The organism is Xenorhabdus sp. PB62.4 (assembly GCF_014467285.1).
GTDB lineage: Bacteria > Pseudomonadota > Gammaproteobacteria > Enterobacterales > Enterobacteriaceae > Xenorhabdus.
This window is the reverse complement of record NZ_NKHR01000009.1, coordinates 115344-157346: the sequence shown is the minus strand read 5'-3', so window position 1 is coordinate 157346 and position 42003 is coordinate 115344. Positions and strand designations below refer to the sequence as shown.

Genomic DNA, 42003 nt, shown 5'->3' with positions numbered 1-42003 from the left:
CAGAATTTGTCTGGCGGCAACAGCGCGGTGGTCCCACCTGACCCCATGCCGAACTCAGCAGTGAAACGCCGTAGCGCCGATGGTAGTGTGGGGTCTCCCCATGTGAGAGTAGGACACTGCCAGACATTCAATTAGCCAGAGAAGCCATCCTGAACCGGATGGCTTTTTTGCATTTGGGGAAAATAAATTGTTAGCTTAATGTACTTTTCCTTGCTCAATTCCAATCCCCGTTTGTGAACGAATAAACTGGCGACGAAACATATCCCTTTCCTGTTGGCCTTGTTTCGATGTATCAGTGATCGAAAATAACCATGCCCCGATAAATGCTATGAACATAGAAAATAGAGCGGGATACTCATAAGGATAAATCGGTTTTTCATGGCCAAGAATACTGACCCAGATTGTTGGGCCAAGTATCATTAATACAACGGCTGTCATTAATCCCAACCATCCGCCAACTAAAGCTCCTCGTGTTGTCAGCTTGCTCCAGTACATCGACAGTAAAATAATTGGGAAATTGCAGCTTGCAGCAATGGAGAACGCCAAACCAACCATAAAGGCGATATTTTGCTTTTCAAATAAAATCCCCAACCCGATAGCAACGATACCCAAAATAACGACAGTAATTTTTGACACTCTCAGCTCGTCACGTTCATTAGCCTGACCCTGTTTAATGACATTGGCATAGAGATCATGGGAAACCGCTGAGGCCCCGGCTAGCGTTAATCCGGCAACGACAGCCAAAATAGTGGCAAAAGCAACAGCAGAGATAAAGCCAAGGAAAAAATCACCGCCAACGGCACTTGCCAGATGGACAGCAGCCATATTCGTGCCACCAATTAACGCCCCGGCTTCATCTTTGAATGAAGGGTTAGCACTGACCAATAAGATTGCACCAAACCCGATAATGAACGTCAGTATATAAAAATAACCAATAAAGCCGGTGGCATAGAAAACGCTTTTACGGGCTTCTTTGGCATCATTAACAGTAAAAAATCGCATGATGATATGCGGTAATCCGGCAGTACCGAACATTAATGCCAGTCCTAAAGAGAGAGCGGATATAGGATCAGAGACCAATCCGCCGGGGCTCATGATTGCAGGGCCAAGAGAATGTACAGCAACGGCTTCTTTAAACAGATCATTGAAATTGAAATTTACTGTTTTCATGACCATCAGAGCCATAAATGTTGCTCCTGCCAGCAGCAGGATTGCTTTGATAATCTGAACCCATGTTGTTGCCAGCATTCCACCAAACAGTACATAAAGCACCATTAGGATGCCGACTAAAACAACCGCAACGTAGTAGTTCAATCCAAATAGCAATTCGATAAGTTTTCCTGCCCCCACCATCTGGGCTATCAGATATAACGCGACAACAACCAGTGAACCCATGGCGGACAACGTGCGGATAGGGCGTTGCTTTAGTCGATAAGAAGCAACATCTGCAAAAGTATAACGCCCTAGATTTCTTAATCGTTCAGCAATGAGGAAGAGAATAATTGGCCAGCCAACGAGGAAACCTATGGAATAGATCAACCCATCATAACCAGAGGTATAAACTAGCGCAGAAATGCCCAGAAAAGAGGCTGCTGACATATAGTCACCCGCTATCGCCATTCCATTTTGGAAACCGGTAATACGCCCACCGGCGGTATAATAATCTGAGCGTGAAATGGTCCGTTTTGAGGCCCAATAAGTAATGAAAAGCGTTAACCCGACGAATAACATAAACATGACAATCGCTTGAATATTCAGGGGTTGTTTTTCTACATGACCTGAAATAGCATCTGCTCGCGCTAAGATAGGAAAGAGGAAAGAAAATAGCGGTATTGCTAACAATACAATTTTTTTCATTTTCTCACCTCATTGAGAATAGTGGATGTCAGGCGATCGAATTCACCATTCGCTCGCACAACATAAATCCCCGTCAATATGAAAGAAGCAAAGATAATCCCAATACCTACGGGGATACCGCGAGTTATACTCGTGCTTTCATTGAGAGGTGTTCCAAGCCATTCAGGTGCAAAGGCAATAAGGAAAATAAAACCAACATAAAGCACTAACATAGTGATGGATAACAACCAGGCAAAACGTCCTCGCTTTTTAATCAACTCCTTAAAGCGGGGATTATTTTCAATCTCTTGATAAATATCAGGATTCATCAGAGTATCTCCTTGTTGATTTTAAACGACACACCTTAAGTTACATTATGGAATGCCAGATACGGGGTAGCCGTTTCCGAGAGAATTCATGACTATTAGCCACGTCCCTGAGCAGTTATGTACTTTTGGCGATACGTCATTCAAGCCGCCTTGCGGCGGCATATATGTTTTACGACATCTTTATGGATTGTTTTTCTTCCAGTAGTTTTTCAACAACGCCCGGATCAGCCAGTGTGGAGGTATCTCCTAAGTTACTGGTATCACCAGAAGCAATTTTGCGTAAAATACGCCGCATGATCTTTCCGGAACGCGTTTTGGGGAGAGAATCCGTCCAATGAAGAATATCGGGTGTTGCAATCGGGCCTATTTCTTTACGAACCCAATTTCTGACTTCGGTATACAGTTCTGGGGAAGGTTCTTCACCATGAATTAGCGTGACATAAGCGTAAATAGCTTGTCCTTTGATATGGTGAGGAATACCAACAACGGCCGCTTCAGCGATTTTGGGATATGCAACCAACGCTGATTCAATTTCTGCGGTGCCTAGGCGATGGCCTGAAATATTCAGAACATCATCGACACGGCCTGTGATCCAGTAATAGCCATCTTCATCACGTCGGGCACCATCGCCACTGAAATACATTCCCTTAAAGGTGGAAAAATAGGTTTGTTCGAAACGTTCATGATCGCCGAATAAAGTACGTGCTTGTGCAGGCCAGGAGTCCGTGATAACGAGATTGCCTTCATTTTCTCCCTCTAAGATTTCCCCTGAATTATCGACCAATGCCGGGCTAATGCCGAAAAAAGGCAGGGTAGCGGAGCCTGCTTTGAGATCGGTCGCACCGGGTAATGGCGTAATCATGAATCCGCCTGTTTCAGTTTGCCACCATGTGTCCACGATAGGGCATTTACTATTACCTATCTTTTGGTAATACCATTCCCAGGCTTCCGGGTTAATTGGCTCACCGACAGAACCCATGATACGTAACGACGTGCGTTTGGTTCCTTCTATAGCTTTATCGCCTTCAGCCATCAATGCTCTAATGGCGGTTGGTGCAGTATAAATAATATTAACCTGGTGCTTATCAACGATCTGACAGAGGCGATTAACATCGGGATAGTTGGGAACGCCTTCAAACATTAAGGTCGTGGCACCGCAGGACAATGGGCCATAGAGCAAATAGCTATGCCCTGTGACCCAGCCTACATCGGCTGTGCACCAATAAATCTCACCGGGACGATAATCAAACGTATATTTGAACGTCAGGGAAGCATAGACCAGATAACCCCCGGTCGTATGCAAAACGCCTTTGGGTTTACCGGTTGAACCAGAGGTATAAAGGATGAATAACGGATCTTCAGCATTCATCTCTTCAACAGGGCAATCTGAGCTGATATTTTCGATAAGCTCATGCCACCATAAATCACGGCCGTCATGCCAGTTGCTGGTATTTCCTGTGCGTCTGAAGACAACCACATTAGTGACACTCGTCACAGCAGGATTGCTCAGCGCCTCATCGACATTTTTCTTCAATGGAATCGTACGGCCGGCCCTCAAACCTTCATCTGCGGTAACAACAAGCTTGGCATTAGAATCGATAACTCTGCCTGAAATTGCATCCGGAGAAAAGCCACCAAAAATCACAGAGTGGATTGCTCCTATACGGGCACAAGCCAGCATTGCAACAGCAGCTTCTGGCACCATAGGCATATAGATAGCAACAACATCACCTTTTTTGACACCCAGTTTTTTCAAAACATTGGCAAACTGGCAGACATCATAATGTAACTCGCGGTACGTAACGTGTCGGGATTCTGCTGGATTATCTCCTTCCCATATAATGGCGGTTTGATCGCCACGCTCTTCCAGATGGCGATCGAGACAGTTGGCACTTAAATTCAGTGTTCCATCTTCAAACCAGCGGATATTGATATGCCCTGGGTCGAAAGACGTGTTTTTGACCTTAGTGTAGGGCCTTATCCAATCCACTATTTTACCTTTTTCACCCCAAAACCCTTCAGGGTCTTGTAGCGACCATTGGTAGTCTTGTTGATATTGTTGTTTGCTTATCAGGGCCGTATCTGCCATATCAGCAGGAATAAGATGCTTGATTATTTGAGTCATATTTTTATCTCCTTGCAATTGTTAATACTATGTCAAAACAACGTTAACTAAAGTGCAAGGGGAATTTTTGTTTCTTTTTTGCGCGGAAGATCACGCAATAAAGAGAATGAATTTCATGGAATGATCATTTAGTGCAGTGTCATTGGGTGAAGTTAAGTAAGGTTGTCAGTTATATCTGTGGTTAAAAATTTCATAAAGTCGATTTTGTTTAGATTTTCAGTTTAATTCTGGTATGAAACGCGAGCCTATAGAAGAAAACCATAGTGAACACATGGAATTGATAATCATTTTCATTATCATTCAATTCACTATAATAATCATCCTGTCTACAAGTGTGAGTTTTATATATTCTAAACAACTGGAGATATGACATGAGCTATTCACTGCCTTCTTTGCCTTACTCTTATGATGCTCTAGAGCCTCATTTCGATAAACAAACGATGGAAATTCATCATACCAAGCACCATCAGACTTATGTCACTAACACGAATACAGCTCTGGAGGCCTTCCCTGAATTAAGCGGGCTGGATATTGACGACCTAGTCCAGCATCTTGATAAAGTGCCTGCTGATAAGCGTACTTTTGTTCGCAATAATGCAGGTGGGCACTCAAACCACAGCTTGTTCTGGAAAGGCTTAAAACTGGGTACTGAATTGTCTGGTGTTTTGAAAGCGGCTATTGAGCGCGATTTTGGAAGTATCGACAGCTTCAAAGAAAAATTTGAACAAGCGGCAGCCACGCGTTTTGGTTCCGGCTGGGCATGGTTGGTGTTGAAAGAAGAAGGCAAACTGGCGGTTGTTTCAACGGCCAATCAGGATAGCCCGCTTATGGGTGAAGAGATCGCAGGTGCTTCTGGTTACCCGATTGTGGGTTTGGATGTGTGGGAGCACGCTTATTATCTGAAGTATCAGAACCGTCGTCCCGACTACATTAAAGCATTCTGGCATGTCGTTAACTGGGATGAGGCTGCAAGACGTTACGAAGAAAAAATTAAATAAGTGCTAAAAAATTCCTCCCTTGATAATGCTGGTCACTACAGTGATCAGCATTTTTATTATTCATAATTTTTATTTATTATTTGGCATTCTTTCTGCTTCACGATTAAAGGCACAATGCAATAATGAAAAAGAACGCTGTCATGATAGTAACAACCCTTATAGTATCCTCTCTCATGGTCGGATGCTCACAGCCAAAGAGTAGTGCTGAACGCAACGCCAAGCATTTCATTTATGCTTCTAACGACGATTTTGACCCTAATTTCCATACTAAAATATACGATAGCATCCAGCTTTCTGTACCTTATTTTGAACAGTTCTGGCAACTAGGTAAAAAGGACAGGGAAGCAGGGATGACGCCGGAAGATGCGCAGAAACGTGTAAGTTATTTCAGCAGTGATGAGTTTCTGAACTCTATTCAGAGAAAATCATGGTTTGCAGGTAAGGCTTACAACGAGACTGCTTCACCAAAATGGCTCAAGGCCATGTCTGAAGCCATATCTGCCACTTATACAGACGGTTACGAAGGCCGGAATTAACGTCTTGGAGGGAAGTTTTCCCTCCATTGTGAATTGAAGCGAGGCTTGCCGCGTTTATTCGCTCAGGGTAATATTTATACTCGTCTATTGGGGAGGAATAGAAATGTATTACCTACAGGTATATAGAGGCAAAATAATATCCTCCGAAAAATGGGGTTCCAGCGCAATTAACAAACTGCTGGTGAATGGCCGTTTACAGCTTACCTCTCTTGGTCTGGAAGGTGATGAACAGGCAGAAACCCGTTTTCATGGCGGGCCTGATCGCGCGCTTTGTCATTATCCTATGGAACATTATCTCTTTTGGAAAAGGCAATTTCCTGAATTAACGGAATTATTCTCACCACCATTGTTTGGTGAAAACTTATCTACGGAAGGCATGACGGAAGAGAATGTCTATATCGGGGATATATTCCAGTGGGGAGAAGCTTTGATTCAGGTTACACAGCCCCGCGCTCCTTGTTATAAACTCAATCATCTTACTGGAATTAATAACTTTTCTGCCATCATGCAAGATAGCGGATATTGTGGTTGGCTATATCGTGTTATTTCTTCTGGTTTTGTCAGCGTGAGTGAACCGATAAGATTGCTGAGCCGCAATAGTGATATTTCTGTTAAAGAAGCCATCTCCATTGCTTTCCATAGTCCATTTGATGAAGAAGAATACCAACGTTTAATGAGAGCTGCGGGGTTATCTGCCAGTTGGAACCTGAAGATGCAGCAACGGATATTGTATGGAAAAATTGAAGATTTCAGTCGTCGTTTATTTGGAAAGTAAAATTATTTTAATTTTAAAGAATCACTAAACAATATTCTATTATAATCCAGTAGACGATAACTATATTCTTGTTATCGTCATATTTATTTTTATCTTTTAAATTTTTCTTTGTGTTTATTCCTATTGTTAAATAGATTATATTTACATATTGGAGTAAATATATAGGTTTTTTATTGTGATTTATATCACAAAAATATCTTCTAATACTATTAAAATGAATTCTCCATACGGATTAATAATACTACGGGAATATAAAGTAAACCAACATTAAAATATTAATGGCTATGAAGGGGTATTTATGAAGATTCCAAAAAAAATTCATTATTTTTGGGTTGGAAGTAAAATTTCCGAGAAAGATTTAAGGCGTATCATTGCGATAAAATCTGAGAATCCTGGTTTTGAAGTTAATATTTGGGGGCTAAAAAATGTTAAATCATTAATATTGAATAGATTAATAAATATTAACTTTAAGTATAATGATGTTGTTCTTGATATTGGGGAGTTATTTGGAAATCAATTTGTATATAGAGATATTGAAACGGCATTTAATTTCTTAATAAATCACTCTTCATCTCTTATTGATACCGATTTTACACGTGATTTGTACGAGAAGAAAAGAGCTGAATTAACCAATCTTGGTGTACGTTATAATAATGACTCTACGAGAATGAGTTTTTTACATCGTATATTTCATCCAACCAGTTCTGGTGTGCGTTCTAATGATTATTCTAAGGTAATAAGATTCTTACATCATATATTTCATCTTCAGTTACATGGTGATTTTAAAAACTATGCCTCTGCCAGTGATATTGCGCGTTTGGTTATTTTGTATATGGAAGGCGGGATATATCTTGATGTTGATGTTGAACTCACTGATTCAGATATAAAATATATGCAATCTTACTGCTTTGGTCAAAATTTACCTATCGAAAAGCGCTTTAATCGAAGAGCAAGGTTTGAAAAATTAGAGCTTAAATCGGATATAGGTTTTGGTGATTGTCATGGAATGGGATGGGGAAGAGTAAGCCAGAGTGATGAAAAATGGAATATAAGATATCTTGATGCCTGTCGAATAAAAAAATTAGTTTATAATGAGTTTTCAAATGGCATTATTGCTGCACAACCCCGATCAGAAAAAATCATGGCTCTTTTAGTTTTTATTGCCTGTAATATTAAAAAGTATACTTATAATCAAGAGGATAAAACATTAAGCTCTAAATGGAGAACGGGGATTGTTCCTCATTTACCTTCTATGAACACACCTTCGTATCGTAGATGTCGCCGTCTTGATTTAACTGTCGATATGACAGGGCCACAGTCTTATCAAGAGCTTTTTTCTATAGTTAAAAATAAAGAGCTGGATAATCAACATGAAATTGATTTTATTAGTCCTCCTAGAAATTGGCAAATGAATAGTGGCTTAGATTTAATGTTTAAAAAGGTTGATACTAAAGCTGATTGGGCGACGGTGAAAAATAAAAAATAATCGTTTTATTGATTTTTTTCTACTTTATGTTCGAAGGTCTTATGAATATGTCAAAGGAAACTACCAAAAAGCCAAAGGCGATCTATTGATCACCTTTGGCGATGAATAACATGATTACGGATGAGCAATAAGCCCTACTGCTTCATAAACTTTATCCAAAGTTGCCTGAGCACGAGCCTGAGCTTTAGCTGCCCCTTCTGCCATGATTTGGTTAAGCAATGCTTCATCATTACGGAAATGGTGGAAACGCTCTTGTAAGCCAGTTAACATTTCACATACGGCATCAGCAACCGCCCCTTTTAAATGACCATACATTTTGCCTTCAAACTCAGCTTCCAACTCAGGGATAGTTTTGCCTGTGACGCCAGCAAGAATATCCAGTAAGTTAGAAACACCAGGTTTATTTTCCAGGTCATAGCGTACACGAGGTGGCTCTTCAGAATCTGTAACGGCACGTTTGATTTTCTTGGCGACAGATTTTGGATCTTCAAGCAATGCGATGAAGTTACTATGGTTATCATCCGACTTCGACATTTTCTTGCCCGGATCTTGCAATGCCATCACGCGAGCGCCCTCTTTTGGAATGAATGGCTCTGGGACAGTGAAGATATCACCATATAAGGCGTTAAAACGCAGTGCCAAATCACGGGTCAACTCAAGGTGTTGTTTCTGGTCAATGCCCACAGGGATCTGATTGGCCTGATAAAGTAAAATATCAGCGGCCATCAGAACAGGATAATCAAACAGGCCCGCATTAATATTTTCTGAATGACGGGCAGATTTATCCTTAAACTGAGTCATACGGCTGAGTTCACCGAAATAGGCGTAACAGTTCAGTACCCAGGCCAACTGAGTATGTTGTGGAACATGTGACTGAACAAAAATGGTGCTTTTCTTTGGATCGATACCACAAGCAAGGTAAAGCGCCAGCGTATCCAGAGTGCGTTTTCTCAGTTCATCGGGATCTTGGCGCACGGTAATGGCATGCTGGTTAACGATGCAGTAGATGCAATCATATTCATCTTGCATTTTTACCCACTGACGCAATGCCCCCATATAGTTACCGATGGTCAATTCACCGGAAGGTTGTGCACCGCTGAATACAATAGGTTTTTGGGAGTTCGATTTCATTACAGTGGGTTCATTCATTTTATTAAGCTTCCTGTCTTTTCAGAGTGGATAATAGTTTCAAAGTGGATAGTCCAATCGTTTGAAGTAGATCCGGAAAATGGTCTAATACATAATTTGGCTGGCTTAATGCTATAGATTCTCCGTAGTTATATCCATAGGTCAAACCAACGCAAGGACAGCCTGCGGCTTGTGCTGCCAAAATATCATTACGAGAATCACCCACAAAAAGCAATTCTTCTTTATGTAGGCCAAACATACCCATTGTTAGATACAGCGGTGCAGGATGTGGTTTCTTCTCTTTAACATCATCACCGCCCAACACCAATGAAAAGTATTCACTGATACCCAATGATTCCAGCAATGGGGCAATAAAAGGAGTGGGCTTATTCGTGATAATCGCCATGGGCAAATTGTGTTTTGCCAGTTCTGCCAACGTCTCTTTTACATGAGGAAACAGTTGGCTACCTGTGGTGACGCTGGTTTCATAAAACGCATCAAACAGTTTGCGGGTTTCTTGGTGCAATTCAGGAGACGTTTCAACACCCGCCCATTTTAGTGCGCGTTCAACCATGACATCCGCCCCGTTGCCTATCCAAATAGCAACTCGCTCTTTGCCCGCAGTGGGCAAGCCCTTGGCTATCAGGGCTTGATCCAACGCATCTGCCAGACCGCTGGCACTGTCCACCAGTGTGCCATCCAGATCAAATGCAATGGCACGAATTCCTTCTACTACGTTATTTGTCATGGCGCTACCTTTGATAATTCGCGACGCATCTCATTAACAACGGCTTTATAATCCGGCTGACTGAAAATAGCAGAGCCAGCAACAAACATATCAGCACCAGCCTGAGCAGCCGCGGCAATATTATTAGGCTTAATGCCACCATCAACTTCAAGACGGATATCGTACCCGCTGTCATCAATGATTTTGCGTACTTGACGTAGTTTGTTCAGTGTCTCAGGGATGAAAGACTGACCGCCGAAGCCTGGGTTAACAGACATCAGGAGAATCACATCCAGTTTATCCAATACATAATCAAGGTATCTGAGAGGCGTAGCAGGATTGAAAACCAAGCCAGCTTTACAGCCATGTTCCTTGATAAGTTGTAAGGTGCGATCGATATGTTCGCTCGCTTCAGGATGAAAAGTAATATAGGTAGCACCTGCTTTGGCAAAATCAGGGATAATTCGATCAACCGGTTTTACCATCAGGTGAACATCAATTGGTGCGGTGATACCATAATCGCGTAGCGCCTGACAGACCATTGGGCCAATAGTCAAATTTGGTACGTAATGGTTATCCATGACATCAAAGTGCACAACATCAGCGCCTGCTTCCAAAACTTTAGCGGTATCTTCACCTAATCGGGCAAAATCTGCGGATAGAATGGATGGGGCGATCAGAAAGTCTTTCTTCATTATTATCTTCTCCAATTCATTGTTTTATCCCTGTTATTTCAGGGACAGGAAGCCTCACTTATTTCTGGCAGTATAACGCCAAAAGCTCATCAACTTTACTTCGGGCAAGAATATTTCTACTGATTGTCCGGCGGGCTTTAACAATGTAAAGGGAAGCCTGATGATACCAATCTCGTGTCATCGGCGTGTCGTGATTGGAAATGAGCACCGGAATGCCTTGTTGAGACGAGAGATAATAGGCGATTTGTGCCAGATTTTCCTGATCAAGAAGATTAAAGCTATTTGTATGGTAGGCTGTAAAATTAGCCGTAGCCGAAAGTGGTGCATACGGGGGATCACAATAAACCACCGAACCTTTTGGCGCGTTGTTTAGTGCGACTTCGTAATGTTGGCAGATAAAAGTCGCCTTCCGGGATTTTTCGGCAAACCAGTAAAGCTCATGTTCAGGAAAATAAGGTTTTTTATAGCGCCCGAAAGGAACGTTGAACTCACCCCGTGAATTATACCGGCAAAGACCGTTATAGCAGTGTCGGTTGAGATAAAGAAACAACATACTGCGGCGAAAGGGATCTTTGCTTTTGTTGAACTCTTCTCTCAGGCGATAGAAGTTTTCGGAATTGTTGTATTCCGATGAAAATAATGGACGGGCATGATTAATAAACTCATCCGCACGAGATTTTACGGTGTCGTACAGATTGATCAGATCACTATTGATATCTGACAAAATGTAAGAATCATAATCGGTATTCAGGAATACCGAGCCTGCGCCAACAAATGGCTCAATCAAGCAATCGCCCTCTGGCAGATGACGTTTAATATCATCTACCAAGGGGTATTTTCCACCGGCCCATTTTAAGAAAGCGCGTTTTTTTTTCATGCCGTCAAATTAGTTATTCAATAATTTCAGAGCCGCAGATTGTACTCTGTTTAGGACTGCATATCAGCGCCTAATCAAAATAGTTTTATCTTTTCAGATCTTGCTGAACCTGTTGTAGTTTTCTGACCCACGGTTTTTTCGCCTGAACTTCCGCAGGGAGTGAGGAAATGGCGATTTTAGCATCAGAAACTGAACCGTAGTTACCATGAATCAAGATAAACCATGCCTTACCGTCACGTTTGGTTTCATAAACCCTGTAGTTATTAAGGTTATGTTTTTTCGCGAAAGCAATTAAGGTATCGGAGCGGCTCGCGCTGCTCAGTTGGAGAGTGAATCGGTTTGCCGGGGCTTTTAGTAAGTCGCCACCTGCACTTTTTGCATTAACGTGACTATTGTGAGTAGCCTGATTATTGCCCGAGACAGGTTTAGTTGCTGCCTTAGACTGGCTTTCTTTTTCTATTTTAGGAGGCGTCATTTTCTCCGTTTTTTGCGGAGTAGCGGTTGGTTTGATCGGTGGTGGCGTCAAGTCTTTTTGTACTGAGTGATTAATGTTGCTTTGCTGCTGATTCAAAGCATCAGTGATATCACCGGGCAATTCTATACGTTGGTTGTAACCACCCGTTCCGGTTGCCGGAGCAAGATCTTTACTTGGAGTACTACTTACTGGCGGTGGGCTGATTTCACGAGGGCCATTGATTGAGGATTCATTAGCTGGGGGGGCTTTATCTTCAGACTGTTCACTACCTTGAGTGTCAGGGGAAAGTGAAGAAGATCCAGAAAGATCGATACTCTTTTCCGTTGCCTCTGAAGATTGCTGCTTTTCATGCTCAGTGGGTGATTTTAATGCAGAACTGATAGCAATAATCAGAAGCAAAAGTACCAGAATACCAACACCAATCATCATTTGCTGACGAGATACAGCCAGTTTGGGTTGATTAGATTGTTTTCTGGATCGCTGAGGGCTGCGATCAGACGTATCAGGCTTAAATTCGTTTTCTGTTTGTTGTTTGTTTTCTGATTTTAATTCGTCCATATGCCCTCCCGACAGAGATAATACTGCCAATTGTTATTTAAGAGGTTTGGCAGTCTGACCTAACTAAAACCGATAAAGTTCTGTCTGATAATGTAGCTATCTTATAGCATAACAGCTAGAGAATGATTCATCATTCAGCTTTTATCCTCAGAGAGAATTTTGCCACATCCAGATATTCCCTTCATCTTCCAAGTTGTTGCTTTGACAATAACTTTCACTCACTGCTGAGCCGCAACTTGAAATTTATGAATAAAATCGTGGAATTAGCTGGTGGATGGCTGACATAGGCGAATGGCATCCAGTATCACTTCCTGCCCAATATCAGAGCGAAGTTTTGCCTCCCCAATAGCGGTGGGTAGCACGAGATGTAGTTTTCCTGCGGAGATTTTTTTATCACGCATCATGTGAGGAAGGTAGGCATCAGGAGACATTTCGGCAGGGCCGCTGATCGGTAATTTTGCCCGTTCAAGTAAACGGATAATGCGCAGGGTCTCTTGTTTTGAGAATGTGCCGACAAGTTCAGATGCCCGTGCTGCCATCACCATGCCGGCAGCAACAGCCTGACCATGTAGCCAGACGCCATAACCCATTTCAGCTTCAATCGCATGTCCAAAGGTATGGCCGAGGTTTAACAGCGCCCGCATTCCATTGCGTTCTTGTTCATCTGCCGCTACGACTAACGCTTTGAGTTCACAGCAGCGACGAATGCAATAAGCCATTGATTGATTATCGAGAACCAGTAATTTCTCAATATTATCTTCAAGCCAACGAAAGAATTCACCGTCCAGAATGACGCCGTATTTAATGACTTCAGCCAGTCCTGAGTACAATTCTTGGGCGGGCAATGTTTTCAAACAATTGAGATCGACAACAACAGATGCAGGCTGATAAAAAGCCCCTATCATGTTTTTGCCGAGGGGATGGTTGACTCCTGTTTTTCCACCGACAGAGGAGTCAACCTGAGAAAGTAGCGTGGTGGGTATTTGGATAAAACGAGCGCCGCGTTGATAGCTGGCTGCGGCAAATCCCGTCATATCACCGATTACACCACCACCGAGAGCGATAAGTGTTGTGTCACGACCATGATTATTTTCCAGCAGGGCGGAAAAGATGTCATTAAGCACAAAAAGCGATTTGTACTGCTCGCCGTCAGGCAAGATAACTTCATTTACCCGAAGATCCATTCTCTGCAATGTGGATTTCACCTGTTCAAGATACAGGGGAGCAAGCGTTTCATTGGTCACTATCATGACTTGCTGGCCGGCTTGCAGGGGCTTGAACGCCTCATTGTCAGAAAATAGCCCTTCGGCTATGGTAATTGGGTAGCTTCTTTCACCTAACGTAACAGTCACTTGTTCCATATCAGCTTTCGCCTTATCGCTTGCCGCCGTGCGGACTCGCTATAATCAGTTTTTTTCCAGTAATTCAATGATTTGGTTAGCGACGACTTTGGCGCTTTGCTCATCCGTACGAATAGTCACGTCAGCAATTTCCTCGTAAAGAGGATTGCGCTCATCAGCCAAATTTTCTAAAACTTCTCGTGCTGGTGCATCAACCTGAAGTAAAGGGCGTTTTTTATCGCGCTGGGTACGAGCTAACTGTTTTTCGATGGTTGTTTCTAAATAGACGACCACACCACGGGCAGACAGGCGATTGCGGGTTTCTTTTGATTTAACGGAACCCCCTCCGGTAGCCAATACGATGCCTTGTTTTTCAGTCAGTTCGTTAATTATTTTTTCTTCGCGGTCGCGGAAGCCTTCTTCGCCTTCCACATCAAATACCCAGCCCACGTCAGCTCCGGTACGTCGCTCAATTTCTTGATCAGAGTCGTAAAACTCCATATTGAGTTGCTGAGCTAACTGACGACCAATAGTGCTTTTGCCGGCACCCATAGGCCCAACCAGAAAGATATTGCGTTTCTCTGCCATGTTTTTGGTATTACTAAGACTATTTGTTAATGATAACCCGCCCCGCCAATCAGATTAGCCGCGGGACCTAAACTGAAACCTCATGAGTGAGAATGTGAGATCAGATAGGAAAATTATCTCAGCACATCAACCTGTATTGCAACTATATAAATTTGGCACGAGTCTCTGTTATCTGGCTCATGCTTTGCGGGTTGATTGAGAGCCTAGTATGTATAGACTCTGACTTGTGATGTTAGACCTGCTCACTCAATTAGTTAATCCTTGTATGCTAAATTACTCTCAGCGTCAAATCCATAAACAGGCCATACCAAGAAAAATGGTCGGCTAACTGACAAAAAAAGCACAATTACTTTTATTAATATTTTGATTTAAAATGAATATTTTTTATTTGATTAAATATCACTCAGTTGAGGTGTAATAAAAATTACGAGTTCTCTTCGGCTGTGTTGTTCTCCTTTTTGGTTAAATAATGAACCTAATAGAGGAATTTCTGATAAGTAGGGGACTTTTTGCAGGTTTGCGCCTTTTTTCTGTTGAAAAATCCCGCCCAGAATCAAGGTTTCCCCGTTTCTGATCGTAACTTGAGTCATAATTTCTTGTTTATCAATGGCCAGGTTTTCATTTCCTCCCTGATTTATGGGAAAGCCGGGCGCGTTCTGGCTAATTTTCAATGCCAGGCGAATTTTCCCCTGCCTTAAAATATGTGGGGTAACTTCCATACCTAATACCGCTTCTTTGAATTGAATGGTTGTTTTTCCCTTCTGTTGAATAACATAAGGAATGTCTGAACCTTGTTTGATACTGGCGGGCTGTTGATGTGAAGCGGTCAGCCGCGGGCTGGCAATGATATCGAGCTGGTTTTCTTGTTCCAGTGCACTCAGCTCCATTTCCAACAGGTTTGAGTGGATACGGGCAGTATTCAGTACTAATCGATGGCGCTGAATACCTGCGGGCTGATGTAGATTCAAGCGGTTTAGACCTATTGAGCGATTCAGCGGATCTGCGATCATGCCCCAATGAATGCCAAGTTCGTGCAGGGCTTCCCTGCTGCTAGTAACAATATGAGCAGTAATCTGTACTTGTTGTTTTGGAGTATCGACTTCTTTCAGCCAATTTTTGATACGGGTAATAGCATCAAACTTATCTTCTAATATCAAGCTGTTGGTTAAAGGATCGTGTTCAACCTTCCCCCATTTTGTCAGCAGGGCCGGAAGATTTTTCTGTAATTGTTCTGCAATCTGCCCTGCATCGGCATATTGCAGGGCTATTGCTTGATATTCGATCTCCTGTTCTTGTTCATTATGTTCGACCAAAGAAAAATCAGTATCGTCCTCTTTTGGGGTTACGGGAGGCAAGAATGGGTTTCTCACTGGCATTTCGAAAATTGGCTCTTCCTCTGTATTGTTTTCTAATAAATTGTTTTCTAATGCACTATTTTCTAAACAAAAACTGAAAGTGGGTAACAGCAGGAAGGCTAGCAGGATAAAAACATTTCTGTTCATGATTTCTCCTCATGGACAGGATCTGGTTTTATCCTGTTTGGCTGAGTCATTTCCGGCAGGGGAATATCTGACAAAACCATGCGGACAGTCAGCCAATCATCAGCAGGCGTAATCGTGAGATGTTTGATTAATAACGGTGGCTGCAATTGCTGAATTTCATTCAGGAAATGGAGAAATTGAACATAATTCAGCGACAACATGATATGCCAGAAAACTTGATTGTTTTCTTTGTGCGTTTTCCATTCAATCAATTGACTGCCTGAGTGAATGAGTGGCGAATGCAGTCGTTTGAGCACGGTAGTGTGTTTAGGGGGAATTTGATTATCTTGACCAAGCTCCACGGTTGTCCTCTGGATTTTCTGTTGAATATCAGACAGAGGCGGCAACTCAGTCAATTGCTGTTGAGATAGCCTTGTACTGTGTTGTTGTTCCGTAATATTGTTTTGCAGGGTATCAATTTCATACTGATTTTCCTGCCAAACAAGAAAATAGAACCCCAATAGTAATGGAAGGGTGAACAATTGCTGCAAGAGAACCAACAGCCACGCAGGCCGGTGAAACCATTCAAGGTAGTTATTTCCCATTGGATTCTCCTGCCTGCCAATCTGCATCAATAGTAAAGGCTTTAAGGTAATCCTCCGTTGTGATCATTTTTTTTAGCTGTACATTGATAAGCTCAGTGTTGTCGGTCAGGTTATCCAGTAAATCGGAGATATCCGCGTAGTTTTGGCTGTGAGCAGTAAAAACTAACCGTCCACTGTCGTCGCTAAATGCGGTGAGCCAGCTTTTTTCTGGTAACACTTGGGGAAGTTGACGAAATAACTGTAAATACCGTTGGTTCTGTTCCATGAACACCTGTTTTTTCCTTAATTGTTGCGTCAGTTGGCTATGGTGAAGCACCGCTTGGTCTGTTTCTTGAATAATTTGTTGTAATTGAGCCAATTGATACCTAATTTCCGTTAATTTCCCGCGATATTGCTCCATTAGGTTTGTTTGCTGAGCAGAAATGAACACTAAGACCGTTGCCCATATACTGAATTGCAAGCAGAGTAATAATCCCCATGTCTGACATTTGCGCTTTAACCTTTTTTGCCGCCAAGGTAAGAAATTGATTTGATGTATCATTGGTCATCCGGCCTGAGCGCCAAACCTGCGGCAATGGTAAATGCGTTGATTTGCTCTGGTAATGGGGGGTGATAATGGCGAAATGCCGCCAAAATTTGCCAGAGATTAGCAGCCTCTGGTGGTACTGATATCGGTTGCTCCTCATCACTGTAATAAACTGCATAATCTTCAGTTTCTGGCGTCATGGGTAGCTGGCTGATGATTTGAGTGAGATGGGGATGAGATTGTGACGTCACCAGCCCGTAGCTAAAAGGGTGGTTGGCGGGGGCGACCCATAGCCAATCTGTCGTGCGTTTGTGAACCAACCAACTGTCGTCAGGAACGCCGGCGCATTTGGCAACATAACGTAACGCACAGGGAGAAATATCAATCGCATCAAGGGATAAATTGATATCTGCAAATAAATTCAGCCAGAGATTGAGATCTTTTTGGCGGGTAGCACTGATGCAAATCTGCTGGCTATGAACCCGGTAGTCCAATGCAAGATCGCTGACAGGAAATTGTTTTCCAGCGTTGGCGTGCACAAACCAGCCCAGTTCTGGCTCCTGCAATACCGTATGGCTAGGTAAGGCTATCTGCCGCTGTAAGGTTTGCTGAACAGGGAGAGCTAATCTCAATTTAATATTTTTAGGTAATATTTGTCTCCATTGCATTAAAATATGAAGCAACTTTTCAGGATGTTGCAGCCGTCCTCCTGAGATAATTTCGTTCGATAGGCGATATTGCCAGCAATGTCGAAGTTGCCAGCCATCACGACGTTTAGTGGCTGCAAGAGCACGAATATAATGATCTTGGATATCCAGTCCGATATACCATTTAGATGGATACATGTAGAGATCTCCTTATCTACTATTTATTTGCTAGTTATCTGCTAGTTATCTGTTATTAAAAGCAAAGCAAAACAAAGTGGTCGTTCATGAAAGTCGTTATTTATGACAACCGTATTAATGAAAGGTCATATCCATGGTGTTGTATAGCCTTTATACTAAGTCCTTTCTACTGAGTCTTTTATACAACAACGTACTGCCTTTTATACTACGTACTAATCGTTTATAAACTGCCCGATTAACATGGCGTGAGAAATTTCAGGTGAAGTTCATAAAGTATTTTTTGATCCTTATCGTTGTTTGCATTTTATTGGGAACCGCCTCGATTTTTGGTTTATACAAATATATCGAGCCGCAGTTGCCTGATGTCGCGACTTTGAAGGATGTCCGGTTACAGACACCTATGCAGGTGTTCAGTGCTGATGGCGAATTGATAGCCCAATATGGTGAAAAGCGTCGTCTGCCTCTTACCCTATCCGAAATGCCTCCTCTGATGGTGAAAGCGTTTATTGCCACAGAAGATAGCCGTTTTTATGAGCACCACGGCGTTGACCCTATCGGGATTATCCGAGCGGTTTCCGTTGTGATGACTTCGGGCCATGCTTCCCAAGGGGCGAGTACTATCACTCAGCAGCTTGCGAGAAACTTTTTCCTCAGCCCAGAGAAGACACTGATACGTAAGGCGAAAGAAGCGTTTCTGGCAATTAAGATTGAACAATTGTTGACGAAGGATGAAATCCTTGAGCTATACCTCAACAAGATCTATCTCGGTTATCGTGCCTATGGGGTCGGAGCTGCTGCTCATGTCTATTTTGGCAAGAATGTCAATGAGTTGACGTTGAGTGAAATGGCGATGATTGCCGGATTGCCGAAGGCGCCTTCAACGTTTAACCCGCTTTATTCCTACGATCGGGCAGTCAACCGCCGCAATGTGGTACTGGGGCGGATGTTGGAAGAGGGATATATCACCCGACGCCAGTATGATGAAGCCAGAGACGAAAAATTAGTCGCCCGTTATCATACTCCACAGATTGTTTTCTCTGCGCCTTATCTGACTGAAATGGCACGCCAGGAAATGATCAATCGTTATGGCGAAAATGCTTATACCGATGGCTATAAGGTTTACACCACTATTACGCGCAAGACCCAATTGGCGGCTGTTGATGCTGTTCGTTCCAATGTGATTGATTATGATGTTCGTCATGGTTATCGCGGTGCGCAGGAAGTGTTATGGAAAAGCAGCCAACCGGCATGGAGCCAAGCGCAGATTATCGATAAGCTGAAAACCTTGCCTAAATACGGCCCTCTGATACCGGCAGTTGTCACAACATCCAACACCAATCAGGCAGAAGCAATGCTGGTGGATGGCAGTAAAGTTGAGTTGACGATGACTGGGGTTCGTTGGGCACGTCCGTTCAAAACTGACAGTCTGCAAGGCGCTGTACCTCGAAGCGTCAATGAGGTCATTCAGGCAGGTGAGCAGATTTGGCTGAGAAAAGTCAACGACACCTGGTGGTTGGCGCAGCTCCCTGATGTCAATGCCGCATTGGTTTCCATCAATCCGATAAACGGTGCGGTAGAGGCGCTGGTGGGTGGATTTGATTTTGAGCTGAGTAAATTTAACCGAGTGACCCAATCACTGCGTCAGGTTGGTTCCAATATCAAACCGTTCCTGTATGCCGCAGCGATGGACAAGGGGCTGACGTTAGCCTCATTGCTGAATGATGCACCAATCAGCCGTTGGGATGCCGGAGCCGGGACGGATTGGCGTCCGAAAAACTCACCAGCGACTTATGATGGGCCAATTCGCCTGCGTCAGGGATTTGGGCAATCCAAAAACGTGGTGATGGTTCGTGCTATGCGTGCAATGGGGGTCGATTATGCCGCTGATTATTTGAAGCGTTTTGGTTTGCCGGGTGAAAACGTTGTACGTACAGAATCCTTAGCTTTGGGATCGCCTTCTTTTACCCCGATGCAATTGGTACGCGGCTATGCGGTGATGGCGAATGGCGGTTATTTGGTTGATCCTTACTTCATCAGCAAAATTGAAAATGATGAAGGGAAAGTGTTGTTTGAAGCCAAACCTAAAACTGCCTGTCCGCAATGCGAAAATATTCCGGTGATTTATGGTGATACGGGGCGTTCCATCGAATTGTCCGAAGATTCCATTGAAAATGTGACGCACTCTGATATACCGCAAAATTCAGCTTTGCCGCCTCAACCTGATCTGGAGAGTGTATCGGCCAATGTGAACGTTAATGACCAGCAGTATGCCCCTCATGTTATCAATACACCGCTTGCGTTTTTGATGCGTGATGCTATGAACACCAATATATTTGGTGAACCGGGTTGGATGGGAACGGGCTGGCGTGCTGCCCGTGATTTGAAGCGCCGTGATATTGGCGGTAAAACGGGGACGACGAATAGTTCGAAAGATGCGTGGTTCTCTGGTTATGGCCCGGATATGGTCGCGACGGCTTGGATTGGTTTTGATGAACACAGTAGAAGTTTGGGACGCACACCGATATTAAAAGGGGAAGGGGGGGCTAAAACGGCTCAACCCATCTGGGATGATTTCATGAAAACCGCGCTGGAAGGCGTTCCTGAGAAAATGATGGAGCCGCCTGCCGGTATTGTATCCGTCACGATTGATCGGGCGACAGGCAAGTTATCTAACGGTGGCGGGAATACCCGTAAAGAATATTTTATCGAAGGGACACAACCGACGGAATATGCTGTACCGGATGTGGGAACGACAGTCACTGAAAATGGCGAAAGCCATGAGTTGTTCTGATTGGCTCTGAGGCAGTAAGATAATGAAAAAGCCCTGTCAGAAAACTGACGGGGCTTTTTATTACCAATGGGTTGTCAACAATTGGCTTCAGATAAACCGGGAAACCGTAATTCTATCGTAGTATGTTCCGGCACACTTTCTGGTTTATCGCACCGTTCATACTCCTGCGAAGAGAGTGAAGCAGGATGATGAGTTTTCTTGTCAGTTCAGCAGTGGTAAGCGTAACGCAATGTTGGCATAGGAAACCTCATTTTGAATAGAATCGGGTTTCAAGATTGCTGAATTACACTACGGCCTGTCAATATTCGTTATCCCACCCTAAATATATTCAGGCTCTGATCGTTTATTAAAAAATTATTCTGTTTCAATGGAGTTAATTGAGAGCAGTGACTCTTAGACGAAGATTATGCTTTTATATGGGAGTTAATTCTAAGAAAAATAATAAATATGTTTATTTAGTATTTTTGATAAAGTCAGTAAATTTTGTGGGATCTTATTTAACTATTATAAGAATAAAATAAAACCCCACTTTATTTAGGTAATTATTTTTTATTGTCGTATTTGCTTAAACGGGTATCTAAATATCAACTTTAATACCCGTTTCGGAAATTAATTTACCTAAAATTCCTCATTATTTTTTGCTTGCCAGGTAGCGTTGGGCAAAAAATAAGGCACTGACGTTTCTGGCTTCGTTGAAATCCGGATGTTCCAACAGTGACATCATTTCAGAGACAGGCCAGCGTTGCTGCACCAAGGGTTCGGGTTCATCACCTTCCAGGCGTTCGGGGTACAGATCGCGAGCAATCACGATATTCATCTTGCTGGAAAAATAGGAAGGCGCCATCGTCAATTTAGTCAGAAGTTCCAATTTTCCCGCTCCGAAACCAATTTCTTCCTTTAATTCCCGATTGGCAGCGTCAAAAACACTTTCCCCCGCATCAATGGCTCCTTTTGGAAAGCCTAACTCATATTGTTCAATACCTACAGCATATTCGTGAATAAGGATTAACTCATCGCCGATGATGGGAATAATCAGAACGGCTTCACGATTAGTCGGCTTCATACGCTCGTAAACGCGTTTTACACCGTTGCTGAATTCAAGATCAACAGATTGAATATTGAATAAACGTGAGTGGGCAATGTCATTTACATTCAGTATCTTAGGTTTTTTCTGATCTATCATGCTTGCCCCTGATTGTTGTCATATGCTGGCTAATTGAAAACAGTAATGCGCCCAATTAATGAGATCTTCTCGGCTAATTCAGGTCTTGTGATTAAATTGGAGACGCATCCAAACTTTGCTTTAATATGGCTGATTATGTTAGTAATTGATAGCGATTATCGCTTGAATGTATTTTTGTTGCTATCTTACGCTTACAAAAAAAACTTTATTTTATGGAAAGGTATGAGAAAATTTATATAACCTTTTGTAAATAAAATTAAAATGGAAGGCAAGAATAGGAATAGCCTGATTCTGATTGTTTCACGAGATTGTTATTCTGCCAGTCGCTGTACTGCTGTCATGGGCGTGGGGAAAAAAATGAGCTCATTGGTCATTATATTGGCTACTTTTATCATTAGCCTGATTATAATGGCTTCCTTTCTGAATTTCAGGTGGAAGCGGCTTGATAACGCGCGTTATCTACCGTCGATGGTCAAAACAGCCAGACGTAAATTGGATGCTGATGAATATCAATCCATAGAATCTTACCTGAGAAATGCTCATCTTCTGATGAAGCAAAGTAGCCGACATCAGGCAGGCTATCCGGCGTTACCTGTTAAAAGTGATAATGTTTATATCACCAGCCACCCTATTACCCGTTTTTCTGCCGCCAGAGATGAATCTCACCATTGGCGTTATTATGTTGATGAAACAGAAATACATTTACCTGTTTTTCTTGAGCCATTTATCACGCAGCAGAGTACGATTGAAATTATTCAGACAAGCTCAATGCCGATTGTCATCGCTGTCAATGGTCACTCTCTGAAAGATTATCAGCAGGATCTATCCATCACGCGGGCGATAGCAAAAAAAGAGCATGCTTCCATCCAAAAAAATGGTAATTCAAGTGCTAACTTACTGTATATCCGCAAGGAGACATTAGAAGAATATCGCCTGAGACATTCAACAGGGATTCAGGAAGGCATTCTCATGAGTATGGGGCTTTCGATATGGTTTGTTGCCCTTTTCTTGCCCATCCCCATGTTCCCATGGTTAATGTCGGTTGCGCTCTTAGGCATATTGGGCAGTTTCTGGCCGCACTTTCGGTTGCCTTCGGGCCGAAAATTATCCAATATTCATTGTTTCAGCGGTATTCCCAAACGTTGGGGAGTCTTCAGTGAGTTTGAACCAGAGCCAAGAAAAAATATTTCACTGGGCGGTATTGATCTCATTTATCCGGCGCATTGGGAACCCTATGTTTTTCACGATCTTGACCAGAATACGGATATAGACATGTACGCCAACTGCCATGTCACCCGGCAGGGGCGTTATCTTTCCTTACATGAAGAAGAAAAACACTACCCTTATCAGCGTCACAGGAAAAATTTGATATTGGTGGTTTTCTCTGTATTGGCCTTGTCATTGCTTTATTTTTACCAGCCCGTGAGTTTATCCATGCGGCTCAGTTTGGCTTGGTTATATGGCAACAATACTAAAGTTATTACCAGTTTTACTGAGCTGCAAAAAATGCCGTTGAAGCCAGGAGATGTCCTGAAGGTCAAAGGTGTCGGGATGTGTTATATGCCGCCCGATAGGGCATATGGGGGCGATATCGCGTACTTCGCTGCATTCGATTGCTACGGTGTCTATTGGAACAGTGAAACGCCATTGCCAATACTGGAATCTAAAGCCGTTGAGAAGTCGGCTGCGCTGATTAAAATGGTTAATGAGCAATTGCATCCGTTTTCAAATAACAGGAAGATCAATCCAAGTCTGGATGAAGCTATTGTTAAATCCGGTATGATCCTGCTCGACAACTTTGCTCCAATCGTCTTAAAAACGCACAGCTTATGTCAGAACGAGCCTGAGTGTAACCGCCTTAAGAATGCACTTGCCAATTTAGGGAATGCCAAGAATTGGAATACGCTATTAAACGATGCCAAAAGAGGAAAGCTGGATGGAACCAAAGTGTTATTGCGTTCTGCCAGTGCGGATGCGTTGGAAAAATTGGTTGATACGACGACGGCATCATTTATCTATAGGGAAATGGATAAAATTACCACTCTGATAAATAGTCCATCACCGGGAGGTGTTTTGCTGATTAGTGCAGAGAAGAGAGAATTGATCGAATATCCGATGCGGGTAGGCAATATGTATGAACATACTGCTCTGGAACGATGGCAGGAATTAGAAGAAGTTTTAGGATTACTGATGAGGACGCCATTCGAAACCGGGGGGATCGTGACGCAATTGTCCGAGGACGCAAATGGGACCCGCCAGATTACGCTGCATCGTGAACCCGATACCAAGACTCTCATTCGTTATCTGGGCAGTTGTTTGCTGTTGGCAATATTGCTGACGACGTTCACGATCAACATGATACTGGTTATAAAGAAAAAGCAGAAAAACCGGCGGCGTATCCAGCATATCACTCAATACTACGATAACTGTTTCAAATCATCTTCATCGCCGATGGATTGGCGATAATCCGATGGGCTGTGTTACCCTCAGTCCGTTTTTTGCCGGCTCCGATTAGACAGTGGGATCCGATAATTGGGAGAAGCTATCATGTTGAATTCAGACACCGATCAGGCTGTGCGCCTTGATAAATGGCTATGGGCTGCCCGTTTTTACAAGACCCGTTCCATCGCACGTGAAATGATTGAAGGGGGTAAAGTCCATTATAATGGGCAGCGGAGTAAGCCGGGTAAACTGGTTGAGTTAAACGCCGAGATCAAACTGCGTCAGGGCAATGATGAGAAAACGGTGATCGTCCTGGCATTGAACAGCCACAGACGTAGCGCCACCGAAGCTCAGCAACTTTATCAGGAAACGGCAGAAAGTATTATCAATCGGGAAAAAATGGCATTGGCCCGTAAAATGAATGCGCTGACGATGCCGCACCCTAATCGCCGTCCAGATAAAAAAGAACGGCGCACACTGATTAAATTCAAGAACACAAAATTAAATGAGGCGGAATAATCGTCTCAGTGAAATGAGAGAAATTTATGACCAAGCATGACCAATTACACCGCTTTTTATTTGAAAGCTACTCTGTCAGGGGGGAACTCGTCTCCGTCAGCGAGACTTACCAGCGGATGCTGGAGAATCATCATTTCCCTCAACCTGTGCAGCAGCTATTGGGTGAATTGTTGGTCGCAACCAGCCTGTTGACAGCGACATTGAAATTCAATGGGGATATCACCGTACAGATTCAGGGTGATGGCCCGGTCAAGTTAGCGGTAATTAATGGCAACAACCAGCAACAGATGCGCGGCACTGCACGCATCGATGGTGATATTAATGCAGCCAGCAGCTTGCGAGACATGATAGGCAATGGCTATATGGTCATTACTGTTACCCCTACAGAAGGTGAGCGTTATCAGGGAGTTGTGGCTCTGGAAGGCGATACGTTGGCAGAATGTCTGGATGCTTATTTCAGGCAATCTGAGCAATTACCAACCCGCTTGTTTATCCGTACCGGAATGCAGGATGGAAAAATGGCTGCGGGTGGCATGTTATTGCAGGTTTTGCCGAGTGTACAAGAAGGCAGCGAGGATATGCTTGACCATCTGGTGCAACTTACTGCAACCATTAAGGGTGAAGAACTGTTTACTCTGGATCCGAAAGAAATTTTGTATCGTCTTTATCATGAAGAAGATGTCACGCTCTACGAGCCTCAGCAGGTTGAATTTCGTTGCACATGTTCCCAACAACGTTGTGCTGATACGTTAGCGACATTACCAGATGCTGACCTTCAGGAAATTTTGCACAACGATGGCAAAATTGATATGGAGTGTGAATTCTGCGGGATGCACTATATTTTCGGTGAGAAAGATGTCAGTGAAATAAAAGCGACGAAAAAAGAGCAGTCGCACTGATTAAATATATGTACTGATTATGTGGTTGCACTATTCGTGCATAACAGTTTTTCATGGGGCGTAAAATACGCCCTTTTTATTATTTGCCCTTCTTTCATTCATTCCGTGCCCTGTGTCTCATATAAACTTAAAAAAAGTAATGTAATTCCAATTTTTTGATAACAATCGCTGTTAATTAGTCATAATTATTTATTATCCCCCGCAGAGATAGAGATAAAGTATAACTGACCAGGAGCAACAAATGAGCGTTACAGGCATTACTGAGCAGGAACTTGCGGTTTATGGTATTCGTGGTGTTAGTGAAATTGTTTATAACCCAAGTTATGAATTGTTATTCTCTGAAGAAACCCAATCCTCACTACAGGGATATGAGCACGGCACACTCACTAATCTTGGTGCTGTCGCAGTAGATACAGGTATTTTTACAGGACGTTCCCCGAAAGATAAATACATTGTCCGTGATGATGTTACTCGCGATACCGTATGGTGGGCTGATCAGGGTAAAGGTAAAAATGATAACAAACCGCTCAGTCAGGAAACCTGGTCTCATCTCAAGGGGTTAGTTACTCAACAACTTTCAGGCAAACGTTTGTTTGTTGTGGATACCTTCTGCGGAGCCAATGAAGATACGCGCCTGAAAGTGCGTTTTATCACCGAAGTTGCCTGGCAGGCTCATTTTGTGAAAAACATGTTTATCCGCCCATCCGATGAAGAGCTGGTCGGTTTCACGCCTGATTTTATTGTGATGAATGGCGCCAAATGCACGAACCCACAGTGGAAAGAGCAAGGGCTGAATTCTGAGAACTTTGTTGCTTTTAACCTGACAGAGCGTATGCAGTTAATCGGTGGTACTTGGTACGGCGGGGAAATGAAAAAAGGGATGTTCTCAATGATGAACTACCTGCTGCCACTGAAAGGTATTGCTTCCATGCACTGCTCTGCTAACGTGGGTGAAAAAGGCGATGTCGCTATTTTCTTTGGGCTTTCTGGTACTGGCAAAACAACACTTTCCACTGACCCGAAACGTAAATTGATCGGTGATGATGAACATGGCTGGGATGATGACGGCGTGTTTAACTTTGAAGGTGGTTGCTATGCGAAAACCATCAACTTGTCCAAAGAAGCCGAGCCGGATATCTATCACGCTATTCGCCGTGATGCCTTGCTGGAGAACGTCACAGTGTTGGCAGATGGCACGGTTGATTTTAATGATGGCTCCAAGACAGAAAATACCCGCGTCTCTTATCCTATCTATCACATTGACAACATCGTTAAGCCCGTATCAAAAGCAGGACATGCGACTAAAGTGATTTTTCTGACAGCAGATGCTTTTGGTGTGCTGCCTCCGGTTTCCCGACTGACTCCAGAGCAGACGCAATATCACTTCCTGTCAGGTTTTACCGCGAAACTGGCGGGAACTGAACGTGGTGTGACGGAGCCTACCCCAACTTTCTCTGCTTGCTTCGGTGCGGCATTCCTGTCACTGCATCCGACTCAATATGCAGAAGTGCTGGTTAAGCGCATGCAGGCATCGGGCGCGAAAGCTTATCTGGTCAACACTGGCTGGAATGGTACAGGCAAACGTATTTCTATCAAAGATACCCGTGCGATTATCGATGCTATCTTAAATGGTGACATTGAAGACGCAGATACCATCGAACTGCCGATTTTTGATTTGACGGTTCCAACTTCATTGCCGGGTGTCGATACAGGTATTCTTGATCCACGCAACACTTACGCGGATAAATCCGAATGGGAAGTTAAGGCGAAAGATCTGGCACAGCGCTTTGTCGATAACTTCGATAAATATACCGATACCGCTGCGGGAGCCGCGTTGGTGAAGGCTGGCCCTAAACTGTAAATTCTGTTTAAAAGCTATTCCTATGAAAGAACCCTATCCGGCCGGATAGGGTTCTTTCTTAACTGATATTTTTCAATTCGATACAGGGACAAAACGCAAAATTAAAGCGCTGATATCAATGGGATGGCATATCGAACAGCAGAATCTCACTTTCTTGGCTGGCAGTTAATTGAAGAAGGGATTCATCCCAGATAGCGACACCATCGCTGGTGGTAGCCAGCGTTCCATTGATCATCACTTCGCCCTGAACAACCTGAATCCAGATTTTTCGTGCTTTTTCCACAGGATATTCCCCCTTTTCGCCGTTTTTAAATGCCCAACGCCATAACATCATATCCTGAAAAACTTGCAGGGAACCCAAACGAGCATCAGGAGACAGGACTAGCTGGCGGCCTTCAACAGTCTCAAAACGGCGCTGTTCATAACGGGGAGTGAGTCCTGCTTTATCTGGCATGATCCAGATTTGGTAAAGATGTAATTGGTTATCATGATGTGGGTTAAATTCTGAATGACGAATGCCGGTTCCTGCGCTCATAATCTGGAATTCTCCCGTCGGCACTTGTCCCTGATTTCCCATGCTATCTTGATGTTCTACTGTTCCGGACAGCACATAGGTTAATATTTCCATATCCTTGTGAGGATGCGTGCCGAATCCCTGACCCGCATCAATAACATCTTCATTAATGACTCTGAGAACTGAAAATCCCATGAAATTTGCATCGTAATAGTTAGCAAATGAAAAAGTGTGCCAACTGTCCAGCCAACCATGATTGGCATGGCCTCGTTCTGAAGCGCGACGTAAGTAGATCATTTTCAAAATCCCTCAATGTTTTTTGTAGTCTAGTTGAAGGGCTGAAATATAAAAGATTAGAAATTTAACCTTAGCGTTCAAAAAAACTGAATAAACACCGGGGAATTATCGGGCAAAAAAAAGCCAGCAATAAGCTGGCTTATAAAAAGTAAACACTGGAAGCAATGTGAGCAATGTCGTACTTTCACATGGACCCTGAAGGTGGTGCACTGAAAGTGTTAAGAATGATAATCGTTCTCAATATCACTTGTAAAGTGTTTTTTTAATCAAATTTAGGATGCGTTTATCTATGCCCCTAATTCCATTTGATAGAGATGTTGGGTTCCTGAGTCATGAAACTGATATGGCGCTAGCTGATAGCCTCTTAGCCATAGTAAAAACCACCCATCATGTGTATCGGGGCATAATCCTGCGAAGCGGAAGCCCCCTTTTTTGAGCTGTGGATACAATTCCAGAGATTCTTCACACGCAGGCAGTTTTAAATAGATTAACTGTCCGGTTGGAAAATCGATAACTTCCGATAAAAAATCAGAATGAACCTCATAGAGCGTGATCTCCAGACGTCGACCGGATTTTTTAATGGTAAACGGCTCCGAGGTAAGGAAACGACGATAGGCTTGCTGCGCACTTGGGGATGACTCACCCACATATTGGCTTATCTGGGTAACCCAATTCTGCCAGGATTGTGGCCAGTTCAGTTTAGGCAATGGCAATGACTTAAGCGGCAAAATGCCCTGAACGATACTTTCAGGCTCAGGCAGCCCAAATGGTGAATCGACATAATCCAGCATCAGGGCTGTCGAATAAAAGCCTAAGTTCCGGGCGATATACTGGCTTTTCGGATGTGAACATACCTGTTTTATCGTCAATAAATTATAACTTAGCTCTTTCGCATAGCGGCATAAATAGCTGCCCAGAGACTTAGCCACACCATAGCCCTGAAAATTAGGATCTACTGCGATGAGTGCAAGTTCTGCATGGTTTTGCTGCACCGCATCTTTAACCAGTGCAGCATGACCGATGAACCGCCCTTGATGGAACGCTAAGGCAGAATACCATTGCCCCGTGACCTGATTATCATCAATGAGCCTTGGCAGATAAATATCAGGATAGACATACGAGTCGCCGTAGACTTCACGGAATAATTGGCTGATCTTTTTATCATCACCCGACTGGTAACTTCTAATCTGAATAGCGGAAGGGAAGATAGTCATCGATTTCAACCTTTAGTTATAACTACGCAGATCCACAACTCGCTGCAATTTTCCCGATCGGGGGTGCGTATACATACCATCGATATTGGTTTGCACAATCTCCAACATACTTTGATGTATGTTGGCCTCAGCCAGATTAGGAAAAGCCGTCAGTACCCTATGACGTATCTTGTCGGTATCGACAGTTTGAAGACTTGCCACTAACAGTCTGATTTTATCTTCCCCTGCCTGCTGACTTAGCTCTAGTTGCCAGGCCAGAAGCTCCGTTTGCTGCGACAGTTGTGCGGCTAAATCATCAGGGAATAATGAAAGTGTGCCAAACCGGATACGGTAGCCTTGATTGGCACGCCCTTGCAGGGCGAACTTGCGGTGCATCTGTTCTGGTTCACACCAGCAAGCCATATCACCAGTCGGATAGCGGATCACTGGCATGAGTTTTCGTTGTAGATTGGTGACAACGAGCAGGCCGCATTTACCCGGAGTCGTAATGGGTTGATGAGTAATCTCATCCACGATTTCGATAATTGTGTCTTCTTCAAATACCCGGTGTTCTCCTTGCTGGCACTCAGGATCAGCAAAGCCGATCAAGCCGGCATCAACGCTGGCACAGCCTATTGAGCCCAAACGCGCATTAGGAAAAACCTGCTGTATGATAGCTATCTGTGAATCAAACAGGCTCTCCCCACCGTACAAAATGGTCTCCACCATCGGCAGTGTTTGTCCTGTATCTTTCAGATAGTGAGCCAGGCGGATTAACTGAACGGGTACACCCGCCAGCACATTGATGTTATGCAGTTGAATATTGTTAACCAGCAAATCATCTTCAACCTTGCAGGTAAAAGGATACTCCAATATGGGGAGTGACGAATTTGACAATGCACCGTGGATAAATATGAAGCTGGTATACAGATCGCCAGCAAAAAACAGGTTGGCTACACGATCCCCGACTTTCAACTGGCGGGCAATACCTTGCCCAAAGGCGTGAATAAATGCTTGCCACTCTTGTTGACTGAAAACTGACAACCGTCCATCGCTGGTTGAGCCACCCGTTTTATATACATGACCGCCTGCCAGTGGTGCAGTCAGTACCGGCCATGTTTGTAAATCGTTTGAATGTGCCCAGTAATCACTGGGCTTCACGAGAGGCAAATCTTTCAACGCCCAGTTCTCGGGAATGGATTGGTAGAGTGCTTTGTAATAAGCAGAATGTTCGCGTGCATGTTGGAGCAAATCAATTAATGCTGTTCTGGTCATCATCTGAATTTTACCCACTTAATATTTACGCAAATCGATGAATAATGGTGATTTTCCGCTATGTGTATTTTGGCGAAATTGAGTAACGGGTGTGGAAATAATATCTAAATTCAGTAGCTTTCCATTAACCACTTCGGCGAGTTTTGCATTCTGTAATAAACGCTGGCGCACTATTGCTGGCTCGGAACCATCAACCAATAGCTGAATGCTATCGATGCCGTTACTGTTATGCTCGATTATCCATTGCACGGGTAAGCTCAGTTGTTGAGACAAATCTGCCAGATTGACGAAAATGCTACCCACACGTAACAAAGCACCACTACGTCCCATCAAACGGAAGCGAGGGGAAGAAAGGCCACAGGAACAGGGTTGATTGATCCAGCAACCGAGATCGCCTAAATCATAACGTTGGACAGGTTGTGCCTCACGATGCAGGGAAGTAAATACCAGACGGCCTGTTTCACCATCAGCGACGGGTTGATCATTATCGACATTGAGAATTTCCAGCCATTGGGTATCGGTCATTAAATGGAAAACACCGTCTTCGCTGGCGGCACATCCATGACCTACAGGGCCGGCATCTACTGTACCGTAGATGGTTGAACGTATCAGGGTAACGCCAAAGCCGGTCAGGAAGTGCCGCTGGCTCATGTTCAGGTGTTCACCACCCAAAAATAGCTTACGAATACCGCCATATTGACGCAGTTTGGCTTCCTCATTCAGGAATAACCGATGCAATGTGCTTGGCATTCCCACCAGCGTATTAATACGTTGTTGTACGATGAAATCGGCGATTTCACGGAAATCATTATCAGCAGGGCCGCCCATTGGATATTGGGCTACTCCCAATTTATCCAGAATGGTGAAAAAGCTCATCATGCCACCGTACAATTTTCCGCCATACAACAGATTCATCACCCGATCAGTCGCGGGTTCAAGTCCAGAAGCGAATACGCCATCGGCTGCGGCCTGCATTTGTCGGTGATAATCCTGATAGCTATATGCGGCCAGTTTAGGCTCACCGCTACTGCCACCGCTGCGGAAAAACAGGCGGGATTTTTCATTCGGAACCAGTGCATGAAAATCGGCTTTATTCATGACAGGCAGATTTTCCAGCCCATTTGGACGCGATGGAGAAATATCAAGATGGGCGCAGCCTGCCATTAAATCTGGGGACAGACTGACCGAGACTCGTTTAGTCAGGCGCGATAGTGCATAAACGCCATCGTGTGGCTCACCGCTATAGCCATCATGCATCTGTCCCGCCGGCGTGATACGGCTAATACCTGCTGCGATCAGCGCATGGCTCATCTCGGTTATTGATTCCTGACGAGCCATCAACGCACAGGTTTGCAGGTGATTACGCCAAGGTTGCAAAATAGAACACAGGCGTTGACGCGGAGCCGGGCGTATCTGCAATGTGCGGAACAGAGGGGACGAAGCCAGTTCTTCTTCGTGTCGCCAGATCACCCGCCATCCGTCTGCTTGCCAGACTTCGCCGTTTACCTGCGTAAAAGAGAGATCGAGTTGTTGAAACGCAGTTTGGGTTGTAATTTCAGCGGCTTCCTGAATATCCGGTTTCAATGCCGGATGTAACCCGGAACGACGTTGCAGGGCGGCAGCCATGCGTTGTCCGACATGCTGTAAAACATTTGGATCATCACTATCGACCAGCAGGCATTGCGGGCTGGAACAGGCTTGCTGATCAAAACGGCAAATATCATCAGCCAACGCATCTAACAGGGTATCATCAATTACTTCTGGGCTTAGCCAGGCAAAACTGATGCGGTGTCCCCAATCTATCCAACGGCAACCTGTCGGTAATTGGGATCGAATAGATGCCAGAGAATAATCGCCTCCCCAGGCAGAAACAGCATCAGCCTGATTCAGTAATTCTGCCAGTTGTGTTACAGGCAATGGTAATACTGCTACCCGATCAGCTAAATCACCTGAAATATCGTATGCCAAGAATTCCGCTAACAGTTGCGAACTAAACCCATTATCGCTGCTACTGGGACGCAGCCAGTTGATATTACCGACCAACAAGCTTTCGATAACAGCCATAAAAGGCAGTAGTGCCGCATTGGAGGGAGTAATATGGACGACTAATCCCAGAGGTTTCCAAGCCTCATAGCGATTCTGGTCATAATCGAATCGACGCAGTGAAAAGGCATTTTTTCCAAGTTCCCGCTCCAGTTTGGTTTCTAACGCCTGACGTTGGCAGAATGTACTAAGCGCTTTTCGGGCTTGCGCATCAAACAGGGGATGATCATCCAGATTGGACAGATAATCTGCGAAACGTTGTGCACAATCCAGCACTTGCCCGGAAGTATGAGGACGAGCCAGCAACTCAGGTAGCCGCTCACGTAATTTTGTGATGTTTTGACCTGCCAGTGGCGCTGGAGATATTGGAATATTCATTGAACTTACGGAAATTGTATTTACGGAAGACATATCAAGATCTCTTAATCAATTCTGAAGCGGCGATAGCACAACTACGATTTTTGCTGGTACCGGCACGGCCAAGCAATTCAAACCAGTCAGTGTCCAATTCACAGCCACAACTGTCAGCGGAATGCAGTATGGCAAGATCATTTGTGACGATGCTGTGGGCAGGACAGGAAGTGATATAAGGCGATGCGAAGTGCAGAAATCCAGGTTCTCCATAAGGCTGGCGCGACAAATTGGCGGTATGGCGCACGTAAGCCCGGGCATAGACCGGGACATGAAAATTATGATGGGAACATTCAACATAAGGCACAGGATGTTCCACTGAGCCATAACCATCGCGGCAGCGAATATCAGGGATACCTAGTTGTTCAGTCAGACGTTGATACAGTTTCAGTTTAGGGATGGATTTATCGGCATGAGTTTTCCAGCCTCCACCGAGAAAAACCAGTGACTCTGGATGCAATTTCAGTGCAGGAAGCCCCATTTGCTCCATTCTTTGCAGGGTAAACCACAGGAAAGCGGGAAAGCCGAAAATACGTACCGGCAACCCTTCTTCAGCGAATTGTTGGAGTGCGGCAATTGTACCGAAAGGATCAAATTCATTGCCTTGGCCATTGTGACGCAAAGCATAATAAGCGCGATTTACGGGGGCATATTTAGCCAAAAACTGATCGGTATAGGCCGTACCCAGCGTAATAGCACCTGCGGGTTCGTAGTTGAATAGCAGATAGTTGCATGGTTGATCGGGCGTATTCCAGCCATAATAGTCGAAAATACAGTCCACCATATGTTGGGCAGCCGTAATACTTTCAGCATCATAGCGCATGCGGCTTTTCTGTCCGGTGGTTCCGGAAGAAGTCAGTTCCAGCGCATCTTGTGCACTATCACTGAGTATCAAATTACGCTTGAAGTAATTGGCAAATAGCAACGGCAGGCTTGACCAATCTTCCAGTGCCATTATCGCCTGTTTATCTAAACCATGATCTGCCAGCCATTGCTTATAGCCAAGAGTATGCTCGCAGTGATACAGCGTCAGTTCACGCATGGCGGCATCAAATAATGCATCATATTCGGCACAAGCACGATAAGGGTGTGTGACAGCACACAGTGCTTTGACGTGAGGTAAATTTTGCATATTGAGACTCATTCTTTAGTAACAACTACATAGGATAATTAATTAAAAACTTTAATTAATTAGTGTGTTCGCGTACTGAATGTAATCATTTTTGATAGGCTTTATTCGTTACCTAATGTAATGAAAAAAGAGGCTATCTTAATTAATTCTTTGAGCCTTGGTGGAGGATGATACTTTTGGTTTCTGACAGTAATCAAGTCTAATTTTGGTAAAATTAGCTTATAACCGATATTATTTAGCGTTTATTTACATTTTTATAGTCAATGTCAGTCCTGTATTTGCGGGGCGCATTATTCCAAACCATATAGTAACAATCAAATCATTTTTCTAATGTTTTGCTTCGTTTTTATGTTTTTGGTAATCATTGTTTAATACATGTGTTTCATTAATTGTTATTATGTTATTGTTGGTTGTCGCTGAGAGGGAGGAAAGAAAATCCAGGAAGCCTGAGGGATGAGGCTGTGGTTATGAAGGACGGGAGCGGGGGGAATAAGGTGATGTACATTCTTTATCTCTGAAAGTCATGCTATAACTTTTCTCGATGGATTAGGAAAACTAGACGGTTATACTATTGTTAATCATTCTGGATACCCCTTCGCGGGTAAACGGCAATAGGTTGGTTGGAAAAAGCAACTAGACACAGTGATGGTTTATACTGTCATAATGCATACTGATGAGAATTTGATTATGTCTTTACGGTTAAAAAAGCTTAAAATTGAACGACTTTTTGGTCAAAAGAATATTGAACTGGATTTCAAAGAAGTTAATGTCTTGGTCGGGAAAAATGGATTAGGAAAAACGACAGTTTTAAAAATATTGAATGCATTATTAACTGGTGATATTAATTGTCATGAGCTAACTTTATGTGAAAAAGCGGCACTAACTTTCAATACTGGTGAGATAATTTCATTCATAAATAACGATGAAGTTGCCATATCAAAATATTTAGATAAATTACTAGAAGACTTTGATATTAAAGGTGAAATATCACATTTGAATATTATATCGGAAGTGGTTAATAAGATAAATAAAAAAAAAGGTGCTATTCATCATGATATTATAACTTATTCTAATGACTCTCTAATGGAGAAGTTATCTAAAGAGGTTAATGTTTGCTACATATCAACATTAAATATGTCAGCAAACGCGCATCAAGAAATAACTAAAAGTGATGGAAGAACTAAAAATATTTTGGATTGGGAATTAGATGATGATCTAAAAAAACTGATGCAGATCAAAGATAGTTCTCAAGCTAAGAAATTTGAAACTGTGATGACATTATTATTGACTGATAGTGGGAAATACGTAAAGATTATAAATAATGAAAGCGTGAATTTTTATGATAATAAAAGTAACAGGTTAATAGCATTAGAAAATCTATCCTCTGGTGAACGACAAATTATCTATATTTTAACTAAGATAGCTAATACACAAGGTAAACCAACATTTTTGTTAATGGACGAACCAGAGATTTCTTTGCATCTTAACTGGCAAGAAAAACTAATAGATAATATTCTGGAAATTAATAATCAGTGCCAAATTATGGTTGTTACACATAGTCCTGCCATTATCATGGATGGTTACATGGACTCATATGTTGATATAAAACAGATTACTACGGAGATGTTAAGTGGATGATTTTTCTGACATTTTAAAGTCATCAAAATTTATTTCTGCTTATAATAAACAAAGATCTGGAATAGCGGCAGGAATATTATGGATCGAAAATCCATCTGATCGTTTGTTTTGGGAATTAGTGGTTTCACTTAGTTACCCTGATAGATATGTCGTGAAACCATATTCAAAATCAAACGTGTCAGGTAAGAGGATATTGGAAAAGGAATATATTAATCTTCATTCTAATTTAATTGTCGGTATAGATAGTGATTTTGATTTCATTTGTCCTGAACGGCATGAAAATGCAAAAGAAATGAACAGAAATCCATTTGTTCTGCATACTTTTTGCTATTCACGAGAGAGCCTTATATGTTGCCATGAGTCAATATATGATATTTTAAATAAATGTTATTATCAGGAGAAGGTTTCATCTGAAATTAATATGGCTTTGAATGCGTACTCTCTGGCTATTTATGACGCATTATGTGTATTTGGCTATTTACATAATATGGATTGGAATAAATATAAAGAAAAAGATTTCATGTTAGCTATAACGATAACTGATGGAAGCTCTTTATTAGATGAAAAACTATGTGTTAATAAAATAGAGTTAGATAAAATAAAAGAAAAATCTTCTTCTTATGTGAGAGATTTATTATCTGATGTAGTGAATAACAAAGAGTTCGAAGAATTTAAAGAAAAACTAAAAAGTCATGGAATCGTGCCAGAAACGGCTTACATGTTTACTAATGGACATTTTATCCATGATGCAGTAGTTAAGAATATGATAAAGAAAATTATATCTTCAAATAGAAATGCTGATATTGAGACTGTAAAAAGATTGAATATCCCTCAAAAGAATAAAAACGATAGAATTCGTGAAATTCACAATCATTTTAAGGAGCGTTGTGTTGTAGAAGGACTTATGTATAACAGTCAGGCTTTTTCTGGAAATATTTTCTTTAAGAAAATACTTAATAAGCTGAACAACTTAAATAGCGTGTAATTGCAAATACCACCTCAAAAGGAGGTGGCTTAAAGTTCTGTTCCGGTTTTTTTAGAAAAAAATAAATCATTTTAGGCAAGAAAATTATCTTATCTTGGTCATATCTAACTTAAAATCTATATCCAGTTTTTCCAATATAGCAGGAAGAACCTGATGAATTACTCGCATGCCGACTAAAAGTTCGTTCATATAAATATCAGGGTGAATACGTGAAGAGTTAACACCCAAACTTTCAGCTTCAGCCGCATGACCGAGCTTAGCGTCTGAATCATGAATTAATGATAATAATTCTGCTCTGAGGGGAACTCCAGACTGGAAGGCTTTATTCTTGACAATGTTGAGCCATTCTTCGTAGTTCTTTATTATTTTATACCTAAATTCTTTTTGCTTAGGCGCGAATCGTATATCAATATCGATCTTACAAGCGGCTAAACTAATTAGTGCAGGCTCGATGTTTATTGCTTCCGTTTCAAATAAATTTAACTCCTCATCGTATATAAGATCAGCAACGTAGGCAGCATAGAAACCATAAACATTATTCAGGGCATTAAAGATTTCATAGATGACATTGATGTAATTATTTTCTTCTTCTTCGATTAACTTCCAGATTTTCTCATCATCTTCATCTTCATAACTTAACTCTTTAGGGAATGATTCCGGTGGTTTTACCCCCATATCTGTCAGTATACTGCAAACATCTGAACATAAAAAAAGCATATCATCCTGTAAGAGGGCTGTAGTGTACCCCGTTTCTTCATTTTCATGTGAAATATCAGCTAATTGGGAGATGATTTTTTGCCAACCAAGGGCATTTTCGTAAGATCCTGCCCAAAGAACAAATTTGGGGTCTAGCTCACCTATTTTTGTGATGTCTCTGAATTTTTTTTCCATATCCAGAGACATATGTTCGCCTTTTTTCCACTTAGTGATTTGAGTAGGAGAGACGTCAAGCTTGCTGGAAAGTTGTTTCTGAGTGCAGGATAAAACCCGTAAGGCTAGTTCTACAAAAGCTTCACTTGTCATTAGTTAGTCCTCATAGCAGACAGACAGCGCACTTTCTCTCACGGCACAAGATGCCATTGCTAAAACTGAGGCTGTTTTGCCTTAGAATTTGCACGCTGTTGTCTCTGATAATGCGTTATACAGTGGTCAATATCTAGAGCTCGTTGAAGCTCTTTAAATGATCTTATCTGTAGTTAATGTAGTCGGCTTAACTTGATTATCTCTACACAAAGCGATCAAAGCCTGCGCACAAGCCCACCCCGAACTCCACGCCCATTGGAAGTTATACCCACCGAGCCAGCCGGTTACATCAACCACTTCACCGATAAAGTACAACCCTTTCACCTTATGGGCTTCCATTGTTTTTGAGGACAATTCATTCGTATCCACGCCACCAAGAGTTACTTCCGCAGTGCGATAACCTTCTGTCCCATTCGGTTGCACCTGCCAGCATTGCAGGGTCGCGATCAACTCTTTTTTCTGGGCGGAATTAAGTTGTTTCAGAGACAGTTCCGGCAATTGCCCGAAAGACTGTAAACATTCCACCAAACGTTTAGGCAGGAGCTTAGCCAGTGTGTTTTTCAAACTCTGGTTAGGATGAGATTCCCGCTCTTGTTCCAGAAAGCTCTCTAGGTCTGTATCAGGAAGTAAGTTAATACTCACATACTCACCGTGTTGCCAATAACTGGAAATCTGCAAAATAGCCGGGCCGGAAAGACCGCGATGGGTGAACAGGATATTTTCCCTGAATACGGTGCCATCTTTTGCGGTGACAACAGAAGGAACCGCGACACCAGAAAGTGTTTGCAGTTGTTCCAGTAGAGGCTTATGCAGGGTAAACGGCACTAATGCCGCACGTGTAGGCAGGATATTGAGACCAAATTGTTCTGCGATACGGTAACCGAAAGGCGTGGCGCCCAAACCGGGCATAGATAGACCACCAGACGCAACAACAAGTGAGTGTGTGTTTACTTCTTTTCCTGAAGCCGTAATAACAAAACCCCGCTCTTTCTTTTCTACGTGGGTGACTTCACTACGCAAGCGAATAGTGACACCGCCGAGTTTGCATTCTTTTAAAAGGAGGTCGATAATTTGTTGAGCGGAGTCATCGCAGAAAAGCTGGCCCAATGTTTTTTCGTGATAAGGGATACTATAGCGTTGTACCAGATCAATAAAATCCCACTGTGTGTAGCGAGCAAGTGCTGACTTACAAAAATGCGGGTTGGCAGAAAGATATGCGGCGGGTTCGGTGTACATATTGGTAAAATTACAGCGTCCGCCACCGGACATCAAAATTTTGCGCCCCGCTTTTTTGCCATTATCCAATACCAGAACATTTAATCCGGCTTGCCCTGCCTGAGCAGCACAAAACAAGCCAGCAGCGCCGGCACCGATAATAACTACATCAAATTTTTCCATTCGCCTGTCTCTTCTGGCCGAGTTAATTATAGGAAATCACCGCATTGTGGGGGTTGTATTCACGAACTACGGAGAAAAATACGCATTTAGTTTCACTTTTGGCTGGCAAAAGTTATTTTTTATCAAAAAAATATCAAAATATTAAAATTAAATAACCATTTGATATATTTGATAAATATGAGGAATTTTATGGCATTTTATTGTCATTAAATCAAAAAAAGGTCATATTTCTCTTTTCCCGCTAACGTTTGTCACTGATAATGCGCGCGTTCATGTCCTACTAACTGGCTTAACGTTTATGCTACATCTGTTTACTGGCCTGGAATTTTATACCGGCCTTATGTTAGTGCTTGCTCTGTTGTTTGTGCTTTTCTATGAAGCCATCAATGGGTTTCATGATACCGCAAACGCAGTAGCAACTGTTATTTATACCCGGGCGATGCGTTCGCAGCTTGCCGTTGTCATGGCAGGGGTTTTTAACTTTTTGGGTGTTCTCCTTGGTGGATTAAGTGTCGCTTATGCGATTGTGCATCTGCTGCCTACGGATCTTCTGCTAAATGTCAGTTCGGCTCACGGGTTGGCTATGGTTTTCTCCATGCTGCTGGCAGCGATTATCTGGAATTTAGGTACGTGGTACTTCGGTATTCCAGCATCCAGTTCCCATACGTTGATTGGTTCTATTATCGGCATCGGCTTGACCAATGCGATAGTGACCAGTTCTTCGGTAGTGGATGCGTTGAATATTCCGAAGATGATACAGATTTTTATGTCCTTGATCCTGTCTCCTCTGATTGGTCTGGTCATTGCCGGAGCGATGGTGTTTTTGTTGCGCCGCTATTGGAGCGGTACGAAAAAACGTCGCCGTATCCATATGACGCCTGTCGAGCGTGAAAAACAGGATGGTAAACGCAAACCGCCATTCTGGACACGTACTGCCCTGATTCTTTCTGCTGTTGGTGTGAGCTTCTCCCACGGAGCCAATGACGGCCAGAAAGGTATTGGTTTGATCATGCTGGTTCTGATTGGCGTTGCGCCTGCGGGCTTCGTCGTCAATATGAACTCAACCAGTTATGATATTGCCCGTACTCATGATGCTGTTGTCCATTTGCAGCAATATTATGAGCAGCACAGCCCGGCACTGGCTCATGCGATTGAGTTGGCTCCAGCTATCGCTTCTGTGGAAGACCAATTGGATATGGAGTTCCATTGTGATAACTCACGCGCTCTGGTGATTTTGAACAAGACTGAAAATATGCTGGGGAATATCCAGAGTTTCAGCGAGTTGACGCCGGAGCAACGCAACAGTATGCGTCGTATGCTGATGTGTATCACTGATACCGCCAGCTCCGTGGCTAAGTTGCCGGAAACCAGTATTGAAGATGCTCGTTTCCTGAATAAGCTGCGCAAAGATCTGCTGAATACCGTGGAATATGCACCGTTGTGGATCATCGTTGCTGTGGCGCTCGCTCTGTCTTTGGGCACCATGGTAGGGTGGAAGCGTGTTGCTGTGACCATTGGTGAGAAGATTGGCAAAAAAGGCATGACTTATGCCCAGGGTGTTTCTGCTCAAGTTACCGCCGCAGTTTCCATTGGTGTTGCAAGTTATACGGGAATGCCAGTATCTACGACACAGGTACTTTCTTCTGCTGTAGCGGGAACAATGCTGGTTGATGGTGGTGGTGTCCAAAGCAAGACCATCAAAAATATCATGCTGGCGTGGGTTCTGACTCTGCCTATTTCCATTGGATTGTCAGGTATTCTGTATTGGATTGCCTTGAAACTGATCTAATGACATCTTAGAAAAAAGGGTTGGCTACTGTGTTGGTAAGCCAACCCTTTTTTATTTCTGACTTTTTTCTGTTCACGTTAGTTTCTCAAACCCGTTCAAACAACGATTATTATCAGGCATAACACACCAGCCCCAAACAACACTTCCGTCAATATAAATTGCTTTCTCAGCCTTTCGCACAACAAGATGACATCGGGATCATGATGGTTGATATAACTTTGCGAATTGATATAGCGCACGAGCCGAAACTGTTTGCTGAATTGACTATTGGTTGTAAAAAAACCATTACCATCAACCGACTGATACAGCATGGGATCTGACTCGCGCAAGATTGACAATAGTGCACGGAGCGAAGAAAAGTAGCGAACCATGTTAATAATGCAGATAAAGCAAACTGCCCAAAAGAGTGCAATAGCATTGAACATACTTCCTCCTGCTTATAGCGGCAACAAATGCTGCCAGAAAGAAGAAATCAACCGAAAAGATTCTAATGTGAATAATAACTATATTAAATTTTAGAAGAAAATACAGTGCCCTGTGTATTGAAGAAAGAATGAAATGGGGGGCTTTATTTAAGGAAGAAAGAAAAACAATAAGTTGTGATCAAAACAACACTCAAAAGGTACATTGAGCAGTTATAGTATAAACATTAAATCACAGCATTTAGTGCTGCCAATCCA

35 protein-coding genes and 1 rRNA gene are annotated in these 42003 nt (G+C 43.0%); 13 read left to right on the top strand and 23 right to left on the bottom strand.

Features of this window, described 5'->3' with window-relative positions; translation table 11 throughout:
* The first annotated feature begins 9 nt into the window (after nt 1-9).
* A 5S ribosomal RNA gene (rrf, locus tag Xenpb_RS10425) occupies nt 10-125 on the top strand.
* A 70-nt stretch (nt 126-195) separates the two neighbouring features.
* Here the strand turns inward: rrf and actP are convergent.
* The 3 genes from actP to acs form a co-directional block, all read right to left on the bottom strand.
* Entirely contained in the window at nt 196-1857 is a 1662-nt protein-coding gene (gene actP / locus Xenpb_RS10420) for a cation/acetate symporter ActP (protein WP_187654257.1), read from the bottom strand.
* Nucleotides 1854-2165, bottom strand: a complete 312-nt coding sequence (locus Xenpb_RS10415) for a DUF485 domain-containing protein (RefSeq protein WP_187654256.1) — start codon at nt 2163-2165, stop codon at nt 1854-1856. The genes actP and Xenpb_RS10415 overlap by 4 nt, the downstream gene beginning before the upstream one ends.
* A 169-nt stretch (nt 2166-2334) precedes the next feature.
* Nucleotides 2335-4290, bottom strand: coding sequence for an acetate--CoA ligase (acs, locus tag Xenpb_RS10410; protein WP_187654255.1), 1956 nt, complete (start codon nt 4288-4290; stop codon nt 2335-2337).
* A 371-nt stretch (nt 4291-4661) separates the two neighbouring features.
* On the opposite strand from acs, the gene sodA reads away from it, so the two are divergent.
* The 4 genes from sodA (at nt 4662) to Xenpb_RS10390 (ending at nt 8085) form a co-directional block, all read left to right on the top strand.
* Complete coding sequence (gene sodA, locus Xenpb_RS10405; protein WP_187654254.1) at nt 4662-5288, top strand: superoxide dismutase [Mn]; 627 nt, start codon at nt 4662-4664, stop codon at nt 5286-5288.
* Nucleotides 5289-5410: 122 nt separating this feature from the next.
* Nucleotides 5411-5824: an Exc2 family lipoprotein gene (locus Xenpb_RS10400; protein WP_255523098.1), complete on the top strand. Its 414-nt coding sequence runs from the start codon at nt 5411-5413 to the stop codon at nt 5822-5824.
* Between the two features lie 103 nt (nt 5825-5927).
* Entirely contained in the window at nt 5928-6599 is a 672-nt protein-coding gene (yiiM, locus tag Xenpb_RS10395) for a 6-hydroxyaminopurine reductase (RefSeq protein WP_187654253.1), read from the top strand.
* Nucleotides 6600-6897: 298 nt separating this feature from the next.
* Nucleotides 6898-8085: a TcdA/TcdB catalytic glycosyltransferase domain-containing protein gene (locus Xenpb_RS10390; RefSeq protein WP_255523097.1), complete on the top strand. Its 1188-nt coding sequence runs from the start codon at nt 6898-6900 to the stop codon at nt 8083-8085.
* Nucleotides 8086-8199: 114 nt separating this feature from the next.
* On the opposite strand, the gene trpS is transcribed toward Xenpb_RS10390, so the two are convergent.
* The 11 genes from trpS to pilM form a co-directional block, all read right to left on the bottom strand.
* Nucleotides 8200-9234 carry a tryptophan--tRNA ligase gene (trpS, locus tag Xenpb_RS10385; protein ID WP_099112810.1) on the bottom strand — a complete coding sequence of 345 codons (1035 nt, stop codon included), beginning with the start codon at nt 9232-9234 and terminating at the stop codon, nt 8200-8202.
* Between the two features lie 4 nt (nt 9235-9238).
* Nucleotides 9239-9961, bottom strand: a complete 723-nt coding sequence (locus tag Xenpb_RS10380; RefSeq protein ID WP_187654252.1) for a phosphoglycolate phosphatase — start codon at nt 9959-9961, stop codon at nt 9239-9241.
* Nucleotides 9958-10635 (bottom strand): ribulose-phosphate 3-epimerase, encoded by a 678-nt coding sequence (gene rpe / locus Xenpb_RS10375; protein ID WP_187654251.1) that lies wholly within the window; start codon nt 10633-10635, stop codon nt 9958-9960. Before rpe ends, Xenpb_RS10380 begins: the two co-directional genes overlap by 4 nt.
* A 58-nt stretch (nt 10636-10693) precedes the next feature.
* On the bottom strand, nt 10694-11512 hold the full coding sequence (gene dam, locus Xenpb_RS10370; protein ID WP_187654250.1) for an adenine-specific DNA-methyltransferase: 819 nt from the start codon (nt 11510-11512) through the stop codon (nt 10694-10696).
* An 85-nt stretch (nt 11513-11597) separates the two neighbouring features.
* Nucleotides 11598-12545, bottom strand: coding sequence for an SPOR domain-containing protein (locus Xenpb_RS10365; RefSeq protein WP_187654249.1), 948 nt, complete (start codon nt 12543-12545; stop codon nt 11598-11600).
* A gap of 263 nt (nt 12546-12808) precedes the next feature.
* Nucleotides 12809-13906: a 3-dehydroquinate synthase gene (aroB, locus tag Xenpb_RS10360; protein ID WP_187654248.1), complete on the bottom strand. Its 1098-nt coding sequence runs from the start codon at nt 13904-13906 to the stop codon at nt 12809-12811.
* A 45-nt stretch (nt 13907-13951) separates the two neighbouring features.
* A complete protein-coding gene (aroK, locus tag Xenpb_RS10355; protein ID WP_038237472.1) occupies nt 13952-14473 on the bottom strand; it encodes a shikimate kinase AroK in 522 nt (173 codons plus the stop codon).
* Between the two features lie 392 nt (nt 14474-14865).
* Entirely contained in the window at nt 14866-15975 is a 1110-nt protein-coding gene (locus Xenpb_RS10350; RefSeq protein WP_187654247.1) for a secretin N-terminal domain-containing protein, read from the bottom strand.
* Complete coding sequence (locus Xenpb_RS10345; RefSeq protein WP_187654246.1) at nt 15972-16559, bottom strand: hypothetical protein; 588 nt, start codon at nt 16557-16559, stop codon at nt 15972-15974. The genes Xenpb_RS10350 and Xenpb_RS10345 overlap by 4 nt, the downstream gene beginning before the upstream one ends.
* Nucleotides 16549-17100, bottom strand: a complete 552-nt coding sequence (locus Xenpb_RS10340; protein WP_187654245.1) for a PilN domain-containing protein — start codon at nt 17098-17100, stop codon at nt 16549-16551. The genes Xenpb_RS10345 and Xenpb_RS10340 overlap by 11 nt, the downstream gene beginning before the upstream one ends.
* Nucleotides 17097-17930: a type IV pilus biogenesis protein PilM gene (pilM, locus tag Xenpb_RS10335; protein WP_187654244.1), complete on the bottom strand. Its 834-nt coding sequence runs from the start codon at nt 17928-17930 to the stop codon at nt 17097-17099. Before pilM ends, Xenpb_RS10340 begins: the two co-directional genes overlap by 4 nt.
* A gap of 259 nt (nt 17931-18189) precedes the next feature.
* Between pilM and mrcA the strand changes: the two genes are divergently transcribed.
* Nucleotides 18190-20721 carry a peptidoglycan glycosyltransferase/peptidoglycan DD-transpeptidase MrcA gene (gene mrcA, locus Xenpb_RS10330; RefSeq protein WP_187654243.1) on the top strand — a complete coding sequence of 844 codons (2532 nt, stop codon included), beginning with the start codon at nt 18190-18192 and terminating at the stop codon, nt 20719-20721.
* A 631-nt stretch (nt 20722-21352) separates the two neighbouring features.
* Here the strand turns inward: mrcA and nudE are convergent.
* The gene (gene nudE, locus Xenpb_RS10325; RefSeq protein WP_187654242.1) at nt 21353-21904 is read right to left on the bottom strand and encodes an ADP compounds hydrolase NudE; all 552 of its coding nucleotides are present in this window, start codon (nt 21902-21904) and stop codon (nt 21353-21355) included.
* 357 nt (nt 21905-22261) lie between these two features.
* Between nudE and Xenpb_RS10320 the strand changes: the two genes are divergently transcribed.
* The 4 genes from Xenpb_RS10320 to pckA all read left to right on the top strand — a co-directional run bounded on the left by Xenpb_RS10320 (nt 22262) and on the right by pckA (nt 27625).
* Nucleotides 22262-24370 (top strand): IgaA/UmoB family intracellular growth attenuator, encoded by a 2109-nt coding sequence (locus Xenpb_RS10320; RefSeq protein WP_187654264.1) that lies wholly within the window; start codon nt 22262-22264, stop codon nt 24368-24370.
* A gap of 81 nt (nt 24371-24451) precedes the next feature.
* Nucleotides 24452-24865 carry a ribosome-associated heat shock protein Hsp15 gene (hslR, locus tag Xenpb_RS10315; RefSeq protein ID WP_187654241.1) on the top strand — a complete coding sequence of 138 codons (414 nt, stop codon included), beginning with the start codon at nt 24452-24454 and terminating at the stop codon, nt 24863-24865.
* A gap of 26 nt (nt 24866-24891) precedes the next feature.
* The gene (gene hslO / locus Xenpb_RS10310) at nt 24892-25764 is read left to right on the top strand and encodes an Hsp33 family molecular chaperone HslO (protein WP_187654240.1); all 873 of its coding nucleotides are present in this window, start codon (nt 24892-24894) and stop codon (nt 25762-25764) included.
* A 241-nt stretch (nt 25765-26005) separates the two neighbouring features.
* Nucleotides 26006-27625, top strand: coding sequence for a phosphoenolpyruvate carboxykinase (ATP) (gene pckA / locus Xenpb_RS10305; RefSeq protein WP_187654239.1), 1620 nt, complete (start codon nt 26006-26008; stop codon nt 27623-27625).
* Nucleotides 27626-27740: 115 nt separating this feature from the next.
* Here the strand turns inward: pckA and Xenpb_RS10300 are convergent, their stop codons facing one another.
* The 5 genes from Xenpb_RS10300 to Xenpb_RS10280 all read right to left on the bottom strand — a co-directional run bounded on the left by Xenpb_RS10300 (nt 27741) and on the right by Xenpb_RS10280 (nt 34490).
* A complete protein-coding gene (locus tag Xenpb_RS10300; RefSeq protein ID WP_187654238.1) occupies nt 27741-28436 on the bottom strand; it encodes a pirin family protein in 696 nt (231 codons plus the stop codon).
* Nucleotides 28437-28723: 287 nt separating this feature from the next.
* On the bottom strand, nt 28724-29650 hold the full coding sequence (locus tag Xenpb_RS10295) for a GNAT family N-acetyltransferase (RefSeq protein WP_187654237.1): 927 nt from the start codon (nt 29648-29650) through the stop codon (nt 28724-28726).
* Between the two features lie 12 nt (nt 29651-29662).
* Complete coding sequence (locus Xenpb_RS10290) at nt 29663-30907, bottom strand: phenylacetate--CoA ligase family protein (RefSeq protein ID WP_187654236.1); 1245 nt, start codon at nt 30905-30907, stop codon at nt 29663-29665.
* A 15-nt stretch (nt 30908-30922) separates the two neighbouring features.
* Nucleotides 30923-33358: an acyl-CoA reductase gene (locus tag Xenpb_RS10285; protein ID WP_187654235.1), complete on the bottom strand. Its 2436-nt coding sequence runs from the start codon at nt 33356-33358 to the stop codon at nt 30923-30925.
* 1 nt (nt 33359) lies between these two features.
* Nucleotides 33360-34490 (bottom strand): acyl-protein synthase, encoded by a 1131-nt coding sequence (locus Xenpb_RS10280; RefSeq protein WP_187654234.1) that lies wholly within the window; start codon nt 34488-34490, stop codon nt 33360-33362.
* 687 nt (nt 34491-35177) lie between these two features.
* Between Xenpb_RS10280 and Xenpb_RS10275 the strand changes: the two genes are divergently transcribed.
* Both Xenpb_RS10275 and Xenpb_RS10270 read left to right on the top strand, forming a co-directional pair.
* Complete coding sequence (locus Xenpb_RS10275; RefSeq protein ID WP_187654233.1) at nt 35178-36128, top strand: AAA family ATPase; 951 nt, start codon at nt 35178-35180, stop codon at nt 36126-36128.
* On the top strand, nt 36121-37113 hold the full coding sequence (locus tag Xenpb_RS10270; RefSeq protein ID WP_187654232.1) for a DUF4435 domain-containing protein: 993 nt from the start codon (nt 36121-36123) through the stop codon (nt 37111-37113). Before Xenpb_RS10275 ends, Xenpb_RS10270 begins: the two co-directional genes overlap by 8 nt.
* A gap of 84 nt (nt 37114-37197) precedes the next feature.
* Here Xenpb_RS10270 and Xenpb_RS10265 read toward each other — a convergent pair whose 3' ends face one another.
* Both Xenpb_RS10265 and Xenpb_RS10260 read right to left on the bottom strand, forming a co-directional pair.
* Nucleotides 37198-38136 carry an XRE family transcriptional regulator gene (locus Xenpb_RS10265; RefSeq protein ID WP_187654231.1) on the bottom strand — a complete coding sequence of 313 codons (939 nt, stop codon included), beginning with the start codon at nt 38134-38136 and terminating at the stop codon, nt 37198-37200.
* 153 nt (nt 38137-38289) lie between these two features.
* Entirely contained in the window at nt 38290-39534 is a 1245-nt protein-coding gene (locus Xenpb_RS10260; protein ID WP_187654230.1) for an NAD(P)/FAD-dependent oxidoreductase, read from the bottom strand.
* Nucleotides 39535-39832: 298 nt separating this feature from the next.
* Here Xenpb_RS10260 and pitA point away from each other — a divergent pair, with 298 nt between their 5' ends.
* A complete protein-coding gene (gene pitA, locus Xenpb_RS10255; RefSeq protein ID WP_187654229.1) occupies nt 39833-41323 on the top strand; it encodes an inorganic phosphate transporter PitA in 1491 nt (496 codons plus the stop codon).
* A 95-nt stretch (nt 41324-41418) separates the two neighbouring features.
* On the opposite strand, the gene uspB is transcribed toward pitA, so the two are convergent.
* The gene (gene uspB, locus Xenpb_RS10250) at nt 41419-41748 is read right to left on the bottom strand and encodes a universal stress protein UspB (protein WP_187654228.1); all 330 of its coding nucleotides are present in this window, start codon (nt 41746-41748) and stop codon (nt 41419-41421) included.
* Nucleotides 41749-42003 lie beyond the last annotated feature (255 nt).

Coding starts and splice junctions, on each gene's coding strand:
- actP (WP_187654257.1), bottom strand. CDS start 1,857: ATGAAAAAAATTGTATTGTTAGCAATACCGCTATTTTCTTTCCTCTTT.
- Xenpb_RS10415 (WP_187654256.1), bottom strand. CDS start 2,165: ATGAATCCTGATATTTATCAAGAGATTGAAAATAATCCCCGCTTTAAG.
- acs (WP_187654255.1), bottom strand. CDS start 4,290: ATGACTCAAATAATCAAGCATCTTATTCCTGCTGATATGGCAGATACG.
- sodA (WP_187654254.1), top strand. CDS start 4,662: ATGAGCTATTCACTGCCTTCTTTGCCTTACTCTTATGATGCTCTAGAG.
- Xenpb_RS10400 (WP_255523098.1), top strand. CDS start 5,411: ATGAAAAAGAACGCTGTCATGATAGTAACAACCCTTATAGTATCCTCT.
- yiiM (WP_187654253.1), top strand. CDS start 5,928: ATGTATTACCTACAGGTATATAGAGGCAAAATAATATCCTCCGAAAAA.
- Xenpb_RS10390 (WP_255523097.1), top strand. CDS start 6,898: ATGAAGATTCCAAAAAAAATTCATTATTTTTGGGTTGGAAGTAAAATT.
- trpS (WP_099112810.1), bottom strand. CDS start 9,234: ATGAATGAACCCACTGTAATGAAATCGAACTCCCAAAAACCTATTGTA.
- Xenpb_RS10380 (WP_187654252.1), bottom strand. CDS start 9,961: ATGACAAATAACGTAGTAGAAGGAATTCGTGCCATTGCATTTGATCTG.
- rpe (WP_187654251.1), bottom strand. CDS start 10,635: ATGAAGAAAGACTTTCTGATCGCCCCATCCATTCTATCCGCAGATTTT.
- dam (WP_187654250.1), bottom strand. CDS start 11,512: ATGAAAAAAAAACGCGCTTTCTTAAAATGGGCCGGTGGAAAATACCCC.
- Xenpb_RS10365 (WP_187654249.1), bottom strand. CDS start 12,545: ATGGACGAATTAAAATCAGAAAACAAACAACAAACAGAAAACGAATTT.
- aroB (WP_187654248.1), bottom strand. CDS start 13,906: ATGGAACAAGTGACTGTTACGTTAGGTGAAAGAAGCTACCCAATTACC.
- aroK (WP_038237472.1), bottom strand. CDS start 14,473: ATGGCAGAGAAACGCAATATCTTTCTGGTTGGGCCTATGGGTGCCGGC.
- Xenpb_RS10350 (WP_187654247.1), bottom strand. CDS start 15,975: ATGAACAGAAATGTTTTTATCCTGCTAGCCTTCCTGCTGTTACCCACT.
- Xenpb_RS10345 (WP_187654246.1), bottom strand. CDS start 16,559: ATGGGAAATAACTACCTTGAATGGTTTCACCGGCCTGCGTGGCTGTTG.
- Xenpb_RS10340 (WP_187654245.1), bottom strand. CDS start 17,100: ATGATACATCAAATCAATTTCTTACCTTGGCGGCAAAAAAGGTTAAAG.
- pilM (WP_187654244.1), bottom strand. CDS start 17,930: ATGTATCCATCTAAATGGTATATCGGACTGGATATCCAAGATCATTAT.
- nudE (WP_187654242.1), bottom strand. CDS start 21,904: ATGATAGATCAGAAAAAACCTAAGATACTGAATGTAAATGACATTGCC.
- Xenpb_RS10320 (WP_187654264.1), top strand. CDS start 22,262: ATGAGCTCATTGGTCATTATATTGGCTACTTTTATCATTAGCCTGATT.
- hslR (WP_187654241.1), top strand. CDS start 24,452: ATGTTGAATTCAGACACCGATCAGGCTGTGCGCCTTGATAAATGGCTA.
- hslO (WP_187654240.1), top strand. CDS start 24,892: ATGACCAAGCATGACCAATTACACCGCTTTTTATTTGAAAGCTACTCT.
- pckA (WP_187654239.1), top strand. CDS start 26,006: ATGAGCGTTACAGGCATTACTGAGCAGGAACTTGCGGTTTATGGTATT.
- Xenpb_RS10300 (WP_187654238.1), bottom strand. CDS start 28,436: ATGATCTACTTACGTCGCGCTTCAGAACGAGGCCATGCCAATCATGGT.
- Xenpb_RS10295 (WP_187654237.1), bottom strand. CDS start 29,650: ATGACTATCTTCCCTTCCGCTATTCAGATTAGAAGTTACCAGTCGGGT.
- Xenpb_RS10290 (WP_187654236.1), bottom strand. CDS start 30,907: ATGATGACCAGAACAGCATTAATTGATTTGCTCCAACATGCACGCGAA.
- Xenpb_RS10285 (WP_187654235.1), bottom strand. CDS start 33,358: ATGTCTTCCGTAAATACAATTTCCGTAAGTTCAATGAATATTCCAATA.
- Xenpb_RS10280 (WP_187654234.1), bottom strand. CDS start 34,490: ATGCAAAATTTACCTCACGTCAAAGCACTGTGTGCTGTCACACACCCT.
- Xenpb_RS10275 (WP_187654233.1), top strand. CDS start 35,178: ATGTCTTTACGGTTAAAAAAGCTTAAAATTGAACGACTTTTTGGTCAA.
- Xenpb_RS10265 (WP_187654231.1), bottom strand. CDS start 38,136: ATGACAAGTGAAGCTTTTGTAGAACTAGCCTTACGGGTTTTATCCTGC.
- Xenpb_RS10260 (WP_187654230.1), bottom strand. CDS start 39,534: ATGGAAAAATTTGATGTAGTTATTATCGGTGCCGGCGCTGCTGGCTTG.
- pitA (WP_187654229.1), top strand. CDS start 39,833: ATGCTACATCTGTTTACTGGCCTGGAATTTTATACCGGCCTTATGTTA.
- uspB (WP_187654228.1), bottom strand. CDS start 41,748: ATGTTCAATGCTATTGCACTCTTTTGGGCAGTTTGCTTTATCTGCATT.